Source organism: Amycolatopsis stemonae (assembly GCF_054781455.1).
In genome coordinates this window covers 398,099-455,769 of the sequence record NZ_BAAGUJ010000003.1, presented here as the reverse complement: position 1 = coordinate 455,769, position 57,671 = coordinate 398,099, and the positions used below count along the sequence as shown (strand labels likewise).

The 57,671-nt window shown below is 71.6% G+C and carries 44 protein-coding genes (2 of these 44 running past the window's edge); 29 read left to right on the top strand and 15 right to left on the bottom strand.

What is annotated here, in order from left to right:
* Positions 1-663, top strand: the 3' portion of a protein-coding gene (locus tag ACYVLJ_RS13900) for a hypothetical protein (RefSeq protein ID WP_451973480.1). It extends 174 nt beyond the left edge of the window; 663 of the gene's 837 nt are visible here — the last part of the coding sequence; its start codon lies beyond the left edge, outside the window; the stop codon is at positions 661-663.
* Positions 664-832: 169 nt separating this feature from the next.
* Here the strand turns inward: ACYVLJ_RS13900 and ACYVLJ_RS13895 are convergent, their stop codons facing one another.
* Positions 833-3,973, bottom strand: coding sequence for an efflux RND transporter permease subunit (locus tag ACYVLJ_RS13895; protein ID WP_460438901.1), 3,141 nt, complete (start codon positions 3,971-3,973; stop codon positions 833-835).
* 88 nt (positions 3,974-4,061) lie between these two features.
* Complete coding sequence (locus ACYVLJ_RS13890) at positions 4,062-5,210, bottom strand: YihY/virulence factor BrkB family protein (RefSeq protein WP_451974285.1); 1,149 nt, start codon at positions 5,208-5,210, stop codon at positions 4,062-4,064.
* A 228-nt stretch (positions 5,211-5,438) separates the two neighbouring features.
* Here ACYVLJ_RS13890 and ACYVLJ_RS13885 point away from each other — a divergent pair, with 228 nt between their 5' ends.
* From ACYVLJ_RS13885 to ACYVLJ_RS13865, 5 genes are all read left to right on the top strand, one after another.
* Positions 5,439-7,178, top strand: a complete 1,740-nt coding sequence (locus ACYVLJ_RS13885; protein WP_451973476.1) for a DEAD/DEAH box helicase — start codon at positions 5,439-5,441, stop codon at positions 7,176-7,178.
* A gap of 756 nt (positions 7,179-7,934) precedes the next feature.
* Positions 7,935-9,074, top strand: a complete 1,140-nt coding sequence (locus tag ACYVLJ_RS13880) for a sugar ABC transporter substrate-binding protein (protein WP_451973474.1) — start codon at positions 7,935-7,937, stop codon at positions 9,072-9,074.
* Between the two features lie 89 nt (positions 9,075-9,163).
* A complete protein-coding gene (locus tag ACYVLJ_RS13875; protein WP_451973472.1) occupies positions 9,164-9,937 on the top strand; it encodes an ATP-binding cassette domain-containing protein in 774 nt (257 codons plus the stop codon).
* 20 nt (positions 9,938-9,957) lie between these two features.
* Positions 9,958-11,424, top strand: a complete 1,467-nt coding sequence (locus ACYVLJ_RS13870) for a sugar ABC transporter permease (RefSeq protein ID WP_451973470.1) — start codon at positions 9,958-9,960, stop codon at positions 11,422-11,424.
* Between the two features lie 11 nt (positions 11,425-11,435).
* Positions 11,436-12,617 carry an ROK family protein gene (locus tag ACYVLJ_RS13865; protein ID WP_451973468.1) on the top strand — a complete coding sequence of 394 codons (1,182 nt, stop codon included), beginning with the start codon at positions 11,436-11,438 and terminating at the stop codon, positions 12,615-12,617.
* A 130-nt stretch (positions 12,618-12,747) separates the two neighbouring features.
* Here the strand turns inward: ACYVLJ_RS13865 and ACYVLJ_RS13860 are convergent, their stop codons facing one another.
* Positions 12,748-12,927, bottom strand: coding sequence for a DUF7455 domain-containing protein (locus tag ACYVLJ_RS13860; RefSeq protein WP_451973466.1), 180 nt, complete (start codon positions 12,925-12,927; stop codon positions 12,748-12,750).
* 342 nt (positions 12,928-13,269) lie between these two features.
* On the opposite strand from ACYVLJ_RS13860, the gene ACYVLJ_RS13855 reads away from it, so the two are divergent.
* The 3 genes from ACYVLJ_RS13855 to ACYVLJ_RS13845 all read left to right on the top strand — a co-directional run bounded on the left by ACYVLJ_RS13855 (position 13,270) and on the right by ACYVLJ_RS13845 (position 16,592).
* Positions 13,270-14,073: an EamA family transporter gene (locus tag ACYVLJ_RS13855; protein WP_460438900.1), complete on the top strand. Its 804-nt coding sequence runs from the start codon at positions 13,270-13,272 to the stop codon at positions 14,071-14,073.
* A gap of 331 nt (positions 14,074-14,404) precedes the next feature.
* Positions 14,405-15,760: a type I glutamate--ammonia ligase gene (locus tag ACYVLJ_RS13850; protein ID WP_451973462.1), complete on the top strand. Its 1,356-nt coding sequence runs from the start codon at positions 14,405-14,407 to the stop codon at positions 15,758-15,760.
* A 49-nt stretch (positions 15,761-15,809) separates the two neighbouring features.
* Positions 15,810-16,592, top strand: coding sequence for a DUF6885 family protein (locus ACYVLJ_RS13845; RefSeq protein WP_460438899.1), 783 nt, complete (start codon positions 15,810-15,812; stop codon positions 16,590-16,592).
* Here ACYVLJ_RS13845 and ACYVLJ_RS13840 read toward each other — a convergent pair.
* On the bottom strand, positions 16,570-18,012 hold the full coding sequence (locus tag ACYVLJ_RS13840; RefSeq protein ID WP_460439134.1) for an APC family permease: 1,443 nt from the start codon (positions 18,010-18,012) through the stop codon (positions 16,570-16,572). The two genes, ACYVLJ_RS13845 and ACYVLJ_RS13840, sit on opposite strands and share 23 nt — an antisense overlap.
* A 126-nt stretch (positions 18,013-18,138) precedes the next feature.
* On the opposite strand from ACYVLJ_RS13840, the gene malQ reads away from it, so the two are divergent.
* The 10 genes from malQ (at position 18,139) to ACYVLJ_RS13790 (ending at position 36,689) form a co-directional block, all read left to right on the top strand.
* Positions 18,139-20,091 (top strand): 4-alpha-glucanotransferase, encoded by a 1,953-nt coding sequence (gene malQ / locus ACYVLJ_RS13835; protein ID WP_460438898.1) that lies wholly within the window; start codon positions 18,139-18,141, stop codon positions 20,089-20,091.
* Positions 20,092-20,167: 76 nt separating this feature from the next.
* A complete protein-coding gene (gene glgX / locus ACYVLJ_RS13830) occupies positions 20,168-22,294 on the top strand; it encodes a glycogen debranching protein (protein ID WP_460438897.1) in 2,127 nt (708 codons plus the stop codon).
* Positions 22,291-24,567, top strand: a complete 2,277-nt coding sequence (gene treY, locus ACYVLJ_RS13825) for a malto-oligosyltrehalose synthase (RefSeq protein ID WP_460438896.1) — start codon at positions 22,291-22,293, stop codon at positions 24,565-24,567. Before glgX (ACYVLJ_RS13830) ends, treY begins: the two co-directional genes overlap by 4 nt.
* A complete protein-coding gene (gene treZ / locus ACYVLJ_RS13820; protein ID WP_460438895.1) occupies positions 24,564-26,252 on the top strand; it encodes a malto-oligosyltrehalose trehalohydrolase in 1,689 nt (562 codons plus the stop codon). The genes treY and treZ overlap by 4 nt, the downstream gene beginning before the upstream one ends.
* A 50-nt stretch (positions 26,253-26,302) precedes the next feature.
* A complete protein-coding gene (gene glgX / locus ACYVLJ_RS13815) occupies positions 26,303-28,450 on the top strand; it encodes a glycogen debranching protein GlgX (RefSeq protein ID WP_451973453.1) in 2,148 nt (715 codons plus the stop codon).
* Positions 28,451-28,709: 259 nt separating this feature from the next.
* The gene (locus ACYVLJ_RS13810; RefSeq protein ID WP_460438894.1) at positions 28,710-30,692 is read left to right on the top strand and encodes a maltotransferase domain-containing protein; all 1,983 of its coding nucleotides are present in this window, start codon (positions 28,710-28,712) and stop codon (positions 30,690-30,692) included.
* 37 nt (positions 30,693-30,729) lie between these two features.
* Complete coding sequence (treS, locus tag ACYVLJ_RS13805) at positions 30,730-32,538, top strand: maltose alpha-D-glucosyltransferase (RefSeq protein ID WP_451973450.1); 1,809 nt, start codon at positions 30,730-30,732, stop codon at positions 32,536-32,538.
* Between the two features lie 5 nt (positions 32,539-32,543).
* Positions 32,544-33,917: a maltokinase N-terminal cap-like domain-containing protein gene (locus tag ACYVLJ_RS13800; RefSeq protein ID WP_451973449.1), complete on the top strand. Its 1,374-nt coding sequence runs from the start codon at positions 32,544-32,546 to the stop codon at positions 33,915-33,917.
* Between the two features lie 4 nt (positions 33,918-33,921).
* On the top strand, positions 33,922-36,129 hold the full coding sequence (gene glgB / locus ACYVLJ_RS13795) for a 1,4-alpha-glucan-branching protein (protein WP_460438893.1): 2,208 nt from the start codon (positions 33,922-33,924) through the stop codon (positions 36,127-36,129).
* A 167-nt stretch (positions 36,130-36,296) separates the two neighbouring features.
* Positions 36,297-36,689, top strand: a complete 393-nt coding sequence (locus ACYVLJ_RS13790; RefSeq protein ID WP_451973446.1) for a hypothetical protein — start codon at positions 36,297-36,299, stop codon at positions 36,687-36,689.
* 61 nt (positions 36,690-36,750) lie between these two features.
* Here the strand turns inward: ACYVLJ_RS13790 and ACYVLJ_RS13785 are convergent, their stop codons facing one another.
* Both ACYVLJ_RS13785 and ppgK read right to left on the bottom strand, forming a co-directional pair.
* A complete protein-coding gene (locus ACYVLJ_RS13785; protein WP_451973445.1) occupies positions 36,751-38,151 on the bottom strand; it encodes an RNA polymerase sigma factor in 1,401 nt (466 codons plus the stop codon).
* Positions 38,152-38,348: 197 nt separating this feature from the next.
* Positions 38,349-39,116: a polyphosphate--glucose phosphotransferase gene (ppgK, locus tag ACYVLJ_RS13780; protein WP_451974281.1), complete on the bottom strand. Its 768-nt coding sequence runs from the start codon at positions 39,114-39,116 to the stop codon at positions 38,349-38,351.
* Between the two features lie 64 nt (positions 39,117-39,180).
* Here ppgK and ACYVLJ_RS13775 point away from each other — a divergent pair, with 64 nt between their 5' ends.
* Entirely contained in the window at positions 39,181-39,999 is an 819-nt protein-coding gene (locus tag ACYVLJ_RS13775) for an inositol monophosphatase family protein (RefSeq protein WP_451973443.1), read from the top strand.
* 431 nt (positions 40,000-40,430) lie between these two features.
* Here the strand turns inward: ACYVLJ_RS13775 and cei are convergent, their stop codons facing one another.
* A complete protein-coding gene (cei, locus tag ACYVLJ_RS13770) occupies positions 40,431-41,114 on the bottom strand; it encodes a LytR C-terminal domain-containing protein (protein ID WP_460438892.1) in 684 nt (227 codons plus the stop codon).
* Between the two features lie 515 nt (positions 41,115-41,629).
* Here cei and ACYVLJ_RS13765 point away from each other — a divergent pair.
* Positions 41,630-41,938, top strand: a complete 309-nt coding sequence (locus ACYVLJ_RS13765) for a DUF4193 domain-containing protein (RefSeq protein WP_013224476.1) — start codon at positions 41,630-41,632, stop codon at positions 41,936-41,938.
* Positions 41,939-42,074: 136 nt separating this feature from the next.
* On the opposite strand, the gene ACYVLJ_RS13760 is transcribed toward ACYVLJ_RS13765, so the two are convergent.
* Positions 42,075-42,557 carry a DUF3093 domain-containing protein gene (locus ACYVLJ_RS13760; protein WP_451973439.1) on the bottom strand — a complete coding sequence of 161 codons (483 nt, stop codon included), beginning with the start codon at positions 42,555-42,557 and terminating at the stop codon, positions 42,075-42,077.
* Between the two features lie 24 nt (positions 42,558-42,581).
* Here ACYVLJ_RS13760 and dut point away from each other — a divergent pair, with 24 nt between their 5' ends.
* Both dut and ACYVLJ_RS13750 read left to right on the top strand, forming a co-directional pair.
* Positions 42,582-43,076, top strand: coding sequence for a dUTP diphosphatase (gene dut, locus ACYVLJ_RS13755; RefSeq protein WP_451973438.1), 495 nt, complete (start codon positions 42,582-42,584; stop codon positions 43,074-43,076).
* Positions 43,076-43,741: a DUF3710 domain-containing protein gene (locus ACYVLJ_RS13750; protein ID WP_451973436.1), complete on the top strand. Its 666-nt coding sequence runs from the start codon at positions 43,076-43,078 to the stop codon at positions 43,739-43,741. The genes dut and ACYVLJ_RS13750 overlap by 1 nt, the downstream gene beginning before the upstream one ends.
* Positions 43,742-43,795: 54 nt before the next feature.
* On the opposite strand, the gene ACYVLJ_RS13745 is transcribed toward ACYVLJ_RS13750, so the two are convergent.
* Entirely contained in the window at positions 43,796-44,479 is a 684-nt protein-coding gene (locus ACYVLJ_RS13745; RefSeq protein ID WP_460439133.1) for an alpha/beta fold hydrolase, read from the bottom strand.
* Positions 44,480-44,613: 134 nt separating this feature from the next.
* Here ACYVLJ_RS13745 and ACYVLJ_RS13740 point away from each other — a divergent pair, with 134 nt between their 5' ends.
* Both ACYVLJ_RS13740 and ACYVLJ_RS13735 read left to right on the top strand, forming a co-directional pair.
* Complete coding sequence (locus ACYVLJ_RS13740) at positions 44,614-44,994, top strand: OB-fold nucleic acid binding domain-containing protein (RefSeq protein WP_013224481.1); 381 nt, start codon at positions 44,614-44,616, stop codon at positions 44,992-44,994.
* 9 nt (positions 44,995-45,003) lie between these two features.
* On the top strand, positions 45,004-45,726 hold the full coding sequence (locus ACYVLJ_RS13735; RefSeq protein WP_451973435.1) for a DUF3159 domain-containing protein: 723 nt from the start codon (positions 45,004-45,006) through the stop codon (positions 45,724-45,726).
* 301 nt (positions 45,727-46,027) lie between these two features.
* On the opposite strand, the gene ACYVLJ_RS13730 is transcribed toward ACYVLJ_RS13735, so the two are convergent.
* Entirely contained in the window at positions 46,028-46,684 is a 657-nt protein-coding gene (locus ACYVLJ_RS13730; RefSeq protein WP_451973433.1) for a potassium channel family protein, read from the bottom strand.
* A complete protein-coding gene (locus ACYVLJ_RS13725; RefSeq protein ID WP_451973431.1) occupies positions 46,681-47,346 on the bottom strand; it encodes a potassium channel family protein in 666 nt (221 codons plus the stop codon). The genes ACYVLJ_RS13730 and ACYVLJ_RS13725 overlap by 4 nt, the downstream gene beginning before the upstream one ends.
* Positions 47,347-47,439: 93 nt before the next feature.
* Here ACYVLJ_RS13725 and ACYVLJ_RS13720 point away from each other — a divergent pair, with 93 nt between their 5' ends.
* Genes ACYVLJ_RS13720 through ACYVLJ_RS13710 form a run of 3 tightly spaced genes read left to right on the top strand, consistent with a single transcriptional unit; the run spans position 47,440 to position 51,270 of the window.
* A complete protein-coding gene (locus ACYVLJ_RS13720) occupies positions 47,440-49,479 on the top strand; it encodes an APC family permease (RefSeq protein ID WP_451973429.1) in 2,040 nt (679 codons plus the stop codon).
* Positions 49,476-50,663, top strand: a complete 1,188-nt coding sequence (locus ACYVLJ_RS13715) for a class I SAM-dependent RNA methyltransferase (RefSeq protein WP_460438891.1) — start codon at positions 49,476-49,478, stop codon at positions 50,661-50,663. The genes ACYVLJ_RS13720 and ACYVLJ_RS13715 overlap by 4 nt, the downstream gene beginning before the upstream one ends.
* 34 nt (positions 50,664-50,697) lie before the next feature.
* Positions 50,698-51,270: a DinB family protein gene (locus ACYVLJ_RS13710; protein WP_460438890.1), complete on the top strand. Its 573-nt coding sequence runs from the start codon at positions 50,698-50,700 to the stop codon at positions 51,268-51,270.
* Positions 51,271-51,428: 158 nt separating this feature from the next.
* On the opposite strand, the gene ACYVLJ_RS13705 is transcribed toward ACYVLJ_RS13710, so the two are convergent.
* Positions 51,429-51,857 carry a hypothetical protein gene (locus tag ACYVLJ_RS13705; protein WP_451973423.1) on the bottom strand — a complete coding sequence of 143 codons (429 nt, stop codon included), beginning with the start codon at positions 51,855-51,857 and terminating at the stop codon, positions 51,429-51,431.
* A gap of 115 nt (positions 51,858-51,972) precedes the next feature.
* Entirely contained in the window at positions 51,973-53,442 is a 1,470-nt protein-coding gene (locus ACYVLJ_RS13700) for an aldehyde dehydrogenase family protein (RefSeq protein WP_460438889.1), read from the bottom strand.
* Between the two features lie 186 nt (positions 53,443-53,628).
* Here ACYVLJ_RS13700 and dxs point away from each other — a divergent pair, with 186 nt between their 5' ends.
* Entirely contained in the window at positions 53,629-55,542 is a 1,914-nt protein-coding gene (gene dxs, locus ACYVLJ_RS13695; protein WP_460438888.1) for a 1-deoxy-D-xylulose-5-phosphate synthase, read from the top strand.
* 87 nt (positions 55,543-55,629) lie between these two features.
* Here the strand turns inward: dxs and ACYVLJ_RS13690 are convergent, their stop codons facing one another.
* Both ACYVLJ_RS13690 and ACYVLJ_RS13685 read right to left on the bottom strand, forming a co-directional pair.
* Entirely contained in the window at positions 55,630-57,081 is a 1,452-nt protein-coding gene (locus ACYVLJ_RS13690) for a purine-cytosine permease family protein (RefSeq protein WP_460438887.1), read from the bottom strand.
* Positions 57,078-57,671: the final stretch of an aldehyde dehydrogenase family protein gene (locus ACYVLJ_RS13685; protein WP_460438886.1), read on the bottom strand. The gene runs 765 nt beyond the window's last position; only the last 594 of its 1,359 coding nucleotides appear in the window; its start codon lies beyond the right edge, outside the window; its stop codon occupies positions 57,078-57,080. The genes ACYVLJ_RS13690 and ACYVLJ_RS13685 overlap by 4 nt, the downstream gene beginning before the upstream one ends.

Below are 57,671 nucleotides of genomic sequence, written 5' to 3'. Positions count from 1 at the left end.
ACCGGGGTCGCCACGATCCCGGCGGACCTGAACTCCCAGGGCTGGAACCACGTCGGCGACCCCGGCTCGGCCCAGGGCTGGTACGTCGAGCCCTACCAGCGCGACGACCGCGGCGCGAAGCTCTTCCGCGTCCAGGCGCCGGACGGCTCGTGGGCCGACTACAAGCACAACCTCGAGTCGTGGGAAGCGAACAACAACTCCTTCGCCGCGGTCTCGCCCGACGCCCGCTGGCTGGTGGCGGGGGAGTGGGGCACCATGGACCGCCTCCTGGTCCACCCGATGCCCGGCGTGGCGGCCACGGACCCGTCGGCCAACCTGCCGCTGGCCGGCACGATCCGGCTGGACCACCAGGTCCGCGACGTCCAGGGCTGCGACTTCCAGACGGCGACCCGCCTGCTCTGCGCGTCCGACGACCCGGACGGCAGCCTCTTCGGCACCACGAAGCCGCTGCTGCAGGTGGACCTCGCCGGCCCGCTGACCGGGTCGGACGTCGCCGGGCACGTGACGTCGCTGGGCCAGCTGCCGCTGCGCAGCGGCTGCAGCGGCAACTTCGAAGTCGAGGGCATCGACTTCGACGAGCGGGACAACACGCTGCGCGTGATCGTCATGTCGCCGAGCATCTGCATCGTCTTCGACAGCATGACCTACCGCTTCAAGCAGTGACACGCGCGTGACGGAAGGGTCGGCTCTCGTGATCGGGGCGACGACACGCCGAAACCGCGGTGACCTCGTCGTGTCGACTCCCGGATCACGCGTGTCGGCGTTCTGAGCACGCCGGGCACGCCGAAGGCCCGCCACTTTCCCGGGAAAGGGGCGGGCCTTCGTGCTGCGGTCAGGCGGCCGGGGTGGGGTCCAGGGACTCCGACTCCGGGGCCTTCGCCGGGTTCCGTTTCGCTTCGCGGCGAGCGTGACGGCGTTCCTTGCGGGTCTCGACCATCGTGTAGAGGGTCGGGACCAGCACCAGGGTCAGCAGCGTCGAGCTGACCAGGCCGCCGATCACCACGATCGCCAGGGGCTGGCCGATGAAGCCGCCCTGGCCGGTGATGCCCAGCGCCATCGGGACGAGCGCGAAGATCGTCGCCGCCGCGGTCATCAGGATCGGGCGCAGCCGGCGCCGGCCGCCCTCGGTGACGGCGTCCGCGACGCTCATCCCCTCCGCCCGGTACTGGTTGACCAGGTCGATCAGCACGATCGCGTTCGTCACCACGATGCCGACGAGCATCAGCATGCCGATCAGCGCCGGCAGGCCGAGCGCGGTGCCCGTCGCCAGCAGCAGCCCGATCGCGCCGGTCGCCGCGAACGGGATCGACACCAGCAGGATCAGCGGCTGGACCAGGCTGCGGAACGTCGCCACCATGATCAGGAACACGATCGCGATCGCCGCCAGCAGCGCCAGGAACAGGTTCGAGAACGCCTCCTGCTGGTCCTGGCTCACCCCGCCGAGCGAGTACGACGCGCCGCCGGTGAACGTCAGAGCGTCCAGTTTGGACTTGATGTCCGCGGTCGTCTTGCTCAGGTTGTCGCCGGTGTTCTTGGCGGTCACCGTGGTGCTCAGGTCACCGCCGGTGCGGTGCACCGACGCCGGGCCGTCCACAGTGGACACCTTCGCGACCTCGTCGAGCCGGACGACGCCGGTGGGACCCGGGATCTGCAGGCCCTTCACCTGGTCGACCGTCGCCGGCGCGGAGCCGGCCCGCAGCACGATGTCCGTGCGCTGGCCGTCGACCGGCAGCTGCGTCACCGTGCGCCCGGCGATCGCCTGGTTGGCGACCTGGCCGATGGTGCTCGCCGACAGCCCGTGCGCGGCGGCCGCGGCGTCGTCCACCTCGACCTGCACCCGCGGCGAGCCGACGCTCAGGTCGCTCGACACCTCGGTCAGCCCGGACACCCCGCCCAGCGCCGCCACGACCTGGTCGGACGCCGGCTTGAGCGCGGCCTCCGACGGCGCGGTTACTGTCACCGAGACCTGGTCGGAGTTGAAGCCGGACGCGTCCGCGCCGATCTTGATCTCGCCCAGCTCGGGCCGGGACGTCAGCTTCGAGCGCAGCCGGTCCGACAGCGCGTCGAGGTCGGTGTCCTTCGCGACGGTGACCGAGATGCTGGTGTTCGTCCCACCCCCGAAGCCGAACGTGCCCCCGCCGCCGATGCTCACCTGGTACGTCCGCACCGCGGGCTCGGCCGCCAGCGCCTGCTCGACCGCCGTCGCGGCCTTCTCCTTCGCCTCGACGCTCGTGCCCGCGGGCAGCTTCTGCGTCATGTTCAGCGTGGTGCCGCCGGACTGATCGAGGAAGTTGGTGTTGAGCCGCGTCGCGAGCCCGACCGTGCCGGCGAAGATCAGCAGCGCCAGCAGCACGACGGTCAGCCGCCGCTTCGTCGCGAACCGGATCACCGGCAGGTACGCCCGCTGCAGGAAGCTGCGGCGCTCCTTCTCGACGGCCGCTTCGCGTGCCCGCTCGGCCTCGACGGCGTCGGTGGGCACCTTCGGCTGCTTCAGGAACCAGTACGCCAGCACCGGAACCACGGTCAGCGAGACGAGCAGCGAAGCCAGCAGCGCCACCGTGACGGTGATCGCGAACGGCGAGAACAGCTCGCCGACGAACCCGCCGACGAACGCGATCGGCAGGAACACCGCGACGGTCGTCAGCGTGGACGACGTCACCGCGCCGGCCACCTCGCGGACGCCGTCGAGCACCGCCCGCTGCTTCTCTTCGCCGTACCCCAGGTGCCGTTTGATGTTTTCCAGCACGACGATCGAGTCGTCGACCACCCGGCCGATCGCGATCGTCAGCGCGCCCAGGGTGAGCAGGTTGAGCGACAGGTCGCCGGTCCACAGCGCCAGCAGCGCGACCACCACCGACAGCGGGATCGACACCGCGGTCACCAGCGTCGAGCGCACCGACAGCAGGAACAGCAGGATGACGACCACGGCGAACGCCAGGCCCAGCAGGCCTTCCGTGGTCAGGCCGCTGATCGCGTCCTTGACCGGCGTGCCCTGGTCGAACACGACGCTCATCTCGGCGCCGGTCTTCTTCGCCAGGTCCGGCAGCTTGCCGCGCACGGCGTCGGAGATCGCGACGGCGTTCCCGTTGTCCACCATGGTGATCGACAGGCCGAGGCTCGGCTTGCCGTTGGTGCGCGTGATCGACGTCGGCGGCGCGAAGCCGGTCTGGACGTCGGCGACGTCACCCAGCTTCACCGGGGCGCGGGCGGGCCCGCGCGCCGCTCCGGCCGCGCTCGGCGTGAGGTACAGGTTGCGGATCGAGTCCACAGTGGTCTGCCCGCCGCCGACCTGGACGGACAGCGTCTTGTCGCCTTCGGTCAACGTCCCGGCGGGCACCGCGGCCCCCGCCGTCTGCAGCGTGGTCGCGATCGACGCCGGGTCGACGCCCGCGGCGGCCAGCTTCGCGTAGTCGAGCGCGATGGTGACGCGCGGCTGCTGCACGCCGGTGACGGTCACCGTGCGGACGCCGTCGATCTTCCGCAGCTCCGGCGCGACCTGGTCGGTCAGCGCGGGCGCGAGCTGCTGCGGGTCCCCGCTGGTGCCCGCCGCGACCAGCACGACCGGCAGGTCGTCGGTGCTGCCCGCGGACACCGACGGCTCGGAGTTCTGCGGCAGCCGCGGCCGGACCTGGTTCACGACCTGCTGGATCTGCTGCACGGCGGCGTCGAGGTCGGTGCCGAACGCGAACTGCGTCACCACGCGCGACACGCCGTCGGACGACGTCGAGGTGACGTCCTCGAGGCCCTTGAGCCCCTGCAGGGCGCCCTCGAGGGGCTCGCTGACCTGCTTGTCGACCGCGTCCGGCGACGCCCCCGCGTACGCCGTGACGATCTGGGCCTGCGGGAACTGCAGGGACGGGAACAGCTGCTGCTTGATCTGCGGCAGCGCGAAGGCGCCGAAGCCGACGACGACGAGCGCGAGCAGGCCGATCAGACTTCGGTTGCGCAGGCTCAATCTGGCCAGCACGGACATGACTTGGGAACCCCCTCGGGAGTGACGCGGCGACCGACGCCGACGTCAGTGACGGGAGAAGCGTGCCATGCCCGACCTGAGGACCGACTCAGTCTGCGGGTTGATTTCCGGTCGTCCCCGGGGAGGACTCACGACCCTGAGCCGCGCTGGGTGCCGGTTCCGGCGCGCTGCGTGACGGTTCGTCCTCATCGGACGGTTCGCCGTCGCCGTTGGGGGAGACGTCCTCGGCGCGTGGGCGCCGCACCGGCGTCGTGGTGCGCTCCCAGAGCTTGCGGCCCTCTTCGGTGCGCAGCCGCTCGGACGCGCGTTCCATCTCCAGCCGCCGCCACTTGCGCCGCTGCCGCCGGGTCGCCTTGGCCGGCCACAGTTCCTGGATCGCGCTGTTGAAGTAGGCGCCGCCGACCACGGCCAGCCCGATGAAGAACATCAGGAGCAGGAACGCGATCGGGGCGGCCAGCGCGCCGTAGGTGTAGCCGGTCTTGGTGATCCAGTTCAGGTAGATGCGCAGGCCGACCGAGGAGAGCAGGAACACGACCATGGCGAGCACCGCGCCGGGCAGCCCGCGGTGCCACGGCAGCTTCCGCGGCAGGGCGAGCTTGTACAGCGTGGTCAGCGCGAGGGTGATCATCGCTCCGAGGGTCGGGAAGTACAGGGCGCTCACCCACGACGTCACGGTCGGGCGCCAGTCCGCCGGGAAGAACTCCGGCAGCAGGTCCGGGCCGATCGCCAGCAGCGGCAGCCCGACCACCAGGACGACCAGCCCGGCCAGGTAGAGCAGCAGGGCGAAGATCCGCTGCCAGACGTCGTTGCGGACGCCGTACTGGTCGTGGGCGACGGTGATGGCGTCGACGAACGACGACATCGCCGACGAGCCGGCCCACAGCGAGATCAGGAAGCCGACCGAGACGATCTCGCCCTTGCCGACGGTCAGGATGCTGTTGACCGTCGGCTCGATGATGTCGTGGACGGCGTTCTGGCTGAACACCGTCCGGCAGAAGCCGATGATCTTGTCGTGCGCGGCCGCGACGACGTCCTGGCCGAACCACTCGCCGACGAAGCCCAGGCTGCCGAGCAGCCCCAGCAGCAGGGGCGGCAGCGAGAGCGTCTGCCAGAAGGCCGCTTCGGCGGCCTCGGAGAAGATGTTGCCGTCCCAGGCCTTGGCGAGCGTGCGCGTGAAGAGGCGCCACGGCCCCCTGCGGGCCACCTTCGTCGCTGCGGACGGCTGCACCTCACCCATGACGGGTTCCAGCATGGTCCATCCGTGCTGATTTGGCTCGTCACCACCCCTGCGGCCGGGCGTGTCGGGTGACATCACCCGTGCCGGTGCCCGGAACTGTCGGACCCGGCCGGTAGACTCGCTCCAGTGCCCTCACCGCAGTCGCCGACGCCGAAGTCGGTACCACAGTGAGGGTTTTTCGACGTCAAAGGCCACGTCACAGCGCTTGAGCGAGGGGGAGGACCGGGGATGACGGAGACGCAGCTCGGCGCGCCTCCCGCGGAGCAGGACTCGACCGCGCGCCCGCTGCGGGCGTGGCAGCGGCGGGCGCTCACGAAGTACCTGACGCGGAAGCCGAAGGACTTCCTCGCGGTGGCGACGCCCGGCGCCGGCAAGACGGTGTTCGGCCTGCGGATCGCCGCGGAGCTGCTGAGCGACCGCACGATCGAGGCGGTCACCATCGTCACCCCGACCGAGCACCTGAAGCACCAGTGGGCCGCGTCCGCGGCCGCGGCCGGGATCCAGATCGACTCGAACTTCCGCAACACCACGGGCGTGACGTCGTCGGACTACAACGGCGTCGCGCTGACGTACGCGCAGGTCGCGGCGCACCCGACGCTGCACCGCGTGCGCACCGAAAACCGCAAGACGCTGGTGATCCTCGACGAGATCCACCACGGGGGCGACGCGAAGTCCTGGGGTGACGCGATCCGCGAGGCGTTCACCCCGGCGGTGCGGCGCCTGTCGCTGACCGGGACGCCGTTCCGGTCCGACGACTCGGCCATCCCGTTCGTCACGTACGAGCCGGACGCGGGCGGCTTCCAGCGCAGCAAGGCCGACCACTCGTACGGCTACGCGGACGCGCTGGCCGACGGCGTGGTCCGGCCGGTGGTCTTCCTGGCGTACTCGGGCGAGGCGTCCTGGCGCACGAGCGCGGGGGAGGAGTTCACCGCGCGCCTCGGCGAGCCGCTGACGGCGGAGCAGAACGCCCGCGCGTGGCGCACGGCCCTCGACCCGGCGGGCGAGTGGATCCCGGCGGTGCTGCAGGCGGCGGACACGCGGTTGTCGCAGGTCCGCCAGCACGTCCCGGACGCCGGCGGCCTGGTCATCGCGACCGACCAGGAGTCGGCGCGCGCGTACGCGAAGATCCTGGAGCGCATCTCGGGCGAGATGCCGACCCTGGTGCTCTCGGACGACCCGAAGGCGTCGGGCCGGATCAAGGAGTTCTCCGAGACGAACGAGCGCTGGATCGTCGCGGTCCGCATGGTCTCGGAAGGCGTCGACGTGCCGAGGCTGGCGGTGGGCGTGTACGCGACGAGCGCGTCGACCCCGCTGTTCTTCGCCCAGGCGATCGGCCGCTACGTGCGAGCCCGCAAGAAGGGCGAGACGGCGAGCGTGTTCCTGCCGTCGGTGCCGGTGCTGCTGGAGCTCGCGAGCGAGCTGGAAGCGCAGCGGGACCACGTGCTGGGCAAGCCGCACCGCGAGCAGGAGGGCTGGGAGGACGAGCTCCTCGCCCAGGCCAACCGCACCGAGGACGAGCCGGGCGAGGAGGAGAAGGCGTTCACCTCGTTGGGTGCCTCGGCCGAGCTGGACCAGGTCATCTACGACGGCAACTCCTTCGGCACGGCGGTCTTCTCGGGCTCGGACGAGGAGCAGGAGTACCTCGGCCTGCCGGGCCTACTGGAGCCGGACCAGGTCCGCGCCCTGCTGCGGAAGCGGCAGGAAGAGCAGATCGCGGACGAGAAGCGCCGCAAGCCGGCCAAGGAGGAAGCCCCGCCCCCGGCGGCGGCCCGTCCGGCATCGGTGAGCGAGCGGCTCGGGGCGTTGCGCAAGGAGCTGAACGCGCTGGTGGGCATGTACCACCACCGCACGAAGAAGCCCCACGGCGCGATCCACAACGAGCTGCGCCGCGTGTGTGGCGGGCCCCCGACCGCGATGGCGACCGTCGAGCAGCTCGAGGAACGGATCGTGACCCTGCGGTCCTGGTGAGGCTGGTTGCTCCCGGGGCAGGGTGACCTGCTGGCCCGGGAGGCGGCCGGTTCCTCCTGGGGCGCGCCGCCAAGCCGAACTGAGCCCGCGTGCCCGGCGAGCCTGGCGCCGAGGTGCGGAACGCCAAGCTCGGCTCGCGTCGAGGCGGACCGGCGGGTTCGGCCACGCGGCACCGTGAGCCCGCGTCCGCGGCGGGCCGGGCACCCGAGAGGTGGGCCGCCGAGCCCCTCCTGTCGCCCGGGCGGCTGAACTTCCGCCGTCACAATCCGTTCTCACCATGCGCGAAAACCGCCGGTGACGCTCCGTCCGCGCCGGTCACCTCGCCGAGTGCCCGGGCGTCCCCGGCCGCGTGGCGGAGCGGGCACCCTTGCGCCGCAAGTCCGCAAGTGGGCGACCAATCGGGCGCGTCTTTCGTGGGTTCGCCACCGAGGTGCGGATGGTGGCCGCGCGCTACCGGGTCGGAGTAGCTTCGGCTCGCCAAGAAACCTGGATGTAACACACCGTAAGTGCTGGCGATCACATCGTCAGCGGATCTACTCTTTCCGGGCGACGTTCAGCCCGTGTTGCCGAACCGTGTCCAATTGGTGTCATTTAATCGATCCAGCTATCTTCCCCGCAGCCGCTCAGCGGCATATGTTGTCGCCCACAACATATGCGCGTCGGTGCGCCGGGACCCTCCGGATCACCGTCCCGCAGGGCCCGAGACGACGTCGACGGCCCACTCGTCACCAATGCTTGGATCCGGAAGGAACGAGGATGCGCAGCAGAACCCTTACCCTCCTCGCCGTCACGGTGAGCACCGGCCTGGTGCTGACCGCTTGCGGTGCCAACAGTTCGAACAGCGGGGGCTCGGGGAGCAACTCCGCCTCCTCGTCCGCGCCGGCCGCCGGTGGCGGTGCCAACGGCAAGGTCGGCGTCATCCTCCCGGAGACCGCCACCTCCGCGCGCTGGGAAGCCTTCGACAAGCCGATGCTGACGGCCGCGCTGACGGCCCAGGGCTTCGAGGTCGACGTCCAGAACGCCCAGGGCGACAACCAGAAGTTCTCCACCCTGGCCGACGGCTTCATCAGCTCCGGCGTCAAGGTCCTGGTCATCGCCCCCGGTGACCCGGCCGTCGGTGCCGCGGTCGAGGCCAAGGCGAAGACCGCGGGCATCCCGGTCATCGACTACGACCGCCCGAGCCTCGGCGGGTCCGCCGACTACTACGTCTCGTTCGACAACGAGAAGGTCGGCCAGCTGCAGGGCCAGGCCATGGCCGACGCGCTGAAGAGCAAGCCGGGCGCGGGTTTCGTCCAGATCGAGGGCGCCCCGACCGACAACAACGCCACGCTGTTCACCAAGGGCCAGGACTCCGTCCTCGACCCGCTGGCCTCGGCGGGCACGCTCAAGCGGATCCAGAAGCAGCCGATCAACGACTGGGACAACCAGCTCGGCGGCACGACGTTCGAGCAGATCTTCACCGCCAACGGCGGCAAGGTCGACGGCGTCGTCGCGGCGAACGACGGCCTGGCCGGCGCGGTCATCACCATCCTCAAGAAGAACGGCCTCAACGGGAAGGTCCCGGTCACCGGCCAGGACGCGACCGCCGACGGCCTGATGGCGGTCATGCGCGGCGACCAGTACATGACGGTCTTCAAGCCGATCAAGGAAGAGGCCGAGGCCACCGCCAAGCTGGCCGCCGCCCTGGCCAAGGGTGACACCGCGGGTGCCGACGCCATCGCGACGGGCAAGCTGCACGACCCGAAGAACAACCGCGACATCAAGTCCGTGCTGCTGACCCCGACGACGATCCTGGCGAAGGACGTCAAGACCGTGGTGACCCAGGGTTACGTGAAGGCGACCGAGATCTGCGGTGGCGACCTCGCCGCCAAGTGCAGCTCGCTCGGCATCTCCTGAGCCGTCCGCACCACCCAGAACAGCCGGGCCGGGACGCGCACCCCGACGGCGCGTCCCGGCCCGGTCCCCACCCAGGAGAAAAGCCATCCATGAGTGAGCCCATTCTCGAGATCAAGGGCCTGAACAAGAGCTTCGGCCCCGTCCACGTCCTCCACGACGTGGACTTCGACGTGCGTGCGGGCGAAGTGACCGCACTGGTCGGCGACAACGGCGCCGGCAAGTCGACCCTCGTCAAGTGCATCGCCGGCATCCACCCGTACGACTCGGGGGCCGTGCGGTTCAACGGGCAGGACGCCCACATCCGCGGTCCGAAGGACGCGGCCGAGCTCGGCATCGAGGTCGTCTACCAGGACCTCGCGCTCGCCGACAACCTCGACATCGTCCAGAACATGTTCCTCGGCCGCGAGCGCGGCAGCGCGTGGAAGCTGGACGAGGCCAGCATGGAAAAGGCCGCCCGCGAGACGCTGGCCTCCCTGTCGGTCCGGACCGTCAAGTCGGTCCGCACGCCCGTCTCCTCGCTGTCCGGTGGTCAGCGCCAGACCGTCGCGATCGCGAAGTCGGTGCTGTGGAACAGCAAGGTCGTCGTGCTGGACGAGCCGACCGCGGCCCTCGGCGTCGCGCAGACCCGGCAGGTCCTCGACCTCGTCCGCCGGCTGGCCGAGCAGGGCCTGGGGGTCGTGCTGATCAGCCACAACATGGCCGACGTGTTCGAGGTCGCCGACCGCATCGCCGTGCTCTACCTCGGCCGGCTCGTCTCCGAGGTGCACACGAAGGACGTCACCCACGGCCAGGTCGTGGAGCTGATCACCGCCGGTCGCTCCGGTGACCTCGGCCTGGCCCGGCCCGAAGCCGTGGTCCTGTGAGCGGGAAGAAAGAACCGGAAATGACTGAGACCCCTGCGAAGAACGAGGTCGGCACGCCGGCCGCGGAAGCGCTTGCGCAGACCCACAACCCCACCGCGGCGATCACCGACTTCGGCATCGACACGACATCGATGTCAACCGGCGAAGCGATCCGCGACTACTTCGCCCGCCTGCGGGCCGGCGAGCTCGGTTCGCTGCCGTCGCTGTTCGGCCTCCTCGTGCTGGTCCTGCTGTTCAGCGCGCTGTCGGACAACTTCTTCACGCTGGCCAACATCGCCAACGTGTTCCCGCAGGGCGCGGGCGTGATCATCATCGCGATGGGCATCGTCTTCGTCCTGCTGCTCGGCGAGATCGACCTGGCCGCCGGTGTGGCCTCCGGCACCGCCGCGTCCGTGATGGCCCTGCACTACGTCCACGCGGGCAACCTGCTGGGCTCCATGGGGTCCGGCGTGTTCATCACGTTCATCGCGGTCCTCGCCGCGGCCATGCTGCTGTCGGCCTACCAGCGGATCTGGGCCGGCGCCGCGCTGTCGCTGGTCGGCCTGCTGATCGTCGCGATCGGCGTCCCGGCCAACGCCTGGCTGGAGATCCTGCTGGCCATCTGCGTCGGCACCGCGATCGGCTGCATCACCGGCTTCCTGGTGTCGAAGATCGGCATGCCGTCCTTCGTCGTGACGCTGGCGCTGTTCATCGTCTGGCAGGGCGTCCTGCTGCAGTTCATCGGTGAGGGCGGCACGATCGGCATCACCAACTCCGACATCCTCTACAAGATCGCCAACGGCAACCTGAACGTCCTCGGCAGCTGGATCTTCTTCCTCGTCGCCGCGGGCGGGTTCGCGGTGATCACGCTGCTCAGCCACTTCCGGCGGCTCCAGCGCGGCCTGGTCGTCCAGCCGACCGCGCTGGTGATGATCAAGGTCGGCGCGCTCGTCGTGCTGTCGGCGCTGGGCACCTGGCTGCTGACTGTCAACCGCTCGCCGAACAAGTCGGTCGTCACGATCGAGGGCGTCCCGTACGTCATCCCGATCATGCTGGTGCTGCTGGTGGCCGGTACCTACGTGCTCAACCGGACCAAGTACGGCCGGTACGTGTACGCGGTCGGCGGCAACAAGGAAGCCGCCCGCCGCGCCGGTATCGACGTGCCGAAGATCCGGGCGAGCGTGTTCGTCATCGGCTCGGCGGTCGCGGCCATCGGCGGCATCGTCGCCGCGTCGAAGGTCGGCTCGGTCAGCCCGCAGTCCGGTGGCCTCAACACGCTGCTGTACTCGGTCGGTGCGGCCGTCATCGGCGGTACGTCGCTGTTCGGCGGCAAGGGCCGGGTGGCCGACGCGGTCGTCGGTGGCCTGGTGATCGCCGTGGTCATCAACGGGCTGGGCCTGCTCAAGCAGCCGGCCGCGGTGGTCAACATCGTCACCGGTCTGGTCCTGCTGCTCGCCGCCACGGTCGACGCGCTGTCCCGGCGCCGCGCGGCTGCGTCGTCGCGCTGAACCAGCATGGAATGATCAAGCCCGTGTCCAGTTCACCCGTTGCACGACCTGACGAGGTGCGCCGGCACAACCGCACGACCCTGCTCCGCCTGCTGCACGTCGGCGGGCCGAGCACCCGGGCGACCCTGGCTTCCGAGCTGGGGCTCAACCGGAGCACGATCAAGACCCTCGTCGACGGGCTCGCCGAAGCCGGTGTCGTCGAGGAGAAGGTGCCGAGGCCGGGACGAGGGGCGGGCCGCCCCTCGCTCCTGGTCCTGCCCCAGCCGCACGCGGCGGTCGTGCTCGCGGTCGACCTGCAGGTCGAGCACGTCGCGATCGCCCTGGTCGGGCTGGGCGGCCAGATCCTGGGCCGCAACAGCTGGAACCTGCGCGGCCGGATGGGCCAGCCCGACGAGGTCATCACGCACGTCATCGAGTCGACGACCATCCTGGCCGGCGACCTCGACGTGACCCCGGTGGCGGCCGGGGTGTCGGTGCCGGGCGTCGTCCGGCGGGCCGACGGGCACGTGCACGAGGCCCCGAACCTGCGCTGGACCGACGTCGCGCTCGGCGAGCGGCTCGGCGGGGTGCTGCAGATCCCGATCCTGGTCGGCAACGACGCCGAGTTCGGCGCCGTGGCCGAGCACCTGCGCGGGGCGGCCCGCGGCGCGTCCGACGTGGTCTACATCTCGGCTGACGTCGGGGTCGGCGGCGGTGTCATCGCCGAGGGGTCCGCGCTGCGCGGCGGCGCGGGCTACGTCGGCGAGATCGGGCACATGGTGATCCGCCCGGACGGCCGGCCCTGCTACTGCGGCAGCAGCGGCTGCTGGGAGACCGAGGTCGGCGAACGGGCGTTGTGCCGGGCACTCGAGCTGCCGGAGGACACCCCGCGCGGGGCGATCCTGTTCGAGCTGCGCGAGCTGGGTCGCGACCCGGAAGCGGCGCTGTCCCGGCTCGCGGAGTTCGCCGAGTGGCTGACGCTGGGCCTGATCAACGTCGTCAACCTGCTCGGGCCGCAGCTGGTGATCCTCGGCGACCTGCTGACCGTACTGCCGGAGGCGGTGCTGCGGCACGTCGGGGCCGAGGTCCGCCGCCGCAGCCTGGTGAGCCGGGCGGTCGGCGGCACCCGGATCGTCAGCTCCGCGCTGGGAGCCGACGTGAAGCTGCTGGGGGCCGCGGAAGTGGCGTTCGAAGTCGTGCTGGATTCTGTCTGATTTCCTGTCCGGTTTCGTGTCCGGAATCACTGTCTTTCGCGGCCGTACCGTGATATCCGGCACGCGTTTTGCAAGATGCAGAAAGGCGGCCGGCGCCTGTGCGCACCGGCCGCCTTTCGCGTCTGGGTGGTTACCGCTGGATGTCGGCGGACATTTCCTTGAGCTTGGCCTCGTGCTCACGGGCGTGGTGCCCGCAGAAGAGCAGTTCGCCACCTCCCGAGAGGATGGCTCGTACCTGAGCTGCAGCTCCGCACCGGTCACAGCGGTCGGCGGCGGTCAGTTCGGGGCGGGTGAGCGTCGGCGATGTCATGGGGGTCTCCCTCCGTCCCGGCACCGGTCGCCCGGTGCCATCGATCCAGCTACGCCCACTTCGGGACTGATGCCGGGGGCTACGATCGCTCCCGGCTCCGCGGTGTTCGTGCTTCCACTCTTGCAGACGTTTCGCGGCCCGCAAGTGTTCCCGCGCCGGTGGGACCTGAGTCACGCCGATTTACCCCGGATGTCGTAGCCGGATCCCGCAATGCAGGAGACGAATACCCGGAGAGTTACGTTTTCCGTGGTCAGGCACCATGGGATCGTGAGCACGCTGACTTCGCCGCGACGGGTTTCCGCGGTACCCGCTCCGCTCTTGTTCGTTCTCAGCGGAATTTCCATGTACGCCGGAGCGGCGATCGCGGTCGACCTTTTCGGCCACGCGACGCCGGCGGGCGTGGCCTGGCTGCGCTGCCTGGGCGCGGCGGTGGTCCTGCTGGCCTGGCGCCGCCCCGGCCGGGCCGCCTGGCGCGGCCGCCGGCTGGTGCTGGCGATCGTGTTCGGCGTCGTCACGGCGGGCATGAACGTGCTCTTCTACGAGGCGATCGCCCGCCTGCCGCTGGGCACGGTGGTGGCGCTGGAGTTCGCTGGCCCGGTCCTGGTGGCGGCGGTCGGCTCCCGGTCGCTGCGCGACGTGCTGGCGGTGGTCCTGGTGGCGTGCGGCGTGGTGGCGATCGCCGACGTCCGCCTGTCCGGCGCGTTCCTCGGGGTCCTGTTCGCCCTGGGCGCGGCGGCGGCCTGGGCGGGCTACATCCTGCTGGGCAAGCGAGTGGCCACGGACGGCGACGGCATCGACAGCCTGGCAATCGGCTTCGCGGCGGCGACGGTGGTGCTCTCACCCTTGGCCTTCGGAACGGGCGAGGTGTGGTCTTCGCCACGCATGCTGCTGCTCGGCGTGGGCGTGGGGGTGCTGTCGACGGTGGTCCCGTACGCGCTGGACCAGGTGGTGCTGCGGCGGCTCGGGCAGGCGCGGTTCGCGGTGTTGCTGGCGCTGCTGCCGGTGACGGCCGGGGTGATGGGGTTCGTGCTGCTCGGGCAGGTGCCTTCGGTGGTTGAGGCGCTGGGGACGTTCGCCGTGGTGGCCGGGGTGGCGTTGCGGAGCCGGGAGGGGTCCGCGCGGCCGGTGCCGGAGCCGCCGGGCTGAGCCGTGCCGGGGCGCGTGGTGCGCGGGCTGGGTGCCGGGGCCGCCGGGCCGCGTCTCGTGCGCCGGGCTTCGGGAGGACCACGCTGGGCGTGGGGCGTGGTCGGGAGAGGTGGCTGGGTGCCGGAGCCGCGGTGCTGGGCTGGACGTGGGGCGCGGCCGGGAGCGGTGCGGCTGGGGTACCGGAGCCGCCGGGTTGGGCGTCAGCGGGCGGGGCCGGGCGGCCGCGGCTCGCGCCGGAGCCGCCGCGGCCGAGTCGTGCGCGCCGGTTTGTGATGGCTCTCACCTCGCTCTACCGGGATACTGGCCCGGGGCGGCTGGGAAGCGGGTGGCCATGACCAAGGCGGCGTCGGCGGCGGCGAAGGACTTCGCGGCCGCCGGAGTGGGTGGTGTCCACCTCGCCTGGGCGGACAACAACGGCATTCCGCGCTCGCGCATCGTGCCCATCGCCGGCCTTGCCGAGGCCGCCACCCGGGGGGTCGGGGCGACTTCGCTCTTCGCCGTCTTCGACAGCCATGACGCCATCACCTACGGGCACGCCGGGCTCGCCACGCCGTCCGGGGACGTGCGGCTCGTGCCCGTCGTCGACCGGCTGCGGCGGCTCGCCGGGCAGCCCGCGCTCGCCTGGGCACCCGTGCGGCAGCTCACCCGGGACGGGGAACCGTGGCCGTACTGCCAGCGCGCCGTCCTCGAGCGGCAGGTCGCCGAAGGCGCGCGGCGGGGGCTGGAGTTCCGGGCGGGCTACGAGCTCGAGTTCGCCGTCGCGCCCGCGGGCAGTGCCGGGGTCGTCGCCACGCCCGGGCACCCCGGGCCCGCCTACAGCCCGCACGCGCTCGTCGGCCTCGACGGGTTCGTCGCCGCCCTCCTGCACGACTTCGCCGCCAACGGCCTGCGGATCGGGCAGCTGCACGCCGAGTACGGCGTCGCCCAGATCGAGCTGTCGCTCGCCGCCACCGATCCCGTCTCCGCCGCCGACGACCAGTTGCTGGCCCGCCAGACCATCCACGCCGCCGCGCACGCGCACGGCCTCGTCGTCAGCTTCGCGCCGCTCGTCGGGCTCGACGCCGCCGGCAACGGCTGGCACCTGCACACCTCCGTCCGCCGCAAGGGCCGCAACCTCCTCGACGGCGACGACGGCCGGCCCGGCGACGACGGCGCCGGGTACCTCGCCGGGCTCCTGCGGGACCTGCCGGCGCTGACCGCGATCACCGCGCCGAGCGTCCCTTCGACGCTGCGGCTGCGTCCCGGCTACTTCGCGGGCGCGTACGCCTTCTGGGGCGTCGAAAACCGCGAAGCGCCCCTGCGGTACGTCCCCGGCTCGACGCTGCTGGGCGCCGACCACGCGAACGTCGAGCTCAAGACGTCCGACGCCTCGGCCAACCCGTACCTGGCGCTCGCGGTGGTGCTGGCCGCCGGGATGGCCGGTCTCGCGGACCCCGCGGCGCTGCCCGAGCCGATCGCCGAGGACCCGGGAGGCTGGACCGAAGGCGAACGCGAGACGCGCGGCGTGCGCCGGCTGCCCGCGGACACCGCCGAGCAGGACGCCGCGCTGGTGGCCTCACCGCGGATCGCCGGCGTGCTCGGCGACGACCTGCTGGGGGCCTTCCGCGCGGTCCGGGCGTCCGACGCGGCGTGGGCCGCCGAGCGCGCGGCCGACGAGATCGTGGCCGCCCACCTGTGGCGTTATTGAGAGCTGGGAGAATGGTTCCGACGTACCAGCGAAACCGCTGAGGGGACCGATGTCTTCGGGGATCGACGGCGGGCAGCTCGACCTGTCCGGGGTGCGGTGGCTGCCGGGTGGCGCCCGGCTGGCCGCCGTGGCCCAGGCGGAGCTGCCCCAGAAGGACGGCTTGGCCGCCGCGTTCTGCGGCCTGGCGGCGTTGCGCGCGGCCGGGCTCGACGTGCCCGACCAGGACGCCGTCGCGCTGGCCGCGGGCACCGTGCGCGGGCCGGTCTTCCGGCCGCCGGGCGAGGCGGGGCGGCCGGAGTTCCGGCTGCCGCTCCCGCACGTCGACGACCCGGCCGCGGCGGGCACCCGCGTCTCCGGCCTGGCGACGGCCATCGGCGCGCTTTCGCGCGACACTCTCACCGCCGTTCCGGTGACGGGGGAGTGGACCACCGAGACGCTCTTCGACCTCCTGGTCGGCCTGTGGGACGTGCCGCGCGTCGCGGTGATCGCCCGCGTCGACGGCGCCGAGCTCGGTGCCCACGACACCCCGGAACGCGCGCTGCTCGACTACCTCGACACCGGCGTCCCGCCGCTGTGGACGTCCCTCTGGCGCCCGCCCGGCGGTCACTTCGTGCTCCTGGCGGGCATCCGGATCGGCGCCGAGGGCACCCTGCTGTCCGTTGTGGACACTTACGCGTCGTTCGGGGACAACGGGATCCACGACCAGCCGGTCGAATGGGTGACGGCCGCGCTGGCCGGGCTGGGCGTGCTGGTCGTCGTCGACGCCGGCCAGGTGGCCGTGACGCGCGAGGCGGCGCGCGTCGCCGGCCTCACTCCGTCCTATTGGGACTGACTTCGGCGTCCGCGACCGCGAAGCGCGAGTGACGGCGGCCGTAGGCGAAGTAGATCACCAGCCCGATCACGAGCCACGCCGCGAACCGGATCCACGTCAGCACGTTGAGGTTCAGCGTCAGGTAGAAGCACGCCAGCGCCGCGAGGACCGGGACCACCGGGGAGAACGGCACCTTGAACGGCCGCTCCAGGTCGGGACGGCGGCGGCGCAGCACCGGGACCGCCACGGCCACGATGATCATCGCCGACAGCGCGCCGATGCTGACCATGTCGGCCAGCTCGGAGATCGGGACGAACGCCGCCAGCACGGCGATCAGCACCGCGCCGCCGATGGTCATCCGGTGCGGGGTGCCCCACTTCGGGTGCGCGGTCCCGAGCGCCTTCGGCAGCAGGCCGTCGCGGCCCATGGCGAAGCCGATCCGCCCGATCGTCACCAGCTCGACCATCATCACCGACGTCAGGCCGGTCACCGCGCCGAGCGAGATGAGCGCGCCGACCCAGTGCTGGCCGACCCGGTCGAACGCGTCGGCCAGCGGCGCGCCGGTGTCGATGTCGGTGAACGGGATCATGCCGGTCAGCACGATCGAGACGCCGATGTAGAGCAGGGCGCACACGCCGAGCGCGCCGAGGATGCCGACGCGGAGGTCCTTGCGCGGGTTCAGCGTCTCCTCGCCGAGGTTCGCGAGCGCCTCGAACCCGGTGTAGGCGAAGAACACGATGGCGGCGGCGGTGACCATGCCGGCCACGCCGTACACCGACTGCTCCAGCCCGAGCCCCGCCTGCACGAGCGGTTGCTCCAGCACCGTCGACCCGGCCGCCGGGGCCTGCGACGGCGGGATGAACGGCGTCAGGTTCGCGCCCTTCACGAAGAAGAGGCCGACCGCGAGCACCAGCACGCAGACCGCGACCTTCACGCACACCAGCAGGTTGGTCAGCCAGGCCGACTCCTTGATGCCGAGCACGGCGACCACGGTCAGGACGGCGATGATGAGCACCGCGCCGACGTTGACTTTCGCGTCCTCGCCGAACCAGTCCGGCGACAGCCCGAGCAGGTTCGCGAGGTAGCCGGACCAGCCGCGCGAAACCACCGCCGCGCCGAGCGCGAACTCCAGCAGCAGGTCCCAGCCGATGATCCAGGCGAACACCTCGCCGAGGGTGGCGAACGCGTAGGTGTAGGCGCTCCCGGCGGTCGGGACGCTGGACGCGAGCTCGGCGTAGCACAGGGCCGCGAGCCCGGCGACGACCGCGCCGAGCACGAACGACAGCGTCACCGACGGGCCGGCGTGCGTCTTCGCCTCGACGCCGGCGAGGGTGAAGATGCCGGTGCCGATGATGATCCCGATGCCGAAGCCGATCAGGTCGCGCCCGCGCAGGCGCCGCTTGAGCTCCCCGGATTCCTGGCGCTTCAGGACCTCGTCCACGTTCAACGTTCTCCGCACACCCATGAGGAGAAGTTAGAAGGTCACGAAGGTTTCCGCAGAACGGCTCCGGGGTGATGTCGGGCCCCGCGGATGGCGCGAACGGCCAGGCCCCGGAATGCTGGGCGCGTGCCCGACGAAATCCCCGCCCGCAGTGCCCTGCACCGCCTCGCCGACCGCTACGGCGTCGCCACCCGGTACGAGAACGCCGACCAGGTCTGGGTCGACGTCGAAGACGACGTCGTCGTCGCCGTCCTGGGCCAGTTCGGGGTCGACGCCACCAGCGACGCGGCCATCGCCCGGGCGCTCGACGTGCGCGAGACCCCCGGCAAGCTGCCGCCGACCGTCGTCGTCACGGAAGGCGCCACCCGGCCGCTGCCCGGCGACGCCGAGGTCGTCCTGGAAGACGGGAGCCGGCGGCCGGTGCGGGACGAGCTGCCCGGCGACCTGCCGCTCGGCTGGCACCGGCTGGTCACCGCCGACCAGGACGTCGTGCTCGCCGTCGTCCCCGCGAAGCTGCCCGACGTCCCGCCCGCCTGGGGCTGGATGCTGCAGCTCTACGCCCTGCATTCGGCCGGCTCCTGGGGCATCGGCGACTACGCCGACCTGCGGACCTTCGCCGCGCGGTCGGCTTCGGAGCTCGACGCGGGTGTGGTGCTGGTCAACCCCGTGCAGGCCTTCAGCCCCGCCCACCCGGTCGAACGGTCGCCCTACTCGCCGGCGAGCCGCCGCTTCGCGAACCCCCTCTACCTGCGGGTCTCCGACACCGAGACGTTCGCGAACGCCGACGCCGCGACGCGGGAGGCCGTCGAATCCCTGGCCCCGGACCGGGACGGCGAGCTGATCGACTACGACGCCGTCTGGACGGCGAAGCGCGCGGCCCTCGAACTGCTGTGGCCGCACCGCGTGGAGGAGGTACCCGGGGAACCGGACCTCCGGGACTTCGCCCTCTTCTGCGCTCTCGCCGAACAGCACGGCGCCGACTGGCGCGAGTGGCCGGAGCCACTGCGGGACCCCGCCGGACCCGAGGTCGAGAAGGCCCGCGAAGAGCTCGCGGAGCGCATCGGCTTCCACGCCTGGCTGCAGCACCTCTGCCGGGTACAGCTGGAGGCGGCCCGCACCGCCGCGCGCGAGGCCGGGATGAGCGTCGGGATCGTGCACGACCTGCCCGTCGGCGTGCACCCCGGCGGGGCCGACACCTGGGCCGTGCGGGACGTCTTCGCCGCCGACGTGCGGGTCGGCGCGCCGCCGGACGCCTTCAACCAGCAGGGCCAGGACTGGAACCTGCCGCCGTGGCGGCCGGACAAGCTCGCCGAGGCCGGGTACGCGCCCTTCCGGGACGTGATCCGCGGCGTCCTCCGCTACGCCGACGGCATCCGCGTCGACCACATCGCCGGGCTCTGGCGCCTGTGGTGGATCCCGCCGGGCGAGCCCGCCCACCGCGGCACGTACGTGCACTACGACGCCGAGGCCATGGTCGGCGTCCTCGCCCTCGAGGCGCACCGCGCGGGTGCGGTCGTCGTCGGCGAAGACCTCGGGACCGTCGAGGAGACCGTGACCGAGACCATGCACGAGCGCGGCATGCTCAGCTCGGCCGTGCTGTGGTTCGAACGCGACTGGGACGCTCCGGGCAAGCCGTTCACCCGCCCGGCCGAATGGGACCCCGAAGCCATGGCCAGCATCTCCACGCACGACCTGCCGACGGTCTCCGGCTGGCTGCGGGGCGAGCACGTCCGCGTCCGCGCCGAGCTGGGGCTGCTGGACCGCGGGGTCGACGCCGAGCGGGAGGCGGCCGCCGCCGAACGTGAAGCTTTGTTCGAACTCGTTGCGCGCGAAGGGATTCCGGACGACGACCCGGTCGTCGCCCTGCACACGCTGCTCGCGGAGGCCGCGTCGCGGCTGGTCCTGACGTCGCCCGCGGACGTGGCGGGCCAAGTGCGGCAGCCGAATCTGCCCGGAACCGTCGACCAGTACCCTAACTGGCGGATTCCCCTTCCCGTCAGCGTCGACGGCTTCTTCACCGCGAAGGGGGTGCGCGCCGCGGTGGCGCCGCTCGCGGCGGCGCGTCCGCTGCCCGGGTAACGGGTACTCCGGCGCACACGACTCTCGTCCGTCAGCACGGACGACCGGCACGACCCGAAAGCTCGAGGAGACCCCAGTGCGGCCCTGGCCCGGAACGCCCTATCCGCTCGGCGCCACCTACGACGGAGTCGGGACGAACTTCGCCCTGTTCTCCGAGGTGGCCGAGCGCGTCGAGCTGTGCCTGTTCGACGCCGAGGGCAACGAAACGCGGTACGCGCTCGAAGAGGTGGACGGCTTCGTCCACCACGGCTACCTGCTCAACGTCGGGCCCGGGCAGCGGTACGGCTTCCGCGTCCACGGCCCGTACGAGCCCGAGCGCGGACTGCGCTGCAACCCGAACAAGCTGCTCATCGACCCCTACGCGAAGGCCGTCTCGCACGGCGTGAAGTGGGACGAATCGCTGTTCGGCTACAAGTTCGCCAACCCGGAGGAGCGCAACGACGCCGACTCCGCGGGCCGCGTGCCGTATTCGCTGGTGGCGAACCCGTTCTTCGACTGGGGCAACGACCGCCAGCCGAAGCGGCCGTACAACGAGACGGTCATCTACGAGGCGCACGTCAAGGGCATGACCGTGAATCACCCGTTCGTGCCCGAGCAGCTGCGGGGCACGTACGCCGGCATGGCGCACCCCGCCGTCGTCGAGCACCTGCAGAAGCTCGGCGTGACGGCGGTGGAGCTGCTGCCGGTGCACCAGTTCGTCAGCGACCACGGCCTGGAGGAGAAGGGCCTGACGAACTACTGGGGGTACAACACGATCGGCTACTTCGCGCCGCACGACTCCTACGCCGCGATGCCCGGCGAGGGCGGGCAGGTCCAGGAGTTCAAGGGCATGGTCAAGGCCCTCCACGAAGCCGGCATCGAAGTGATCCTCGACGTGGTTTACAACCACACCGCCGAGGGCAACCATCTCGGGCCGACGCTGTCGATGCGGGGCATCGACAACGAGGCCTACTACCGGCTGGTGGAGGGGGAGCCCGAGTACTACATGGACTACACCGGCACCGGGAACTCCCTCAACGTCCGCAACCCGCACACCCTGCAGCTGATCATGGACTCGCTGCGGTACTGGGTGACGGAGATGCACGTCGACGGCTTCCGCTTCGACCTCGCCTCGGCGCTGGCGCGCGAGTTCTACGACGTCGACCGGCTGTCCACGTTCTTCGACCTGGTGCAGCAGGACCCGATCGTCAGCCAGGTGAAGCTGATCGCCGAGCCGTGGGACGTCGGTCCCGGTGGCTACCAGGTCGGCAACTTCCCGCCGCTGTGGACGGAGTGGAACGGGCAGTACCGCGACACCGTCCGCGACTTCTGGCGCGGCGAGCCCTCGACGCTCGGCGAGTTCGCCTCCCGCATCACCGGCTCCTCGGACCTCTACCAGGACGACGGCCGGCGCCCGTTCGCGTCGATCAACTTCGTCACCGCGCACGACGGCTTCACGCTGCGGGACCTGGTGTCCTACAACGAAAAGCACAACGAGGCCAACGGCGAGGGCGGCCGCGACGGCGCCGACGACAACCGGTCGTGGAACTGCGGGGTCGAGGGCGAGACCGACGACCCGGAGGTCAACGAGCTGCGCGCCCGCCAGCAGCGCAACATGCTGGCCACGCTGATGCTGTCCCAGGGTGTGCCGATGATCCTGCACGGGGACGAGTTCGGCCGGACCCAGCAGGGCAACAACAACGTCTACTGCCAGGACTCGAAACTGTCCTGGATGGACTGGGAACTGGCCAAGGACAACGCGGACCTGGTCAAGTTCACCGGCGGGCTCGGCGCGTTCCGGCACCGGCACCCGGTGTTCCGCCGCCGCCGGTTCTTCCAGGGCGGCCCGGTCGGCAAGGGCGACAAGCTCGGCGACATCGCCTGGTTCACCCCGGCCGGCGAGGAGATGACCGAGCAGAACTGGGACGACGGTTTCGGCAAGGCGGTCGTCGTCTTCCTCAACGGCCAGGCGATCCCCGACCTCGACCCGCGCGGCATGCACGTCGAGGACGACTCGTTCCTGCTCGCCTTCAACGCCCACTACGAGGACATCGACGCGAAGCTCCCGGGCAACGGCTACGGCCAGGCCTGGACCGTCGTCGTCGACACCGCGACGGGTGAGGTGGAGCAGGCCGACGCGAAGCCCATCGAAGGCGGCGGCCAGTTCACCCTGCCCGCCCGGTCCCTGATCGTCCTGCAGCGAACGGAGACGGAGCCCGCATGACGGTGCCGGAGTCGACCTACCGGGTGCAGCTGCGCCCGGAGTTCTCCTTCAGCGACGCGGCGGAGATCGTCGCCTACCTGCGTGACCTGGGCGTCGGCGCGCTCTACGCGTCGCCGGTGCTGGACGCGACGCCGGGCTCGACGCACGGCTACGACGTCGTCGACCCGACGCGCGCCCGGCCCGAGCTGGGCGGCGAAGACGCCCGGAAAACGCTGAGCGCGAGGCTGAAGGAGGCCGGGCTCGGCCTGGTCGTCGACATCGTGCCGAACCACATGTCGGTCGAGGTCCCGAAGGTGAACCGCTGGTGGTGGGACGTGCTCAAGCACGGCCGCGACTCCGAGTTCGCCGCGTTCTTCGACGTCGACTGGGCGCGCGCGCCGATCCTGCTGCCGGTGCTCGGCGAGGACGACGCGGTCGCCGAACTGACCGTCGAGGGCGACGAACTGGTCTACTACGACCACCGCTTCCCGCTCGCGCCCGGCACGGAAACCGGGACGCCGCAGGAGGTGCACGAGCGCCAGCACTACCGGCTGATCGGCTGGCGCCGCGGCAACGCCGAACTGAACTACCGCCGGTTCTTCGACATCACGAACCTCGCGGCGGTCCGCGTCGAGGACCCGACGGTGTTCGCCGAGACGCACGGGGAAGTCCTGCGCTGGGTCGCCGACGGCGACGTCACCGGCCTGCGCGTCGACCACCCGGACGGCCTGGCCGACCCGGGTGGCTACTTCCGCCGGCTGCGCGAGAACGCGCCGAACGCGTGGATCGTCGCGGAGAAGATCCTGCACCCGGGCGAGCCGCTGGCGCAGACCTGGCCGGTCCACGGCACCACCGGCTACGACGCGCTGCGCGAGGTCGCGGGCGTGTTCGTCGACCCGGCCGCCGAGCCCGGCTACACCGCGCTGGCCACCGAACTGGGTGTCAAGACGGGCTACCACCGCGTCGAGGCCGAGGCCCGGCGGCTGGTCACCGACCACATCCTGGTCGCCGAGGTCCGGCGGATCGCGGCGCTGCTGCCCGACGTCGACCCGGAGCAGGCCCGCCAGGCCGTCGCCGAGACCATGATCGCCTTCCCCGTCTACCGCTCCTACCTGCCCGAAGGCGCGGCGCACTGGGCGGCCGCGATCGCCGGGGCCCGCCAGGCCCGGCCGGACCTCGCCGACGCGCTGGTCCTCCTCGACGCCCACGTGACCAAGAACCCGGAAAGCGAACTGGCCACCCGGATCCAGCAGACGTCCGGCATGGTCGTGGCCAAGGGCACCGAGGACACGACGTTCTACCGCTACACCCGCTTCGCCGCGCTGAACGAGGTGGGCGGCAACCCGGACCGGTTCGGCCTCGGCGTCGAGGAGTTCCACCGCTTGGCGGCCGAGCGGGAAGCCGGATACCCGGCGTCGATGACGACGCTGACCACGCACGACACCAAGCGCTCGGAGGACACCCGCGCGCGGATGGCCGTGCTCGCGGAGGTGCCCGGCGAGTTCGCCGACGCCGTCCGCCGCTGGACCGCGCGCCGCGGGATCGACGAGCCCTCGCTGAACCTCCTGGCCTGGCAGACGCTGGTGTCGACCTGGCCGATCGAGCCCGCCCGGCTGCGGGACTACCTCGACAAGGCCGCCAAGGAGGCCAAGCTCCGGACCAGCTGGACCAGCCACGACGAGGCGTTCGAAGCCGACGTCGCCGCCTGGCCCGGGGACGTCATGGGCGACGGGGAGCTGGCGGGCGAGATCGAGGCGTTCGTCGCGCGCATCGAGCAGCCCGGCTACGCGAACTCCCTCGGCCAGAAGCTCGTCCAGCTGACCGCGCCCGGCGTCCCGGACGTCTACCAGGGCACCGAGTTGTGGGACTTCTCGCTGGTCGACCCGGACAACCGCCGCCCGGTGGACTACGCGGCCCGCCGCGAACAGCTGGCCCGGATCGCCGACGGCGAGCTGCCCGACGTCGACGCGTCGGGCGCGGCGAAGCTGCTGGTGGTCCACAAGGCGCTGCGCCTGCGGCGCGAACACCCGGCGCTGTTCCACGGCTACCGGCCGCTGCGCGCCGAAGGGGTCGCGGCGGAGCACTGCCTCGCCTACACGCGCGGCGCGGACCTGGCCGTCGCGGTGACGCGGCTGCCGATCGGCCTCGAAGCCGCCGGCGGCTGGCGCGACACGGTGCTGCCGCTGCCCGCCGGCGTCTGGACCGACGTCCTGACCGGCCGCGAGGTCACCGGCGACCTGGCGGCCCTGTTCGAGCGGTACCCCGTGGCGTTGCTGGTGCGAGGAGACGCATGAGGTTCGGCGTGTGGGCCCCGGCGGCCCAGCGGGTCCGGGTGAGCGTCGACGCGGGCGTGCACGAGATGACCGCCGGGGACGGCGGCTGGTGGCACGCCGACGCCGACGGCGTCAACTACGCCTTCCTGCTCGACGACTCCGGCGACCGCCTGCCCGATCCCCGGTCGAAGTGGCAACCGCACGGCGTGCACCAGGCGTCGCGCGTCTACGACCACGCCGAGTTCGAGTGGACCGACGACGCCTGGCACGGCCGCCAGCTGCCCGGCGGGGTCGTCTACGAGCTGCACATCGGCACCTTCACCGAGGGCGGCACGTTCGACGCCGCGATCGAGCGGCTCGAGCACCTGGTGGACCTCGGCATCACGCACGTCGAGGTGCTGCCGGTCAACTCCTTCGACGGCACCGCGGGCTGGGGCTACGACGGCGTCCTGTGGGGCGCCGTCCACGAGCCCTACGGCGGGCCGGACGGCTTCAAGCGGTTCGTCGACGCGGCCCACGCGCGGGGCCTGGCCGTGGTGCTGGACGTCGTCTACAACCACCTCGGGCCCTCGGGCGCGTACCTCGACCGGTTCGGGCCGTACTTCGCCGGGCAGAACGACTGGGGTCCCGGCCTCAACCTCGACGGCCCCGGCTCGGACGAGGTCCGCCGGTACGTCGTGGACAACGCGCTGAGCTGGTTCCGCGACTTCCACGTCGACGCCCTGCGCCTCGACGCCGTGCACGCGCTGCTCGACCGGCGCGCGACGCACCTGCTCGAACAGCTGGCCGTCGAGGTCGAGACGCTGTCGGCCGCGCTGAACCGGCCGCTGACGCTGATCGCCGAGTCCGACCTCAACGACCCCCGGCTGGTGACGCCGCGCGAGCGCGGCGGCTACGGCCTGCACGCCCAGTGGTCGGACGACTTCCACCACGCCCTGCACGTCAAGCTCACCGGCGAGACGGAGGGCTACTACACGGACTTCGCCGCGCCCGACGCGATCGAGCGGGTGCTGCGCGGGGTGTTCTTCCACGCCGGGACCTGGTCGTCGTTCCGGGAGCGGGCGCACGGCCGGCCCGTCGACACCCGCACCGTGCCCGGCCACCGGTTCCTCGCCTACCTGCAGGACCACGACCAGATCGGCAACCGCGCCACCGGGGACAGGCTGTCCGCGACGGTCTCGCCGGGACGGCTGGCCTGCGGCGCGGCGCTGCTGTTCTGCTCGCCGTTCACGCCGATGGTGTTCATGGGGGAGGAGTGGGCGGCGAGCACGCCGTGGCAGTTCTTCGCGTCCTTCCCGGACCCGGAGCTGGCCGAGGCCGTCCGCACGGGCCGCCGTCGCGAGTTCGCGCGGCACGGCTGGGGCGAGGCCGACGTGCCCGACCCGATGGACCCGGCGACCGTCGAGCGCTCCCGGCTCGACTGGGCCGAGGTCGAGCGCCCCGGTCACCGGGAGGTGCTGGAGCTGTACCGGGCGTTGATCCGGCTGCGCCGCGAACACCCGGAGCTGGCCGACCCGTGGCTCCCGGACCTGGGTGTCCGGACCGACGGTGACCTGCTGGTCCTCGACCGCGGCCGGCTCCGGCTGGCCGTCAACTTCGGCCCCGGGCCGGCGAGCACCGAGGCCGGGACCGTGCTGCTGGCCTGGGGCGGCGCGACGCCCGAGCTGCTGCCCCCGGAGAGTTTCGTTCTGGTCGAAACCCGATAACCGGACGGCACATCGCGCGCGAAACGACCGTTGTCTGGGACGATTCAGGAATGGCCACGCGACCCTCCACCCAGCACGTCCTCGCCGGACGCCCGTTTCCGCTCGGCGCCCACCCCGAGGCGGGCGGGGTGCGGTTCGCGATCACCTCGGCCGTCGCGGACGGCGTCGACCTGTGCCTGATCGACGCGGACGGGTCCGAGCGGCGGATCGCGCTCACCGAGCGCACCTTCGGCGTCTGGCACGGCCTGGTGCCCGGGGTGACGCCGGGGCAGCGGTACGGCTACCGGATCCACGGCCCGTACGACCCGGGCCGCGGGCTGCGCTGCAACCCGCACAAGCTGCTCGTCGACCCGTACGCGCGGCAGATCACCGGCGGGCTCACCGACCTGCGCGCGGCCCAGGGCTTCACCGGCGACCCCGAGCGCGGGCCGATGTCCACAGTGGACTCCCTGGGCAGCGTGCCGCTGTCGGTGGTGTCCTCGCCGGGCGGGCCGGACACCGGGACCAAGCCGGAGGTGCCGTTCGAGGAGGCGGTGATCTACGAGCTGCACGTCAAGGGGTTCACGAAGCGGCACCCGTTCATCCCCGAGGCGCTGCGCGGCACCTACCTCGGCCTGGCGCACCCGGTGGCGATCGAGTACCTGACCCGGCTCGGCGTCACGTCGGTGGAGCTGCTGCCGGTGCACTCGTTCCTCGACGAGCCGTCGCTGGTCCGGGCCGGGCGGCACAACTACTGGGGGTACTCGCCGCTCGGCTTCTTCGCGCCGCACGCGGCCTACGCCAGCGAGCCCGGCCACGAGGTCGAGGAGTTCCGGCTGATGGTGGCGGCCCTGCACGCGGCCGGCATCGAGGTGATCCTCGACGTCGTGTTCAACCACACCTGCGAGGGCGGGCCGGACGGGCCGACGCTGAGCTTCCGCGGGCTGAACGCGCCGGTGTACTACCTGCACACCGACCGCGGCCACATGGCCGACATCACCGGCTGCGGCAACACCCTGGAGGCCGGCTCGCCGACGGTGGTCCGGCTGGTCACCGACTCGCTGCGGTACTGGACGCAGGAGATGGGCGTCGACGGCTTCCGGTTCGACCTGGCCAGCACGCTCGGCCGGCCGCGCGGTGGAGCGTTCGACGACGCCTCGACGCTGCTCACCGCCATCACGACCGACCCGGTGCTTTCGCGGTGCAAGCTGATCGCCGAGCCGTGGGACGCCACCGGCGAGGGCTACCGCGTCGGCGGCTTCGGCGCCCAGTGGGCGGAGTGGAACGGCCGCTACCGCGACACGGTCCGTGACTTCTGGCGCGGCGCGACCGGCGTCCGGGACCTCGCCTACCGGCTGTCCGGCTCGTCGGACCTCTACGACCACAACCTGCGCCGGCCGTGGCAGTCGATCAACTTCGTCACCGCGCACGACGGCTTCACGCTGCGGGACCTGGTGTCCTACAACGAAAAGCACAACGAGGCCAACGGCGAGGACAACCGCGACGGCGGCAACGACAACCGCTCGTGGAACCACGGCGTCGAAGGCGAGACCGACGACCCGGCGATCCGCGAGCTGCGCGCGCGGCAGGTGCGGAACCTGTTCGCGACGCTGCTGCTGTCCACCGGCACCCCGATGGTCACCGCAGGTGACGAGTTCTGGCGGACCCAGGGCGGCAACAACAACGCCTACTGCCTCGACGACGAGACGTCCTGGCTGGACTGGACGCCGTCCGATGCCGAGGCCGAGGCGATGCTGACCTTCGCCCGCCGCGTCGTCCGGCTGCGGGCGAACAGCCCGGCGCTGCGGCAGCCGGAGTTCTTCGAAGGCCGGACGACGCCGACCGGCAAGCCCGACCTCGTCTGGTTCCGCCCGGACGGCGAGGAGTTCGGCGAGACCGACTGGTTCGAGGACCGGCACACGCTCGGCATGTGGATCGACGGGTCGAACAGCCAGGCCCGCAACCGCGACGGCGAGCTGGTGCCCGACCACTCGTGGCTGCTGTGGCTGCACGCGGGCGACGCGCCGGCCGAGGTCGTCCTGCCCGGCCGCGAGTACGGCGAGACGTTCAAGCCGACCCTCGACACGAGCACCGCCGACGGCAGCCCGGCCAACCCGGGCGTGCTGGAGGCCAAGAGCCGGGTGACGCTGCAGTCGCGGTCGCTCCTCCTGCTCCGCGCCCCCCGCCTGGCCGCGGACCCCGCACCCGAGCCCTACTGACGCGTACCCGTCGCTTTCCCGGGAAAGCGACGGGCCCGTGTGTCGTCCATTCGGGTACGGCTGTTCAGCGGCCGGGCCGCGCGCGAGGCTTCGCGCCGTCGTAACCCGCCGGACATCCGCCCGAAATTCGTTGCGGTGAAAGCGTTTCGCCCCCGCCGTCGTGGGTACCCGGGAAAAGAACCCTGCCTCGTAGGCGCTTGATCGAGTCAGGCAGACTGGCGCTGCCTGCGTCCAACCGACACACCGAGGGGCGTTGCCCATGACCGGCCGGCTCGGCATCGACGACGTCTCCCCCAGCGTGAGCTGTGGCCGGTATCCGGCCAAAGCCGTTGTGGGGGAACACATCCCGGTCACCGCGACCGTCTGGCGGGAAGGTCACGACGCCGTCGCGGCGACCGTCGCGTGGCGCGGCCCCGGCGACCGCCTGACCCGCCAGACGCGGATGGTGCCGCGCGGTCCCGACCACCCCGACGAGTTCGCCGCGGTGATCGTCCCCGACGCCACCGGCCTGTGGACCTACCGGATCGACGCGTGGGGCGACCCGTGGTCGACGTGGGAGCACGCCGTCGAGGTGAAGGTCGCCGCCGGGCAGGGGCCCGAAGACCTCGCCAACGACCTCGAGAACGGCGCCCGGCTGCTGGAGCGCGTCGCCCGCCGCCCCGACCGCCGGGCGGAGAAGGCCCAGCTGATGGGCGCGGTGACCGCGTTGCGCGACGAGGCGCTCGGTCTCGCCGAGCGCGTCGGCCCGGCCCTCGCGCCCGAGATCCGCCGGCTCATGCACGAGTTCCCGGTGCGGGACCTGATCACCAAGGGCAAGCCGCACAAAGTGTGGGTCGACCGCCGGCGCGCCGCGTTCGGGTCGTGGTACGAGCTGTTCCCCCGCTCCACCGGCGGGGTCGACGCCGAGGGCAAGGCCGTCCACGGCACCTTCACCACCGCCGCGGCCGCGCTCGACCGCGTCGCGAAGATGGGCTTCGACGTCGTCTACCTCCCGCCGATCCACCCGATCGGCCGGGTGAACCGCAAGGGCCCCAACAACACCCTCGACGCGCAGCCGCACGACGTCGGCTCGCCGTGGGCCATCGGCGCCGACGAGGGCGGGCACGACGCGATCCACCCCGACCTCGGCACCTTCGAGGACTTCGACGCCTTCGTAGCCCGCTCGGAAGAGCTGGGCATGGAGGTGGCGCTGGACTTCGCGTTGCAGGCCGCGCCCGACCACCCCTGGGTCCTGAAGAACCCGGAGTTCTTCACCACCCGACCGGACGGCTCGATCGCCTACGCCGAGAACCCGCCGAAGAAGTACCAGGACATCTACCCGATCAACTTCGACAACGACCCCAAGGCCGTCTACGAAGAGATGCTGCGGGTCCTGACGGTGTGGATCGAGCACGGGGTCAAGATCTTCCGGGTCGACAACCCGCACACCAAGCCGCCGGACTTCTGGGCCTGGCTGATCCAGTCGGTGAAGGACGCCCACCCGGACGTCCTCTTCCTGGCCGAGGCGTTCACCCGCCCGGCGCGGCTGTGGGGGCTGGCCCGGCTCGGCTTCACCCAGAGCTACACCTACTTCACCTGGCGCACCGGCAAGCAGGAGCTGATCGACTTCGCCGTCGACCTGCGCGAGCACTGGAACGAAGGCCGGCCGAACCTGTTCGTCAACACCCCGGACATCCTCCACGAGTCGCTGCAGCGCGGCGGTCCCGGCATGTTCGCGCTGCGGGCCGCGCTCGCCGCGACGATCTCGCCGACGTGGGGCGTCTACTCCGGCTACGAGCTGTTCGAGCACGTCCCGGTCCGCGAAGGCAGCGAGGAGTACCTCGACTCCGAGAAGTACCAGCTGCGCCCGCGCGACTTCGAGCGCGCGCTCGCCGAGGGCCGTTCGCTGGAGCCGTGGATCGCGAAGCTGAACGCCGTCCGCCGCGCGCACCCGGCGCTGCAGCAGATGCGCACCCTGCACTTCCACCACGTCGACAACGACGCGCTGCTGGCCTACTCCAAACAGGACCCGGCCACCGGCGACACGGTCGTCACCGTCGTGACCCTCGACCCGTACGGACCGCAGGAGGGCACGCTGTGGCTCGACACGGCGGCGCTCGGGTTCGAGGCGCACGAACGGCTGATCGCGCACGACGAGGTCACCGGCGACACGTGGGACTGGGGCCAGGCGAACTACGTCCGGCTCGAACCGTGGCGCGCGGTGGCGCACGTGGTGTCGGTCCGGCGGCGGCTGGCCGGCTAGCAGGGAAGGAACGGATCGAGGGACTGAGGTGGAACAGATGGCGGAGGAAGCCCGCCCCGACGCGGCGCTCGGGCTGGACGGCGTGCCGCACACCGGTGAGGCGATGACGGCCGACGGGATGCTCGTCGAACCCCAGGCCGAGGACTTCCGCTCGGCGCAGCAGGCGCCCAGCAACCCGGAGTGGTTCAAGGGCGCGGTGTTCTACGAGGTGCTGGTGCGCGCGTTCGCCGACTCCAACGGCGACGGCACCGGCGACCTGCGCGGCCTGGCCGGCCGGCTCGACTACCTGGCCTGGCTCGGCGTCGACTGCCTGTGGCTGCCGCCGTTCTACGCGTCGCCGTTGCGCGACGGTGGCTACGACATCAGCGACTTCCGCGCGGTGCTGCCGGAGTTCGGCAGCGTCGAGGACTTCGTGTTCCTGCTGAACGAGGCGCACCGGCGGGGCATCCGGGTGATCACCGACCTGGTGCTCAACCACACCTCGGACGCGCACCCGTGGTTCCAGCAGTCCCGCAACGACCCCGACGGCCCGTACGGCGACTACTACGTGTGGAGCGACGACGACTCCCGCTACGCCGACGCGCGGATCATCTTCGTCGACACCGAGACGTCGAACTGGACCTACGACCCGGTGCGCGGCCAGTTCTACTGGCACCGGTTCTTCTCCCACCAGCCCGACCTGAACTTCGAGAACCCCGACGTCCAGAACGCGATGATCGACACCCTCCGGTTCTGGCTCGACCTGGGCATCGACGGGTTCCGCCTCGACGCCGTGCCGTACCTGTTCGAGCAGGAGGGCACCAACTGCGAGAACCTGCCGCGCACGCACGAGTTCCTCAAGCGCTGCCGCAAGGTCGTCGACGACGAGTACCCGGGCCGGATCCTGCTGGCCGAGGCGAACCAGTGGCCCTCGGACGTCGTCGAGTACTTCGGCGACCCGGCGGTCGGCGGCGACGAGTGCCACATGGCGTTCCACTTCCCACTGATGCCGCGGATCTTCATGGCGGTGCGCCGCGAGTCGCGGTTCCCGATCTCGGAGATCCTCACCCAGACCCCGGAGATCCCCAGCGGCACCCAGTGGGGCATCTTCCTGCGCAACCACGACGAGCTGACCCTCGAGATGGTCACCGACGAAGAGCGCGACTACATGTACACCGAGTACGCCAAAGACCCGCGGATGAAGGCGAACATCGGCATCCGCCGCCGGCTGGCGCCGCTGCTGGACAACGACCGCAACCAGCAGGAGCTCTTCACCGCGATGCTGCTGTCCCTGCCGGGCTCGCCCGTTCTGTACTACGGTGACGAGATCGGCATGGGAGACAACATCTGGCTCGGCGACCGCGACGCGGTGCGCACCCCCATGCAGTGGACCCCGGACCGCAACGCCGGGTTCTCCAGCTGCGACCCGGGCCGGATCTACCTGCCGGTGATCATGGACCCGGTCTACGGCTACCAGGGCCTGAACGTCGAGGCGCAGTCCAACAACGCTTCTTCCCTCCTCAACTGGACCCGGCGGATGATCGAGGTGCGCAAGCAGCACCACGCGTTCGCCGAGGGCGAGTTCGTCGACCTCGGCGGGTCCAACCCGAGTGTGCTGGCCTACAAGCGCCAGTGGCGGCGCCCGGACGGCGGCGAAGACGTCGTGCTCTGCGTCAACAACCTCTCCCGGTTCCCGCAGCCGGTGGAGCTGGATCTGTCCGCGCACCGCGGGTGCACGCCGGTGGAGCTCACCGGCGGCGTGCGGTTCCCCAGCATCGGGGACCTGTCGTACCTGCTGACGCTGCCGGGGCACGGCTTCTACTGGTTCCAGCTGACGAGCCCGGGAGACGAAGGCGAAACGAGGTGAGTCCCTTGTCCGACCCGCGTGAGCTGGTCGACGACCTGGCCGAGGACCTGAAGCGCTGGCTGCCGGAGCAGCGCTGGTTCGCCGGCAAGGACCGGCCGGTGACCGGCGTCCGGCCGCTCGGGGTGACGGAGCTGGTCTCCGGTGATCCGCAGCTGCTGCACGTCGTCATCGAGGTCGCGCAGGACGACCGGCGCGAGCCCTACCAGCTGCTCGTGGGCCGGCGGACGCACCCGCCGGAGATCGCCTCGACCAGCTGGATCGGCGCCGTCGGCGACCTCAACGCGTACGAGGCGTCCGGGGACCTGGACCTCACCGGGGTGCTGCTGGACCTGGTGGCCCGCGAAGAAACCGTCGGCTCGCTCGTCTTCGAGCACGAGCCCGGCGTGGAGCTCGAGACCGGCCTGCGGGCGCGGCCGATCACGTCCGAGCAGAGCAACACCTCCCTGGTCTACAGCGGGCAGTACATCCTCAAGCTGTTCCGGAAGCTGACGCCGGGCAAGAACAAGGACCTGCTGCTGCACCGCGCGCTGCAGGGCGTCGGGTCCAAGCACATCGCGCAGGTGCTCGGCTCGATCACCGGCGACCTCGACGGCGAGCCGACCACGGTCGGCATGCTCCAGCAGTTCGTCGCGGACGCGGTCGACGGCTGGGCGATGGCCACCACCAGCGTCCGCGACCTGATGGCCGCGCCGGAACTGCACGCCGAGGAGGTCGGCGGCGACTTCGCCGGCGAGGCCGAACGGCTCGGGCGCGCCGTCGCCGAGGTGCACGCGGACCTGGCCGAGGCGCTCGGCACGGAAACCGTCGACGCCGAGGAGCTGGAGCGCACGACGAAGGCGATGGTCGCCCGGCTCGACGCGACCGCCGCCCGGGTGCCGGAGCTGGCCGCGCACGCCCCGGCGCTGCGGGCGGCGTTCGACCGGCTGCGCGCGCTGCCCGCGGGCGCGGTGACCATGCAGTACATCCACGGCGACCTGCACTTGGGCCAGGTGCTGCGGACGGTCACCGGCTGGCTGCTGATCGACTTCGAGGGCGAGCCGGCGGCCCCGGTCGAGGAACGCCACGCGCTGCGGTCGCCGTTGCGCGACGTGGCGGGCATGCTGAGGTCGTTCGACTACGCGGCCCAGCAGATGCTGGTCGGCCAGCCGGACGAGCCGGCGCTGGCCGAGCGGGCCCTGGAGTGGTCGCACCGCAACCGGGCGGCGTTCTGCGAGGGCTACGCGGCGGTCGCGGCGGACCCGCGCGAACAGGGCGAGCTGCTGCGCGCCTTCGAACTGGACAAGGCGGTCTACGAGGTGGGCTACGAACACGCGAACCGGCCCGACTGGCTGGGTATCCCGCTCGCCTCGATCGCCCGGATCACCGACGGAGAGGGATGACGCCGTGAACGCGGTTCCGGAAGGCCTCCCGGCCGCGGCCCCGCCGGCGGCCGACATCGACCGGCTGCTCGCCGGGTCGCACCACGACCCGCACTCGGTGCTGGGCGTGCACGCGGCCGGCAAGGGTTTCGTCGCGCGGGCGCTGCTGCCCGGCGCCAAGGCCGTCACGCTGCTCGCGGGCGAGCACCGGTACCCGATGGAGCCGGTGATCGACGCGCTGTTCGCCGTAGCGGTGCCCGAGCACCCCGGCGACTACCGGCTGGAAGTCGACTACGACGGGCACACCGTCACCACCGACGACCCGTACCGCTGGCTGCCCACGGTCGGCGAGCTGGACCTGCACCTGATCGGCGAGGGCCGGCACGAGCGGCTCTGGGAGGCGCTGGGCGCGCACGTCCGGTCCTACGAAACGCCCGGCGGCGTCGTCGCGGGGACGTCGTTCGCCGTGTGGGCGCCCAACGCGCGGGGCATCCGCGTGATCGGCGACTTCAACGGCTGGGACGGGCGCGGCCACGCGATGCGCTCGCTCGGTTCGTCCGGCATCTGGGAGCTGTTCGTGCCGGGCGTCGGCGTCGGCACCTGCTACAAGTTCCGGATCCTCGGCGCCGACGGAAACTGGCACGAGAAGGCGGACCCGATGGCGTTCGCCACCGAGCAGCCGCCGGCGACGGCTTCGGTCGTCACCGCCTCGGGGCACCTGTGGGACGACGGCGTGTGGGTCGCCCAGCGCGAAGCGACCGACTGGTCCGCGGCGCCGATGAGCGTCTACGAGGTGCACCTCGGCTCGTGGCGGCCGGGGCTGGACTACCGCGAGCTGGCCGACCAGCTCGGCGACTACCTGCTCGAGACGGGCTTCACGCACGTCGAGCTGCTGCCGGTGTCGGAGCACCCGTTCGGCGGCTCGTGGGGCTACCAGGTGACGTCGTACTACGCGCCGACGTCGCGGTTCGGCTCACCGGACGACTTCCGCTACTTCGTCGACCGGCTGCACCAGCGGGGGATCGGCGTGCTCGTCGACTGGGTGCCCGCGCACTTCCCGAAGGACAGCTGGGCGCTGGCCAGGTTCGACGGCACCGCGCTGTACGAGCACGCGGACCCGCGCCGCGGCGAGCAGCCCGACTGGGGCACGCTCGTGTTCGACTTCGGCCGCAACGAGGTCCGCAACTTCCTCGTGGCCAACGCGCTGTACTGGATCGAGGAGTTCCACCTCGACGGCCTGCGCGTCGACGCCGTCGCTTCGATGCTGTACCTGGACTACTCCCGCAACGAAGGGGAGTGGCTGCCGAACCAGTACGGCGGCCGGGAAAACCTGGACGCGGTGAAGTTCCTGCAGGAGCTGAACGCGACCGTCTACAAGCGACACCCGGGCATCGTGATGGTGGCCGAGGAGTCGACGGCCTGGCCGGGCGTCACGCGCCCGACGCACCTGGGCGGCCTCGGGTTCGGCTTCAAGTGGAACATGGGCTGGATGCACGACACGCTCCGGTACCTGTCGCACGAGCCGATCCACCGCGCCTACCACCACAACGAGATGACGTTCTCGTTGGTGTACGCGTGGAGCGAGAACTTCGTGCTGCCGCTTTCGCACGACGAAGTGGTGCACGGCAAGGGATCCCTGTGGGGCCGGATGCCGGGTGACGCCTGGAACAAGGCGGCCGGGCTGCGGTCGTTGCTGGCGTTCATGTGGGCGCACCCGGGCAAGCAGCTGCTGTTCATGGGCGGCGAGTTCGGTCAGGAGGGGGAGTGGTCGGAGCAGCGCTCGCTCGACTGGCACCTGCTGGAGGAGCCGTTGCACCGCGGCGTCCAGGACCTGCTGCGCTCGCTGAACGCGGTCTACCGGTCGACGCCGGCGTTGTTCAGCCAGGACACGTCCCCGGACGGCTTCCGCTGGATCGACGCGAACGACTCGAGCGGCAACGTGCTGAGCTTCCTGCGCATCGGCGCCGACGGCTCCCGGCTGGCGTGCGTCGCGAACTTCGCGGGCGTCCCGCACCACGACTACCGGGTCGGCCTGCCGTCAGCGGGCCGCTGGCTCGAGGTGGTCAACACGGACGCGGAGATCTACGGCGGCTCGGGCGTCGGCAACCTGGGCGCGGTGGAAGCGACGGAGGAGCCGTGGCACGGCCAGCCGGCCTCGGCAGTCCTCCAGCTGCCCCCGGCCGGAGTGCTCTGGCTGACCGAGGAGACCCCGGAGCCCCTCGACCTCCCGTAACGAACGGGGCATCTCGCGTGTCCCGAGAGGCATCACGCGTGATGGGGCGGGCATCAGGCGAGATGCCTCTCCAGTCACGCGAGGTGCCCGCGCAATCACGCGAGATGCCCCGGCAATCACGCGAAAAGCCCTCCGCATAGTGGGGGCCGCGGGCTTACCATTTCCGCATGGACGGCGCCGGAGGCGTCCTCGCGAACCTGATCCTCTTCGCCGTGGTCTGCATCGCGCCCACGGTGCTGTTCTGGTGCGCGCTGCGCGTCCCGAAGCTGGTCCGCTGGATCGGCGAGAAGCGCGCGAAGCCCCTCCCGGAAGGCCCGCCGATCGAGCGTGTCGCCGCGGACCTGCGGCGAGTGCACCGGCTGCTGGCGGGCTACCCGTCGGGCACCCCGGCCGCGCGGCGCCTCGGCACGCGCCAGGCCTACGACGAGCTGCTCACCCAGGCGTGCCGCCAGATGGACGTCCAGCACCGGCTCGCCGAGCTGCCCGAGGGCATGGACCGCGAAATCGAACGCCTGCGCGTCGAGGAATCGTTGCGGGAGCGCGGTCTCGCCGTTCCGTGAGGTCCGAAGTGGACACAAGAAAACCCCGCCACCGGAGTAACGGGGTTTCCCTGGAACGAACTCAGTCGAGGTAGTCGCGCAGGACCTGCGACCGCGACGGGTGGCGCAGCTTCGACATCGTCTTCGACTCGATCTGCCGGATGCGCTCACGGGTGACCCCGTACACCTGGCCGATCTCGTCGAGCGTGCGCGGCTGGCCGTCCGTGAGGCCGAAGCGCAGCCGGACCACGCCTGCCTCGCGCTCGGACAGTGTCTGCAGCACCGACTGGAGCTGGTCCTGCAGCAGCGTGAACGACACCGCGTCCACCGCGACGACCGCTTCGGAGTCCTCGATGAAGTCACCGAGCTGCGAGTCGCCCTCGTCACCGATCGTCTGGTCGAGCGAGATCGGCTCACGCGCGTACTGCTGGATCTCCAGGACCTTCTCCGGGGAGATGTCCATTTCCTTGGCGAGCTCCTCGGGCGTCGGCTCGCGGCCGAGGTCCTGCAGGAGTTCGCGCTGTATGCGGCCGAGCTTGTTGATGACCTCGACCATGTGCACCGGGATGCGGATGGTGCGGGCCTGGTCGGCCATCGCGCGGGTGATCGCCTGGCGGATCCACCACGTGGCGTACGTCGAGAACTTGTAGCCCTTGGTGTAGTCGAACTTCTCCACCGCGCGGATCAGGCCGAGGTTGCCCTCCTGGATCAGGTCCAGGAACGCCATGCCGCGGCCGGTGTAGCGCTTGGCCAGCGACACCACGAGCCGGAGGTTCGCCTCCAGCAGGTGGTTCTTGGCGCGCTCGCCGTCACGCACGATCCACTTGAGATCGCGGCGCATCTGGGTGACGAGCTTCTCGCCCTCCTCCTCGGCGGTGCGCACGCGCTCGGCGGCGTAGAGCCCGGCCTCGATCCGCTTGGCGAGCTCCACCTCCTCCTCGGCGTTCAGCAGCGCGACCTTGCCGATCTGCTTGAGGTAGGCGCGGACGGAGTCGGCCGACGCGGTGAGCTCGGCGTCCTTGCGCGCCTGGCGCAGGGCCTCGGACTCCTCCTCGTCCCAGACGAAGTCCGGGTTGTCGGAGCCGCTCTTGGCCTTGTCGGCCGCCGCGCCGCGGCGGCGCTGCGCCGGCGTCTCCTCGTCGGAGTCGTCGTCGTCATCGTCGTCGTCGGCCGAGTCGGTGTCCGGCTCGTCGTTGACCGTCTCGTCGACGACGTCGACCTCGACCTCTTCCAGGTCCGACAGGTCGGGCGAGTCGAGTTCCGGCTCGTCGAGCTCGCCGGGACCGTCCGGCTCGCCGTCTTCGGTCTTCGCGCCCTTGGTCGCGGCCTTCTTCGCCGGGGCCTTCTTGGCCGGGGCCTTCTTGGCGGTGGTGGTCTTGCGGGCCGCTGGCTTCGCCGTCCCGGTGGCTGCCTCTTCGGCCGGCTCGCCGGCTGCGGTCGCGGTCTTCGTCCCGCCTCGGGTTGCGGTTCTTGCGGCTGCCACTTACGCCCTTTCGCAGCGGTCGATCATGACGAGCAACGGCACGGGTGCCACTGCTGCCTCACATTCGGGGATCACGCCTCGGCCTGCGGTTTTGGCCTCCGCAGCCGTGGGCCGTGTTCCATTGTAACGACGGTACGCGCATGCGTCGCGAAGCGATCACCCTCCGGCCCGCTTCGGCGCCCTGATCGGGACCTGATCTAGTGCTCGATGCCCTCCGCCGCGGCCGCCGCGGCACCGACGATCCCGGCGTTGTTCTGGAGCGTCGCGACCAGCACCGGAGTGCGGATGTCCAGCAGCGGCACCCATTTCTCGGCCTTCTTGCTGACCCCGCCGCCGACGATGAACAGATCCGGCCAGATCAGGTTTTCGAGCACGGTCAGATAACGGTGGACCCGCTTGGCCCATTCGGGGTAGGAGAGGCCTTCGTTGTCCTTCACCGAGGCGGCCGCGCGCTTCTCCGCGTCGTGGCCGTCGATCTCCAGGTGCCCGAACTCGGTGTTCGGGACGAGCTTGCCGTCCTGGAACACCGCGCTGCCGATGCCGGTGCCGAAGGTGAGCAGCGCGGTGACGCCCTTGCGCGCGACCGGGTCGCCGAAGCGGATCTCCGCCATGCCCGCGGCGTCCGCGTCGTTGAGCATCGCGATCTGCTCGATGTCCCGGCCGAGGCGCTTGGCGAAGAGCGCGTCGGCGTCCGTGCCGATCCACTGCTTGTCGATGTTGGCCGCGGTGTGCGCGACGCCCTTCTTCACGACGGCCGGCAGCGTCACGCCGACCGGGCCGTCCCAGCCCGCCTGCGTCACGACGTCGTGCACGACGTCCGCCACCGCCGACGGGGTCGACGGCTTCGGCGTCTCGATCCGGATCCGGTCGCCGATGAGCTGCCCCTTGTCCAGGTCGACCAAGGCGCCCTTGATCCCGCTGCCGCCGATGTCGATGCCGAAACCTCGGCGGGTCGCCTCCACCACGGACGTGGTCCCTTCTCGCACGATTCAGAAGCCTGCCTCGGAGACTTTAACCGGATGTGGTGACATGTCGGACGTGGGAGTTGACGAGTCGTTGCTGAAAAGCGTCGCGACGCAGGTCGCGACGGAAGCCGCCGAGCTGGTCCGGGAAGCCTGGGCGGGGATGGCCGCGGGCCGTTCGGTGGCCGTGGGCACCAAGTCCGGGGACACCGACGTGGTGACCGCGGTCGACCACGAGTCCGAGCGGCTCGTGCGCGCCCGGCTCGCGGAGCTGCGCCCGGGCGAGCCGGTGCTGGGCGAGGAGGGCGGCGGCGCGGCGGGCGACGGCGTGACGTGGGTCGTCGACCCGATCGACGGGACGGTCAACTTCCTCTACGGCCTGCCGTGGTTCGCCGTCTCGGTGGCGGCCCAGGTCGCCGGCGAGTCGGTGGCCGGCGCGGTGGTGGAGCCGGCGAGCGGCCGCGTCTGGTCGGCGGCTCGCGGGCAGGGCGCGTTCCTGGACGGCCGCCGGCTGGCGGTGTCGGCCCCCGACCGGCTGGACCTGACGCTCGTCGGGACCGGTTTCGCGTACTCGGCCGAGCGGCGGGTGCGCCAGGCGCGCTTCGGCGCGGAGCTGGTGGGCCGGGTCCGCGACATCCGGCGCAACGGCGCGGCGTCGCTGGACCTGTGCGCGGTGGCCGCGGGCTGGCTGGACGCGTACGTGGAGCACGGGCTGCACCGCTGGGACTGGGCCGCGGGCGCGCTGATCGCGGCGGAGGCGGGCGCTGAGGTCCACCTGCCGGGCTCGGCACCGGAGCTGGGCGCGGACGCGACGTACGCGGCGGCGGCCTCGATCGCGGGCCCGCTGCGCGAGGTCCTGGCGGACTGCGGCGCGGCGGACGTCTGAGCGAGCGCCGGGCAGCCGAAACTGTCGGTGGTTGCCGGTAGCGTGGAAAACGGGGGGCGCCCCTGCGGCGGCCGGTTCTGGTGACGGTCAGCCGGGGTTCGGCTCAGGCGGCGATGATCGGCCGGGCGACGGTTCTAGGCCGGTCAGCGGCCGCCGGTCCGCACGCTTCGGTTCAGCGCGAGGGGCAGCCGTCGGTCAACGCGGGCCGTTCGGCAGGCACCCGGCTCGGCAGGCGCTGCCCGGGAGCCGCCGGTCCGCACGCTCTGGCTCGGTAGGCGAGGGTCGACCGCCGGTCAGCACGGGCCGTTCGGCAGGCACCCGGCTCGGCAGGCGCCGGTCAGCGCGGCCCGTTCACGCGACGGTCAGCAGGCGCCGGTCCGCACGCTCTGGCTCAGCAGGCGAGGGGCAGCCGCCGGTCAACACGGGCGTGCTCAGCAGGCGACGTCGCGGGCCGAGGCCAGCAGCGTCTGGTCGATCACCGGGGCCTTCGCGCCCGCCGACTGCTCGTTCGTGCCGCCGCCCTGGTGGGCCTTCGACCAGTCCGCGAGCTGCGTCAGGATCTGGCGGGCCTCCGGTCGGGGCCGGAGGTCGCCGAAGAGGGTGCCCGTGACCAGGTCGACGCTCCCGTCCTTGCGGTTGTCCTGGACCAGCTCGGCGCACGGCACCACCAGGCTGAGCGTGCGGGCCGCCGTGACGCCGTTCTCGCCGAAGCGGATCTGGCCGCGGCACTTGGCTTCGCGGCCTTCGTAAGCCGGGTCGTTGGCCGGTTCGCCCGCGCCGGAGAAACCCAGCTCCTTCAACGCGGTCGTGGTGATGCCGCCCTGGCCGCGGGTGCTGGAGGCGTTGAGGACCTTGACCGCGACCTTGTCCGGCGGCACCGGCGCGCGGTCGTCGAGGGCGTTGTGGGGGAGCGTGCTGTACGTGACACCCGGCGGCGGGCTCGCGGCCGGGTCGCACTTGACGGCGGCGTCGACGTCACCCTTGCCGACGGCGGCGTTGATCCAGACGACGATCGCGCCGACGGCCAGCACGCCGATCACGATCAGCGCCGGCAGCGGCTTGTGCTTGCGATACGGCCGCGCGCCACGGTCCCCGATGCCGTTCCCCGACGCCACCTGCCCGTCCCTTCCCGAACACCGAACCCGGCCGGTGCGAACCCGGCACCGTCGTGGCCGTCCAGCCTAGGCGCAGCGCCCGGCGCGCACCGTTCCGGGGCACCCCGCGGTTCCCGTTCTTCGCCTGTCGTCGCGGACCCCGCCCGCGACCGATCCCCGTGCGGCGATCGCACCACGGCGGGGTCGGGCGGGGCAAGCGGACACGGGCCGCCGGTGAGGTTCTCCACCCGGGGGCAACCCGAATGGACGACAACGCGTCTTACCTGCGGGTTCCCCCTGTCGGGTGACGATTGCCGGGCAATGTCTGACTCGTTGCAGAACCGTCGCGGGCGTGAGCTACCCTTCCCGGGCTCCGGCCGCAGGAAGAGGCCCATAAAGAAGAGACCTCGGTCACTTCGGCCGTCGGGCACAAACGAGGGCCCTGGAACGTTGACCAGCGGCACGGCGGACTCACGGGCGCACCCGGGGGTCCGGGAAAACGACTACACAAGCTGATCGCAGGGGTGAGGGACAACATGGCTACCGACTACGACGCTCCGCGCCGCAGCGAAGCCGACGAGCTGGCCGAAGACTCGTTGGAGGAGCTCAAGGCCCGGCGGAACGAGAACCAGTCCGGCGTCGTCGACGTCGACGAGGACGCGACCGCCGAGAACTTCGAGCTGCCGGGTGCCGACCTCTCCGGGCTTTCCGGTGAGGACATGACCGTGAAGGTGGTGCCGAAGCAGGCGGACGAGTTCACCTGCTCCGTGTGCTTCCTGGTGCACCACCGCAGCCGGCTGGCCGAGGACAACGGCGGACGCCTGATCTGCCGCGACTGCGCCTGACACACGCAGGGGTTCTCGGACACAGGGGACGAACAGACGCGACGGAGAGCCTCTCGGGCAATGAGGGGTGAGGCTCGAAGCGCGCTGGGGACAAGGGGGCCGGCCGGCAGGCCGGCCCCCTTCCACATGTCCGGGACTAGCCGTTCTTGAGCAGCTCCGCGACCTTTTCCGGGTGGCGCGTGCTGAACAGCCAGTACGGCGTCGGGTCGGCCGGGTCGGTGAGCCGGACCCGCACGACGGGGCCGACCCAGCCGCGGTGCAGGACGAACGCGGCGGGGTCGCCGTCGCGGCCCAGCGCCTTGCGCTTGGCTTCCTTGTCGAAGATCTCCACCTCGCCCGCGAACCGCAGCGGCAGGTGCGCGTCGCCGACCCACAGCTCCGGCTCGGCACCCCCGGTGACCCGGACCTTCGACCGGCCCAGCGACAGCATCAGCGCCACGACGACCGGCAGCGCGATCACGTACGGCAGCCACGCCCGGACGCCCGGGTAGCCGAGGTCGACCTCGGCCGCGAGCAGGATCGCGCCCAGCACCGGCAGCGGCCAGCCCCACCACGGGACGTACAGCCGTTCGGAGTGCCGGACCGCGGCACTCGCGGCCGTCTTCGCAGATTCACCCACGGGTAGAGAGTAATCTCGCCGCCCGTGTCCAGCGTTCAGGTACTCCTCTCCCGGCTCGACCCGGATGTCCCGCCGCCCGCCTACGCCCGGCCGGGCGACGCGGGCGCCGATCTCGTCACGACCTCGGATATCGTGCTGAAACCCGGGGAACGCGGCGTCGTCGGTACCGGCGTCGCGATCGCGCTCCCGCCCGGGTACGCCGGGTTCGTCCACCCGCGGTCGGGCCTCGCCGCCCGGGTCGGCCTGTCGGTGGTGAACACCCCGGGCACGATCGACGCGGGCTACCGCGGGGAGATCAAGGTCTGCCTGATCAACCACGATCCGGTGCACCCGGTGAAGCTCGCGCGCGGCGACCGCATCGCCCAGCTGGTCGTGCAGCGGGTCGAACACGCCGAGTTCGTCGAGGTCGACGCGCTCGACGACACCGAACGGGGTGCCGGCGGCTACGGATCCACCGGCGGACACGCCACACTGGGAGCGGACGCGACTGCCGCGGCTGGGGAAGGAACGGAGAAGTAGTGGGGATTTTCGGACGCAAGCGGCGGACCGAGGGCGGGTCCGCCGGACGGCACGCCGCGCCCGAGGCCGACGACACGATCGAGGACGAGCCGTACGAGGACGAGGAGGCGGAGCTGTCGGACGTCTCCGACGGCCCGTTCGACGTCGCGGACTTCGACGACGACGGCGTCCCGCGGATCGACCTCGGCTCGGTCAAGGTGCCGGTGCCCGACGGGTCCCAGGTGCAGGTCGAGATGGACCCGGAGACCGGGGGCGTGCGTGCCGTGCACGTCGTCACCGAGCAGGGTCAGATCACCGTCAGCGCCTACGCCGCGCCGCGCTCGGGCGGCCTGTGGCGCGAGGTGAGCACGGAGCTCGCCGAGCAGCTGCGCGCCGACGGCGCCAAGGTCAACATCGGCCGCGGCAAGTGGGGCCTGGAGATCTCGGCCATCGTCGGCGACGTCGCGCTGCGGTTCGTCGGCGTCGACCGGCCGCGCTGGATGCTGCGCGGCGTGATCGCCGGGCCGCAGTCCGAGGCCGCCGGCGCGGTCGAGGTGCTGCGGGAGATCGTGCGGCGCACGATCGTCGACCGCGGCGACGCGCCGATGCCGGTCCGCACCCCGCTCACCATCACGCTGCCCGAAGCGGTCGCCGAGCACATCGCGGCCCAGCAGCAGCAGGGCTGACGCGACGCCCCTGGAGGGGCACCTTGATGGCTTTTAGGGCCGTGAAGGTGCCCCTCAGGGCGTCGTAAGGGCTTTCAGGAAAGCGAGGACGGTCGCCCGGCCGAGGGACTCGCGGTCGGCGCCCAGCGCCGTGAGCGTCGTTTCGCCGAGGGCGGCCCGGGGGAGTGCGTTCGCCCACTCCGATGCGACTTTCGTCGGGTGTACCGGGTCGTCGGTGCAGGTCCCGATCCCGGCCGGGACGGCAAGGCGCGCGAGGTCGTCCAGCGTCGGGGACGGGCGGCTCGCGGCGACGCGCAGGCCGGCCGCGAGCCCGTCGCCGTGGCGGCGCCACGCCCGGTCGAGCTCCGCGCGCAGCCAGTCCGGGCTGCCCGCGGTCTGGGCCAGCGCGGCGCCGACCCCGGATTCGGCCACCAGATCGGCGGACAGCGTCGCGGCCAGCGATGCGGGTGCCGGGCCCGGACGGCCGTTCCAGGCCGGGAGCGCGGCCAGCAGGCCCCCGCAACGGCCCGGATTGGCCACAGCCCACTCGGCGGCGAGGTGGGCGCCGAACGAAATGCCGCCTACGAGCAGTTCGCCGTGTTCGTCCGCGAGCGCGTCGAGGGTGGCGAGGTAGCCGTCCGCCAGCGCCGCGCCCGGGGGCGGCGGGGGCGCGATGAGCGGGACACCGATCGCGCGCAGGGGGCCGGCGAACACGGCCCGGACGAACACCTCGTCGGAGCCGGTGCCGGGCAGCAGCACCGCGGCGGGAACTTCGATTGCGGACGTCACGTTGCGATCTTTGCGCAAAGGCGTTTCCCTGGCGGGGACCGCAGTACGCTGGAATCGCACGGGCCGCAAGCAGTTTGTCGGGGCCCCGGAGCACAGGAGCACCTATGTCCGCCAAAGACGGCGGCTACTTCAGCCGGCTGGTACGCAAGCTGACCAGCGACGTCGAGGAACTCGACGCCGACGAGATGTCCATGAGGTCCGGCGCCGAAGGGGCGCAGCGGGCTTGTGACTGCCGTTCCGGCGAAGAGGTCACCGTGATGGGGAGACTCCGCAGCGTGGAGCTCTGCCCGACGAACGAGGCCGCCACCCTGGAGGCGGAGCTGTTCGACGGGACACAGGGAGTGACGCTAATCTGGCTCGGCCGCCGCCGGATCCCGGGCATCGAGCCTGGCCGGACGATCAAGGTGCGTGGTCGGATGGCCGAGCGTGACGGCCAGAAGGTGCTGTACAACCCCTATTACGAGCTCCAGAGCCCAGTGAGTTGATCACCCATCGTGACTGAACCCGCCCCGAGCGAGAAGAAGACCGACGGCGAAGAGCCGCAGCCGACCCTGCTCGAGCAGATGGGCGGCGTGTCCGGCCTGATCTACTCTTCGCTGCCGGTGATCGTGTTCGTGCTGGCCAACTCGTTCTTCGGGTTGACCGCGGCCATCTGGACGTCGGTCGGCAGCGCGGTGGCGATCACCGTGCTGCGGCTGGTCCGCAAGGAGCCGCTGCAGCCGGCGATCTCCGGCTTCTTCGGCGTCGCGATCGCGGCGTTCATCGCCTACCGGACGGGCTCGGCGAAGGGGTTCTTCCTCTTCGGGATCTACGCCAGCCTGGTCTACTGCGGCATCTTCGTGCTGTCGGTGGTGGTGCGCTGGCCGATCGCGGGCGTCGTCTGGAACATGCTGAACGGCACCGGCCAGGCGTGGCGCAAGGACAAGCCGTCCCGCTACGGCTACGACATCGCGACGCTGGCGCTGGCCCTGGTGTTCGCCGCCCGGTTCGTCGTGCAGCGGTGGCTCTACCAGGAGGACTACACCGGCTGGCTGGCCTTCGCGAAGATCGCCATGGGCTACCCGCTCTACGCGCTGGGCCTGCTGGTGGTGGTCTGGGCGGTGCGCCGGTCGGACAAGCGCCTCAAGGCCCAGGAAGAGGACACGCCGAAGCCGGAGACCGATGCCGAGGTCGAAGCCCGGCTGCGCGAGAAGTACGCCCAGGCGCCCGAAGCCTGACCCCGCGCGCCGGCCGTGTCGGCTCCCCAATCACGCGTGATGCCCTTCCAATCACGCGTGATGCCTCCCGGATCACGTGAGATGCGCGCCTGAGCACGTGAGATGCGCGCCTGAGCACGCGAGTCCCGTCCCCGACCCCGCGCCCGGTCTCGCCGGTCGGCTGCGGCGCATCCTTGCGAAGCGTGACAACCCGCGCGCGTGGGGGGACCCCCGGATTTCACGTTACCGGCGAGCACCGACAGTTTTCGGACCCACAGGAAAGGCCCCCCGGCACGCTCGCCGGGGGCCTTCCTCGGGGAACTCAGTAGCCGAGCGCGGTCCGGATCTCCGGCTCGACGTCCGCCGTGGCCACGAACAGCAGCTCGTCGCCCGGCTCCAGCGGGTCCTCCGGCTGCGGCACGATCACCCGGTCGCCACGGAGGATCGTCACCAGCGCGGCGTCGCGCGGCAGGGTCAGCTCGCTCACCGGCTTCCCGGCCAGCGGGGTCTCCTCCGGCAGCGTCAGCTCGACGAGGTTCGCGTTGCTCTGCCGGAACGTCATCAGCCGCACCAGGTCGCCGACGCTGACCGCCTCCTCGACCATCGCCGCCAGCATCCGGGGGGTCGAGACCGCCACGTCGACGCCCCAGGCGTCGGTGAACAGCCACTCGTTGGCCGGGTTGTTCACCCGGGCCACGACGCGCCGCACCGCGAACTCCGTCTTCGCCAGCAGCGAGACGACCAGGTTGGCCTTGTCGTCGCCGGTGGCGGCGATCACGACGTCGCACTGCTCGATCCCGGACTCCTCCAGGATCGACACCTCGCAGGCGTCGCCGAGCACCCAGTCGGCCTGCTCGACGGTGTGCGGCTCGAACTGGTCGGCCTCCCGCTCGATGAGCATCACCTGGTGCCTGCCGTCGATCAGCTCGTTGGCGATGGAGCGCCCCACCGCGCCCGCGCCGGCAATGGCGACCCTCATGCCTCGTCCTCCGGTTCGCGGTGAGCCACGCTCGTCACGTCGCTGACGGTGCCCGAGCGCGCGGCGACCCACACGTCGTCGCCGTCCTGCACGACGGTCTTGTTGTCCGGCAGCACCGGGGTGCCGAAGCGCATGATGAACGCCACCCGCGCGCCGGAGGCCTCCTGCAGGGACTTCACCGAGTGCCCGACCCAGCCCTCGTGCAGCGGCAGCTGCAGCAGCGCGACGTTGCCCGACGGGTCCCGCCACGCCGACGCCACACCGTCCGGCAGCAGCGTCCGCAGGAACCGGTCGGTGGTCCACGGCACGGTCGCCACGGTCGGGATGCCCAGCCGCTCGTACACGGCCGCGCGCTTGTGGTCGTAGATGCGCGCGACGACGTGCTCGATGCCGAAGTTCTCCCGCGCGACGCGCGCGGAGATGATGTTCGAGTTGTCGCCGCTGGACACCGCGGCGAACGCGCCGGCCCGCTCGATGCCCGCTTCGATCAGCACCTGGCGGTCGAACCCGACGCCGACGACCTGCTGGCCGTGGAAGTCGCTGCCCAGCCGGCGGAAGGCCTGCTGGTTCTTGTCGATGACGGCCACCTCGTGGCCGAGCCGCTCCAGCGCAGCGGCCAGGGACGCGCCGACCCGGCCGCATCCCATGATCACCACGTGCACGCCCTGCCTCCTCGTTCGGCGGTTACCCGTCCGTTGCTACCCCGACATGCCAGCGCCGAACCTACCGTGTGCCCGGAACGTTAGGCTTCCGTGGTGTCGAAGTTCCCGACCGTGCTGAAACGCCTGGTCCTCGGACGTCCGTTCCGCAGTGACCGGCTGTCCCACACGCTGCTGCCCAAGCGCATCGCGCTGCCGATCTTCGCGTCCGACGCGCTCTCGAGCGTGGCGTACGCGCCGGAAGAGATCTTCCTGACGCTGAGCGTGGCGGGCCTGTCCGCCTACGCCCTGGCGCCGTGGATCGGCATCATGGTCGCCGTCGTCATGCTGGTCGTCGTCGCGTCCTACCGGCAGAACGTCCACGCCTACCCGAGCGGCGGCGGCGACTACGAGGTCGCCACCACCAACCTGGGCGGGAAGTTCGGGCTGACCGTGGCGAGCGCGCTGCTCGTCGACTACGTGCTGACCGTCGCGGTGTCCACTTCGTCCGGTGTGGCCAACATCGGGTCCGCCGTGCCGTGGGTGGCCCAGCACAAGGTGCTGGCCTCGGTCGTCATCGTCGTCGTGCTGACGTCGCTGAACCTGCGCGGCATCCGGGAGTCGGGGAAGGCCTTCGCGATCCCGACTTACGGGTTCATCCTGGGCATTCTGGTCATGGTCGTGTGGGGCCTGGTGCAGGCGGCGACCGGCACCGAGATGAAGGCCGAGAGCGCCGGGTTCACGCTGAACGCCGAGGGGACCTTCGCAGGCGTCGCGTACGCGTTCCTGGTGCTGCGGGCGTTCTCCTCCGGCGCCGCCGCGCTGACCGGGGTCGAGGCGATCAGCAACGGCGTCCCGGCGTTCCAGAAGCCGAAGTCCAAGAACGCGGCCACCACGCTGCTGATGATGGGCCTGCTCGCGGTCACGATGCTGGTCGGCATCATCACCCTGGCCTCGATCACCGACGTCAAGTTCGCCGAGGACCCGGCACGGCAGCTCGCCGGCGCGCCCGCGGGCTACGAGCAGAAGACGATCGTCGCGCAGATCGCGCACGCGGTGTTCGCCGACTTCCCGCCGGCGTTCTACTACATCTCCTTCTCCACCGGCATCATCCTGCTGCTGGCCGCGAACACCGCGTTCAACGGCTTCCCGGTGCTGGGCTCGATCCTCGCGCAGGACCGCTACCTGCCGCGGCAGCTGCACACCCGCGGCGACCGGCTCGCGTTCTCCAACGGGATCCTGTTCCTGGCGGCGTTCGCGCTGGTCCTGATCATCGCGTTCGACGCCGAGGTCACCCGGCTCATCCAGCTCTACATCGTGGGCGTGTTCGTGTCGTTCACGGTCAGCCAGGCCGGCATGATCCGGCACTGGAACCGGTTGCTGGCCAAGGAAACCGACCCGGCCGTGCGGCGGCGGATGCGGCGCTCCCAGACCGTCAACGCGGTCGGCCTCACCTGCACCGGCGTCGTGCTGGTGATCGTGCTCATCACCAAGTTCCTGCTCGGGGCGTGGATCGCGATCGCGGCGATGGTGGCGATCTTCGCGCTGATGACGGCGATCCGGAAGCACTACGACCGCGTCGCCGACGAGCTGAAGGAGCTCGGCGACACCCCGACCGTGCTGCCTTCGCGCAACCACGCGATCGTCCTGGTGTCCAAACTGCACCGGCCGACGCTGCGGGCGCTGGCCTACGCCAAGGCGATGCGCCCGGACGTCCTCGAAGCCGTCACGGTCAATGTGGACGACGCGGACACGCGCCGGCTCACCGCCGAGTGGGACGCGCACAACTTCAAGGTGCCGCTGAAGGTCGTCGAGTCGCCCTACCGCGAGATCACGAAGCCGGTCCTCGACTACGTGAAGCGCGTGCGCGGCGACAACCCGCGCAACGTGGTCACGGTGTTCATCCCGGAGTACGTCGTCGGGCACTGGTGGGAGCAGGTGCTGCACAACCAGAGCGCGCTGCGGCTCAAGGGCCGGCTGCTGTTCCAGTCCGGCGTGATCGTGGCGAGCGTGCCGTGGCAGCTGCAGTCGTCGGCGAAGGCGGCCGCGCGCGTCCGGAACGAACGGCCGGCCGCCGGCGACGTCCGGCGCGGGTTCTCGCCCAACGGGAAGCCGGCCGGCGCCCCCGCGCCGAAGCCCAAGGAGCCCGCCGAATGACGAGCTGGCTGGGCCGGGTCCTGGAGGTCGAGGTCGGGCCGGTGGCCCACGGCGGGCACTGCGTGGCGCGCGCCGACGGCCGCGTCGTGTTCGTCCGGCACGCGCTGCCGGGCGAGCAGGTCCGCGTCGAGGTCACCGAGGACAACGGCGGCTCGTTCTGCCGCGGCGACGCCGTCGAGGTGCTCTCGCCGTCCGAGCACCGGGTCACGCCGCCGTGCCCGCTCGCGGTGCCGGGCGGGTGCGGGGGCTGCGACTGGCAGCACGCTTCGCCTGCGTACCAACGCGACTTGAAGGCGTCGGTCGTGGCGGAACAGCTCCAGCGGCTGGCCGGAATCGAGCGCGAAGTCGTCGTGGAGGCCCTCGACGGCGGTCCGCTGGACTGGCGCAGCCGCGTCCGGCTCGTCGCCGACCGCGAAGGGCGCGCGGGTCTGCGCGCCCACCACAGCCACCGGGTCGTGCCGCTGGACGACTGCCCGATCGCGGTCCCGGGCGAGCTCGACGACGTCCTGGCGCGGCGCTGGCGGCCGGGCAGCGAGCTGGAGGTCACCAGCGACGGCGACGGCCGCACCCACGTCCGCGAGCTGGCGACGGTGCGGGGCAAGGTCCGCGCCAAGCAGCTGTCCGGCGGGGTCGCGGTCCAGCACGCGGCAGGGCGCGACTGGCGCCTCGACGCGCACGGCTTCTGGCAGGTCCACCCGGCGGCGGCCTCGACGTTCGCCAAGGTCGTGGGGGAGTGGGCGGAGGCGCCGGCGGGCGGCTCGGCCTGGGACCTTTACGCCGGGGTCGGGCTGTTCGCGTCGGTGCTGGCCGGCCAGGTCGGCTCGTCGGGCCGGGTGCTGGCGATCGAGTCCGGCCGGCGCGCGGTCGCCGACGGCGAACGCAACCTGGCGGACCTGCCGCAGGTGTCCTGGCGGGCCGGGCGGGTGGAGCACGTGCTGGCGTCGGCGGAGAAGCCGGTCGACGTGGTGGTGCTGGACCCGCCCCGCAAGGGCGCCGGCCGGCCGGTGGTTGAGTCGATCGTGGCGGGCTCGCCGGACCGGATCGTGTACGTCGCGTGCGATCCGGCCGCGCTGGCCCGGGACGTGGCGATCTTCGCGTCGCACGGGTACTCGCTGACGGATCTGCGGGCGTTCGACGCCTTCCCGATGACCCACCACGTGGAGTGCGTGGCGCTGCTGTCGTGAGTTTTTTGTCGGTGGTGGCCGTCACACTGTCCCGGTGACTGCACTCGACGACTTCGATCTCGCGGCCTCGACGGTGACCTCCCTGGTCAGGTCGGTCGCTCCTGACCACTGGGCGCTGCCGACGGCGTGCGCCGACTGGGACGTGCGCGCGGTGGTCAACCACCTGGCGCACGGAAACGCCAAGGTGGCGTTCTGGGCGGGCTCGGGCCCACCCGCCCCGGACGGCGACTACCTGGGCGCCTCCCCGGCGGCGGCCTTCACGGCTTCGGTGGCGGCGGCGCGTTCGGTGCTGGCCGCCCCGGACCTGTTTTCCCGCACGGTGACCACCCCGCTGGGCGAGGTGCCGGGGGTGTTCCTGGTCCACATGCGCGTGAACGAATACGTGGTCCACGGCTGGGACGTCGCGGACGCCACGGGCGCGCCGACGGACCTGCTGCCGGAGCTGGCGACGCAGGCGTTGGAGCAGTGGCGCTCCCGGTTCGGTTCGACACCCCGGGCTCCGGGCGGTCCGTTCGGGCCGGAGCTGGAGGCACCCGAAGACGCGACGGCGGCGGACCGGCTGGCGGCGTTCTTGGGCCGGAAGGCGGTGAGCGGCTGGCGGGGGTGAACGGTGGAGCGTGATTCTGGCTGCGGCTGACGGGGGTGAAACGGCGGAGCGTGATCCTGGCTGCGGCTGACGGGGGTGAAACGGCGGAGCGTGATCCTGGCTGCGGCTGGCGGCTGTAGTCCCCTCGAGGCGGCCGTCTCCGGTGCTGCGCGCCCGCGTCAGCCTGCCCGGCGGACCGCGAACGCCGCCGCCAGACCGGTCGCCGTCATCGCGAGCCCCGATGCCAGCAGTACCCACGAGCCCGCTCCCGGCACGATGCGGGCCGCCGGCTGGAGGCGGGTCACTCCGGGGAGCGTCACCACCAGGTGCCGCAGGACCACGCCCGTCACCACCAGGCCCGGCAGGCTCGCCATCGCCAGGGGCTCGTCCTGGCGGCGGGCGAACGTCAGGTACGCCAGCGTGGCCGCGATCAGGACCGCCGCCGCGCAGACCAGGCGCAGGCCGAGGTCCAGCTCGGGGTCCGGGGTGCCCGGCGGGAGGATGCCGGGGTAGTCCGCGGTCCGCAGGGTCAGCCCGGCGATCACGCCGACGCCGGCCAGGCCCACCAGCACGGCGCGCGGTCCCCGGAACCCCCGTCGCTGCTCCACTCCGGCCTCCCTGCGTCGCGCTCGACGTCGCCGTGGACGCAGCATAGGACGCCGGAAACGGCTTTCCGACCACGTTTCCGGCGCTGGGCCGTTCGGCGGATCCCGATCGGGCGACTCAGCCGGCGAACCAGCGCTGCGGTGCCGGGCGCAGGTTCTGGTAGATGTGCTTCGTCTCGGTGTACTCGGCCAGCCCGGTCGGGCCCAGCTCGCGGCCGAACCCGGACTGCTTGTAGCCGCCCCACTCCGCCTGGGGCAGGTACGGGTGGAAGTCGTTGATCCACACCGTGCCGTGGCGCAGCCGCCCCGCCACCCGTTGCGCGCGCCCGGCGTCCTGCGTGAACACCGCGCCCGCGAGGCCGTAGTGCGTGTCGTTCGCGATGCGGACCGCGTCGTCCTCGTCGGTGAACGTCTCGACCGTCAGCACCGGCCCGAACGACTCCTCGACGACCGCCGACGAGCCCTGTTTCACCTGGTCCAGGATGGTCGGCAGGTAGTAGAAGCCGTCGGCCAGCGCAGGGTCGCCGGGCCGGCGGCCACCGGTCCGCAGCACCGCGCCCTCGGCCAGCGACGCCGCCACGTACGCCTCGATCTTCGCCCGGTGCGCCGCCGAGATCAGCGGCCCGGTTTCGGCGTCCGGGTCGAACGGCCCGCCCAGCCGGATCCGCTCGGCGCGCCGCACCAGCTCGGCGACGAAGTCGTCGTGCCACTCCCGCTGCACGATCAGCCGCGCGCCCGCCGAGCACACCTGGCCGGAGTGCAGGAACACCGCGGTCAGCGCGTAGTCGACGGCCGTCTCGAAGTCGGCGTCGGCGAACACCACGTTCGGGTTCTTCCCGCCCAGCTCGAGGGCCACTTTCTTGACCGTCGCGGCCGCCGCGGCGGCGATCGCGCGACCGGTGGCCAGCCCGCCCGTGAACGACACGAGGTCGACGTCCGGGTGTGCCGCCAGCGGCGCGCCCACCTCGGCGCCCGCGCCGAGCACGAGGTTCGCTACCCCGGGCGGCAGGCCCGCCTCGGTGAGCAGCTTCAGGAACAGGATCGACGTGTGCGGGGTCAGCTCGCTGGGCTTGAGCACGAACGTGTTGCCCGCGGCCAGCGCCGGCGCGATCTTCCACACCGTCTGCAGCAGCGGGTAGTTCCACGGCGTGATCAGCCCGCAGACCCCGACCGGCTCGTGCACGATCCGGCTGAACGCGTCCGGGTTGCCGGTGTCGACGACGCGGCCCGCGTCGTTCGCCGCGAGCTTGCCGAAGTAGCGCAGGCAGGCGGCGATGTCGGCCATGTCGTAGCGGCTTTCGACCAGGCGCTTGCCGGTGTCGAGCGACTCGGCCCGGGCGAACGCCTCCGCGTCGCGGTCCAGCAGGTCCGCGGTGCGCAGCAGCAGGTCGCCGCGCAGGTGCGCGGGCGTGCCGGGCCACGGTCCGCTGTCGAACGCCCGGCGCGCCGCCGCGATGGCGGCTTCGGTGTCCTTCGCGGTGCCCTCGGCGACCGTCGCGACCAGGGAACCGTCGGCCGGGCAGCGGATCTCCCGGCGGCCGCCGCCGATCGCGTCCACCCACTCGCCGCCGATGAAGAAGTCCGCCATGTGCCCCATTCTCGTGGCCACGCCGCGTGACCGCCACAGCACCGCGGGGAGACGAGGTTCACCTCAGGAGATGACGGGCCATCGCGCTCCGCCTGTGACGCCGGACGCGGCGGGCGGAAGGCCGGTCGCCGTGCTCCGTAGACTGGGCCGGACGCGGGGCGTGCCGAACGAGTGAGGTGGAGACGAGTGACGTTGCTGGAGTCCGTGAACGGACCGGCGGACCTGAAGCGCATGAGTGTCGAGGACCTCGGCGAACTGGCCGCGGAGATCCGGGACTTCCTCGTCGACAAGGTCCGCCGCGCCGGCGGGCACCTGGGGCCGAACCTCGGCGTCGTCGAGCTGACACTGGCGCTGCACCGCGTGTTCGACTCGCCGCGCGACGCGATCGTCTGGGACGTCGGGCACCAGGCCTACGTGCACAAGATCGTCACTGGTCGCGCGGGCGGCTTCGACCGGCTGCGCCAGACCGGCGGCGTCACCGGTTACCCCTCGCGCGCGGAGAGTGACCACGACTGGGTGGAGAGCAGCCACGCGTCGTCCGGACTGTCCTATGTGGACGGCCTGGCGAAGGCGTTCCACCTGGACGGTGGCGGGCGGCACGCGGTCGCCGTCGTCGGCGACGGCGCGCTCACCGGCGGCATGTGCTGGGAAGCGCTCAACAACATCGCCGCGCACCGCGAGCGCCCGGTCGTCATCGTCATCAACGACAACGGCCGCTCCTACTCGCCGACCATCGGCGGCCTCGCCGACCACCTCGCAGCGCTGCGCCTGCAGCCGGGCTACGAGCGGCTGCTCGACGGCGGCCGCGAGATCCTCAAGCACACCCCGGTCGTCGGGAAACCGATCTACGCCGCGCTGCACGCCGCGAAGGCCGGGCTGAAGGACGCGCTGAGCCCGCAGGCGATGTTCTCCGACCTCGGCCTGAAGTACCTCGGCCCGGTCGACGGCCACGACCAGGTGGCGCTGGAGAAGGCCCTGCACAGCGCGAAGGCGTTCGGCGGCGCGGTGATCGTGCACGTGGTGACCGAGAAGGGCCACGGCTACGCGCCCGCGGTCAACCACCAGGCCGACCAGATGCACCAGACCGACCCGATCGACCCGGAGACCGGCCTGCCGCCGGTGAAGGGCCCGAGCTGGACCGGCGTGTTCGGCGACGAGCTGGCGAAGATCGGCGCCGAGCGCGAGGACGTCGTCGCGATCACGGCGGCGATGCTGCGCTCGACCGGTCTGGAGAAGTTCGCCGAGGCGTTCCCGGACCGCTGGTACGACGTCGGCATCGCCGAGCAGCACGCGGTCACCTCCGCCGCGGGGCTGGCGATGGGCGGGCTGCACCCGGTGGTCGCGATCTACTCGACGTTCCTCAACCGCGCGTTCGACCAGGTGCTGATGGACGTCGCGCTGCACCGCCAGCCGGTGACGCTGGTGCTGGACCGCGCCGGCATCACGGGCCCGGACGGCCCGAGCCACCACGGCATGTGGGACCTCTCGCTGCTCGGCATGGTCCCGGGCATGCGCGTGGCCGCGCCGCGCGACCCGGCGACGCTGCGGGAAGAGCTGCGCGAGGCCGTCGCGGTCTCCGACGGCCCGACCGCGCTGCGGTTCTCGAAGGGCAAGGTCGGCACGGACGTCGCCGCGGTCGAGCGCCTGGGCACGGTCGACGTGCTGCGCCGCCCGGTCGAAGGCGCGGACGTGCTGCTGGTGACGGTCGGTCCGTTCGCGACGCTGGGCCTGGCGGCGGCTGCCCGGCTGGCCGACCAGGGCATCGGCGTGACGGTGGTCGACCCGCGCTGGGTGCTGCCGGTCCCGGCGGAGCTGGTGGCGCTGGCGTCCCAGCACAAGCTGGTGGTGACGGTGGAGGACAGCGGCCGCCACGGCGGCTTCGGCTCGGCCTTGGCAGCGGTCTTCCGCGACGCCGAGTGCGACGTGCCGCTGCGGGACCTGGCGGTCCCGCAGACGTTCCACGACCTCGGCAGCCGTGACGAGGTGCTGGGCCGCATCGGCCTGACGGCGCAGGACGTGGCCCGCCGGGTGACGGAGTGGGCGTCCGGCCGGCTCGGGTCGGCTTCGGAAGCCGAGCACAAGGACGTCAACCGCCGCTGAGCGGGCCCGACATCGGTGGGCACCGAAACTGTCGGTGCCCACCGGTAAAGTGGAAAACGGGGGGCGCCCCGGGCGAGGAGGCCGCGGTCAGGTCTCGGCGGGCACCGTGAGGACGGTCGCCGGGGCGGGGACCGAGCCGAAGACCTCGGGTGGCTCCGGGAACAGCTTCACCAGCGCCGGATAGGCCACCGCCGCCGTCAGCAACGTGACCAGCAGGCTGATGTCCACGCCGCCGGCGATGTCGCGCAACGGTCCCGCGATCATCGGCGTGTTCGCGCACAGCAGGCCCAGCGTCGTCGCCGGGATCCAGGCCGCCATCGCGCGCCAGTTGACGCCGCGGGCGAACCAGTACCGGCCGCCGCGGCGGCCTTCGTTGAACACCTGCAAGTCCGCCACGTCGTAGAAACCGCGGCGCTGGACGAAGCCGATCATCATGATCACCATCCACGGGGACGTGCACAGCACGATCAGCGTCGCGAACGCGTTGATGCTCGACACCATGTCCAGCACGAAGTTGCCGACGAAGATGAACGCCACGCTCAGCGTGCCGATCAGCACCGTCGCCTGCACCCGCGACAGGCGCGGGAAGATCGAGCTGAAGTCCAGGCCGGTGCCGTAGAGCGACGTCGTGCCGGTGGACAGGCCGCCGATCAGGGCCACCACGATCAGCGGGATCGCGTACCACAGCGGGGAAATCGCCGTCAGGCCGGTGATGTAGTCGGCCGGGTCCGCGACCAGCGTCGCCGTCGCGATGCCGAAGCCGAACGGCAGCAGCGTCGCCACCTGGGCCAGGAACGGCGCTGTGAGCAGAGAGCGCTTGCTGAACGACGACGGGATGTAGCGCGCCCAGTCGCCCAGGAACGCGCCGAAGCTGATCGGGTTGGCCAAGGCGGTCAGTGCGGCCAGGGTGAACGTCGGCCAGAACGTGCCCAGCGCGTACGTTCCCGTGCCCGCGTAGCCCGGGTCGAACGTGCCGCCGTAGGCCAGGACGCCCAGCAGCATGATCACCGTGCCCAGCACCACCGCGATCCGGTTCACCAGCAGCATGAACCGGTAGCCGTAGATGCACACGACCAGCGTCGCGATCGCGATGACGCCGTACGCGACACCGCGCAGCACCTCGCCGCCGTCGAAGCCGAACAACCTTTGCGCCGCGCCGGCCACCGCGTCGCCGCTGACCCAGACCGAAATCGCGAAGAACGTGATCGCCGTCAGCAGCGACAGGAACGACCCGACGCACCGGCCCACCACGCCGAAGTGCGCGCCGGACGACACCGCGTTGTTGGTGCGCGTCCGCGGCCCGAACAACGCCATCGGCGCCAGGACCAGGCCGCCGACGACGACGCCGAGCGCTGTCGCCAAGGCCGCGTCGCGGAAGCTCAGGCCGTACGCGATCGGCAGCGTGCCCAGGATGATCGTGGCGAACGTGTTCGCGCCGCCGAACGCCATCCGGAACAGGTCGCGCGGGCGTGACGTCTGCTCTTCCGGCGGGATCGGCGCGATGCCGTTGTGCTCGACCTCCGTCACGCGCGCGCTCATGCGAACCTCGTCATGACGTGCTTGACGCGCGTGTACTCGGCGAAGCTGTACCCCGAGAGGTCCTTGCCGTGCCCGGAGTGGCCGAACCCGCCGTGCGGCATCTCGGCGACCAGCGGCCCGTGCGTGTTGACCCACACGCAGCCGAAGTCCAGCCCGGCCGAGACCCGCGCGGCGATCGCCAGATCGCGAGTCCAGACCGACGACGCCAGCCCGTACGGGACGCCGTTGGCCAGGGCCACGCCCGCGGCTTCGTCCGAAAAGGACTGGACGGTGACGACCGGGCCGAAGATCTCCTCCTGGACGATCTCGTCGTCCTGGCGCAGCCCCGAAACCACGGTGGGGGAGAAGTAGAACCCCTTCGCACCGAAGCGTGACCCGCCGGTCTCGACGCGGGCGTGCGCGGGCAGGCGCGAGATCAGGCCCTCGACGCGCGAGAACTGCGCCGCGCTGTTGAGCGGCCCGTAGTCGACGCCCGGCGTCTGTGCGGCAGCCGTCTTGGCCAGCGCGGCGACGAAGTCGTCGTGGATCGACTCGTGCACCAGCACGCGGCTGCCCGCCGTGCAGTCCTGACCCGCGTTGTAGAAGGCCGC

Excerpts from the sequence above, each read along its gene's own strand:
- ACYVLJ_RS13775 (WP_451973443.1), top strand. The coding sequence starts at position 39,181 with ATGTCGGACGTGGGAGTTGACGAGTCGTTGCTGAAAAGCGTCGCGACG.
- ACYVLJ_RS13875 (WP_451973472.1), top strand. The coding sequence starts at position 9,164 with ATGAGTGAGCCCATTCTCGAGATCAAGGGCCTGAACAAGAGCTTCGGC.
- ACYVLJ_RS13765 (WP_013224476.1), top strand. The coding sequence starts at position 41,630 with ATGGCTACCGACTACGACGCTCCGCGCCGCAGCGAAGCCGACGAGCTG.
- ACYVLJ_RS13810 (WP_460438894.1), top strand. The coding sequence starts at position 28,710 with ATGACCGGCCGGCTCGGCATCGACGACGTCTCCCCCAGCGTGAGCTGT.
- treZ (WP_460438895.1), top strand. The coding sequence starts at position 24,564 with ATGAGGTTCGGCGTGTGGGCCCCGGCGGCCCAGCGGGTCCGGGTGAGC.
- treY (WP_460438896.1), top strand. The coding sequence starts at position 22,291 with ATGACGGTGCCGGAGTCGACCTACCGGGTGCAGCTGCGCCCGGAGTTC.
- ACYVLJ_RS13865 (WP_451973468.1), top strand. The coding sequence starts at position 11,436 with ATGATCAAGCCCGTGTCCAGTTCACCCGTTGCACGACCTGACGAGGTG.
- ACYVLJ_RS13700 (WP_460438889.1), bottom strand. The coding sequence starts at position 53,442 with ATGGCGGACTTCTTCATCGGCGGCGAGTGGGTGGACGCGATCGGCGGC.
- ACYVLJ_RS13860 (WP_451973466.1), bottom strand. The coding sequence starts at position 12,927 with ATGACATCGCCGACGCTCACCCGCCCCGAACTGACCGCCGCCGACCGC.
- ACYVLJ_RS13855 (WP_460438900.1), top strand. The coding sequence starts at position 13,270 with ATGTACGCCGGAGCGGCGATCGCGGTCGACCTTTTCGGCCACGCGACG.
- ACYVLJ_RS13890 (WP_451974285.1), bottom strand. The coding sequence starts at position 5,210 with ATGGGTGAGGTGCAGCCGTCCGCAGCGACGAAGGTGGCCCGCAGGGGG.
- ACYVLJ_RS13790 (WP_451973446.1), top strand. The coding sequence starts at position 36,297 with ATGGACGGCGCCGGAGGCGTCCTCGCGAACCTGATCCTCTTCGCCGTG.
- ACYVLJ_RS13845 (WP_460438899.1), top strand. The coding sequence starts at position 15,810 with ATGTCTTCGGGGATCGACGGCGGGCAGCTCGACCTGTCCGGGGTGCGG.
- ACYVLJ_RS13880 (WP_451973474.1), top strand. The coding sequence starts at position 7,935 with ATGCGCAGCAGAACCCTTACCCTCCTCGCCGTCACGGTGAGCACCGGC.
- ACYVLJ_RS13850 (WP_451973462.1), top strand. The coding sequence starts at position 14,405 with ATGACCAAGGCGGCGTCGGCGGCGGCGAAGGACTTCGCGGCCGCCGGA.
- ACYVLJ_RS13715 (WP_460438891.1), top strand. The coding sequence starts at position 49,476 with ATGACGAGCTGGCTGGGCCGGGTCCTGGAGGTCGAGGTCGGGCCGGTG.
- treS (WP_451973450.1), top strand. The coding sequence starts at position 30,730 with ATGGCGGAGGAAGCCCGCCCCGACGCGGCGCTCGGGCTGGACGGCGTG.
- ACYVLJ_RS13895 (WP_460438901.1), bottom strand. The coding sequence starts at position 3,973 with ATGTCCGTGCTGGCCAGATTGAGCCTGCGCAACCGAAGTCTGATCGGC.
- ACYVLJ_RS13885 (WP_451973476.1), top strand. The coding sequence starts at position 5,439 with ATGACGGAGACGCAGCTCGGCGCGCCTCCCGCGGAGCAGGACTCGACC.
- ACYVLJ_RS13870 (WP_451973470.1), top strand. The coding sequence starts at position 9,958 with ATGACTGAGACCCCTGCGAAGAACGAGGTCGGCACGCCGGCCGCGGAA.
- ACYVLJ_RS13690 (WP_460438887.1), bottom strand. The coding sequence starts at position 57,081 with ATGAGCGCGCGCGTGACGGAGGTCGAGCACAACGGCATCGCGCCGATC.
- ACYVLJ_RS13740 (WP_013224481.1), top strand. The coding sequence starts at position 44,614 with ATGTCCGCCAAAGACGGCGGCTACTTCAGCCGGCTGGTACGCAAGCTG.
- glgX (WP_451973453.1), top strand. The coding sequence starts at position 26,303 with ATGGCCACGCGACCCTCCACCCAGCACGTCCTCGCCGGACGCCCGTTT.
- ACYVLJ_RS13730 (WP_451973433.1), bottom strand. The coding sequence starts at position 46,684 with ATGAGGGTCGCCATTGCCGGCGCGGGCGCGGTGGGGCGCTCCATCGCC.